Consider the following 57,671-nt stretch of genomic DNA (forward strand, 5'->3'; position numbering starts at 1 on the left):
TCGGCACGCCCTCGGTCAGTGCCAGCTCCACCGCGGTCAGCACAGCCTGTTCGTCATGCTGCAGAACGAGGGCGAGGATATCGACCATTTCCCGATCGCCACCGGGTTTGCGCAGCATGTGATCCTGCAACTGTCTGAAGGCGTGAGGCAATTCGAGGAACGGCGCACCATTCCGAAGGGCTCCGGGCTTGCGTTGAACGACCGCAAGATAATGCCGCCAGTCATAAATCGTCCGCGGCGGCAGGTGGTGACTGCGCTGGATCACACGGGCATGTTGGCACAAGACATTACCCTCGGCCGCCACCACCAACCGGTCCGGATAGATCCGCAAGCTGACAGGACGGTTCGCAAATGACGCCGGAACGCTATAGCGATTGCGCTCGAAGCTGATCAGGCACGTGGGCGAGACACGCTTGCTCAGCTCAATGAAGCCGTCAAAGGCAACCGGCAGCGGCATCAGCGCGGCCTGCTCTTCAGCCCAGACATCGGCGATCGTGCCAGGCTGTTTGCCATGCGGGGTCTGCTGCCACAGCTCGAGGCAACGCTGTTCCAGCCAGGCATTCAGCGCGGTGAGGTCAGGGAAGTCCGGCATCGCTTGCAGCATCTGATGTCGGGAATCCCGAACGTTCTTCTCGACCTGGCCCTTCTCCCAGCCCGCTGCCGGATTGCAGAACTCCGGCTCATAGACATAGTGGTTCGTCATGGCAAGGAAGCGCATGTTGATCTGCCGCTCCTTGCCGCGACCGACACGATCCACCGCCGTCTTCATGTTATCGTAGATGCCTCGGCCAGGGATGCCCCCAAAAACGCGGAAGCCGTGCCAATGGGCATCGAACAGCATCTCGTGGGTTTGCAACTGATAGGCGCGCAGCAAAAAGGCACGGCTGTGCGCCAGCTTGATATGCGCCATCTGCAGCTTTGTGCGCTCGCCGCCCAGGACAGCGAAGTCCTCGCTCCAGTCGAACTGGAAGGCATCGCCGGGGTCAAAATGCAGCGGCACAAAGGTCCCGCGCCCCGTCGTCTGCTGTTCGCGCTGCCTATCTGCCCGCCACCGTCGCGCAAACGCTGCGACCCGGGCATAAGAGCCGGTGAAGCCAAGCGCCACGAGATCGGCATGCAGTTGCTTCACTGTGCGCCGCTGCTTGCGTGACTTCCCGGCCTCGGTCTTCAGCCAACCCGCCAGCTTCTCGGCGAAGGGGTCAAGCTTACTTTGCCGCTCCGGTGTCGCAAATTTTGGCTCAATGGTGTTCGCCGCCAGATGCTTGGTCACGGTATTCCGCGACGCGCCTGTCAGGCGCGCGATCTCGCGGATCGACAACTTCTGCCGCAAATGCATCCGTCGGATGATGTTCAATAGTCCCATGTGGATCACTCCGTTGCCCCCGCCGCTCAACGCTTTGGGGAAAGGTTCACATGGCTCAGTTCTCAGTGAAAATTATCCGCCTAACCGGCTCAGTTCTGAGTGCAAATCAACATTTCTAGGTTTCAGTGCGCCCCTGAAACATGGATCTTAACTGCAAAAATCCTATGGATCCGAGGTATGATCGCCAAGCAACCCAAGCTGCCTGTCGATTTCCTTGAGTCGCAGCCGAACTGACGCTCGGTCAGATATCGGACTACGCGGCGCACTTCGATCGGGAGCACCAGACAACAATGCAATTAGCTCGTCGCGCTCGTCCTCCAATCCCGCCAACTGCTCAACGCGATTTCGTTCAGATTCACTCTTGGAGAGGCGTTCCTTGGCTTCACTGTCTTGCCTCAGACTTTGTTCCACCGCGTCGAGATCTTTCTGTATCTCCGTATGATGTTCGGCGGCGATCCGTATGAAATTCCCAAATTCGTAGATGTGAAAATCCTGATCGCTTTCCCGTTTGAACTCTTCGACCAGTTCCGGCCGCGGTCCAAGCTTTTTGCCCTTATGGATCCACCACCAATCCTCCTTGACGTCATCGGATATGAAAATGATCGGTCTTTTCTCGGCTTTCGCCTTCTCGATCATGTCTTTCCATATGATCAGGTCTCCGTACTTGCGGTACTCGTCACCATCCTTCTTCGCGTCGAGGTATCCAGGGGGAACTTTGGCCGCGTATCGGGTCTCTCCCTCTTTCTTGATCTTCCCGAGTTCCGTGTCCGGCCAGCGCTCTCCGACACGATCCTCCAAGAGCTCCGTCAGGCGGTCAACCACCGTCCCGATCTCCGCCTCGGGGTGTGCGTTCCGCGCGGCATCGATCCTATCTTTGAAATCCGCCAGCTGGACGTCGAGCGCCGAGACCTCGCGCTCGATGTCTATCGTGGGGTGCGCCCTGAACTGTCTCAGTTGGTCGCGAGCCTGCCGGATCGTCTTCTCGTAGTCCCGGAGGATTTGATCATAGGCGTCCACCCCGGAACGCTCGACGTCGAGCCGGTTTCGATGAAACTCCAACGCCACCTGATAGGGCACCCAAAGGGACGGTTGCAGGACTCCGAAGAGCCGAAGCAACTCCTCGCGCACCGCTTTCGGGTGCCGCACGCAGTGCAGCAAGATATTCGCGTCGGGTACGAAGAGCGCGTGCTCCCAGATGTTGGCGAGCTCCTCGGCCGTTTTCGGATACCATCCCTCAAGCGCCTTCCGCATCCCTCACTCCCACCAAACGATCGGATCGACACCGAGGCGCGCGGCGGCGTCTCGAACCAGTTCTCGCGTATCGAGATCGACCGTTTTGCCATTCTCAATCACGACCACCGAGCACGCTTTCGCGCGAGACGACGCTCGCTGCCGCTCGAAAGCCGCCATCAGAAGGTGCTTCCAATCCCGGCTGTTTCCCCAGCAGACCACCCGTCCATCGCTCAAGAGCAGGCCGTGAGGTTTAATGTATTTTCGGACGATCGTGAGTTCTGGTGGAATGTCGAGGGCGCGAAGAACTTGATCGGCGCTTTCAAGCAACCGTTCGCGGGCGTAGTCCTTGACCAAAGTATCCTTGATATAAACCCGGACGGCGCGCGGATCCATGAAATGCCCGAGCTTGCCGCCGATCTCCGGCGCGCGGGTCCATTGCTCATAAAAGTTCGAGTGGTCGGCGTCCGACATGGTCAGCCAGCTCAAATCATCCAGCTTCGCCCAAAGCGCCTCCTTGATCGCGCGCCTGATCTCCTCGGGCATATTCATTGTACGGTCCCCCCGCCATGAGGCTCCGGGAAGTCGAAGCGAGGCAGTTCCAGCATCGCGTCACCCTCGCGAGAGAAAAGATCAGCCTGATCCTTCATCCATTCCAACATGAAGCTCCCGGCGCTGGCGTCGCGGAACTCCACCACCCCGGGCAGGCGAAGGCGCTCGATGTCGCCCTTCGCGCCTCGCTCCAGTTCGATCACCTCCGAAATCCTGCGGATATCACTCACGAAGTCCAGGACCACCACTTTGTCTTTGGTCGGACTTGTACGCAGGCCTCGCCCCAACTGTTGCACGAAGATTCTGCGGCTATGGGTCACTCGCATGAACGCGATGAGATCGACGTCAGGCACGTCCACGCCCTCGTTGAAGAGATCGCGGGTCGTGACCAGGTCGAGGGCGCCGCTCCTGAAACGGGCCATCACCTCGTCACGTTCGCGAGGGGACATCTCACCGGTGATGGCCTCGCAGCGTAGACCGAAGAGTCCCAGCATCGCCGCGAAGCTTTTTGCGTGCAAAACGGTGGAGCAAAACACGATACCGGACCGGCGGGCTTCGGCGTCGAACACCTCCCTGATCCTGCGGGCGGCCTCCTCGTCGCGAGTCGGCAGCAGCAAACGCTTGTTCAACTGCGTGATCGAATACGCGTTGCGGGATTGATCACGCACGAGTTGCCAATCGATGTCGTCGGCGAACATGCGGTAGTCGGCCTCGCACAGAAAGCCGCGCTTCAGCCCTTCCGCGATTCCTACTCGAATAACGGGAGGCCCTAGAAGTGTGTCGATGTCATAGCCGTCCCCTCGCCAGGGTGTCGCGGTGACGCCGCCAATCATGGAATCCACCATGCGATCGGTTACTTGGCGGAAGGTGTCGGAGCCCACATGATGCGCCTCGTCGATCAAGACGAGCCCGAAGTCCGGAAGCTCGTCGAGCCGAGCGACCGCGCTCTGAACGGTCGCGAAGGTTATCCCCTCCCAGAACGCCGGCGTCTCGCCTCCGATCAGGCGATGGGTCGGGATTGATTTCGGTAGCTGATCCCAGAACGCGCGTTGCAACTGGTCCACGAGTTCGCGTGTTCCGGCCAACACAAGGGCTCTGCCATCCGGGATACGCGCGTCCGCGAAGAGACGCGCGGTCGCCTCCGACATCACCACGGTCTTGCCGAGACCTGTGGCGAGCACGACCTGCCCCCTACCCGTCTCCCGAAGCGCGCCCACGAAAAGTTCCACGGCGCTTTCCTGATAGTCCCTCAGATCTCTGCGCGCTGGTGGGAATTCCGGGGTCTTTTGGGCCATTGCGAGGAGTGTCGCAGGTTCAAGAACCCCGATCTTCAGACCAAGTTTGCCCCAGCGTTCAATGGCGGAGCGTGTCGCGGGGCCCGGAGGGCGAGAGGTGGCCACATACATGCGCGATGCGCGGTAGAAGCGCCCCGCCTCGGCGACCTCGTCCACTGCGGCGGCCGCCGCGTAACCATTAGTGGTGAACTTGCATTGGATGACCCAGAGTTCGCCATTCTTCCGACCCAAAACATCCGCGCCGCGATCGCCGGACCCACCCACAACCCGAACATCCTGGAAGCCATTGCAGATCAACAGCCGAGCGACATCACGCTCGAAGGCCTGCCAAGGCCCTTTCAGTAGTCGTCTGGCATCCAGAAAGGCGTCCGTCATTCCAAATCCACATCCGGCTTCATGAGACGGAGGGAGCAGCTCGCTCGAATGATCTCATCGCGGTTCGCCGTCTCAAGGTCGCGAGAGGACTGGTTCGCCAACCAGAGCGTATCGCCCAGATAGGCCTCATAGCGTAAGACGAGACGACGCCGAGCCTCCTCATCGATATGGTCGGCGCCAAAACTCAAGGTCTCATAGGGGTCCGACCAATACTTGCCATCGAAGAACAGTTCTGGATGCCGAGTGAAGGTCGCGACGACCGCCTGAGGATCCATATATTCCCAGAAACGGCCTTCGGAAATCACCTTGGGCACATCCACGACCCCGCGCGCCGCCATTCTTCGCGCCACATGCTCCCGATCGGGCTTCGAGAGCTCGGCGTAATATGTTTGGCCTTGACCCTCCGGGATCAGGTTCGCCACCGCCTTCGCGAACTCCTCGAGGCCCGTGTTCGCCATCGATATGACTTCGGACGGCTCCAACCGTGTCGCGCTGGCGTAGCTCGAGCGGTAATCGGCGAGAATATTCGCCAGCGTCACGTCATGCACCTGACCTTTCAGGAAATCCAGGGTCTGCACAGAGAGCTCAGTCAATAGCGCGTCCATGGCGGTCATCGTAGTCGACCGAAACACGTCATGGGTTGGGTTCATCACGAACGCGTAGGTTCGGGTCGCCACGTCGTCGAGTTCAAACGACCAGGGAAGACTACCCGTGAGCGCCTTGTCAGTTGGCTCCGAGGCGAAGGCTTCCACTTGGAACTCAACTCGGTAAGTCGGGTGCACGTATTTGCGCGATAGCTCATGGATTTGATTGCGCTCGGCTGGCGGCTCCGCCGGTTCCGGCTCCGGCGAGACGTCCGCGCCATCGGTATCACCCTGCGAGCCGCCGCTGGTCGACCCGTCCTCCCCATCGTCGAGGAAGCCATCAGGAAGGTCGGTGTCGCCACTCTCCCCCAAAATTTCCTTGTCCTGCTCCTCGACCAGTTTCCACCACCGCTCGTCGTCAAGATAGTCGGCGTCGTTCTCATAGAACGATTGGGCCATCTGCTCGGATCGATCGTTGTCTTTGACCACGAGTACCCTCGACCACAGGCCGTTTTTGCCTTGCGGGCTGGAGCGTCGGAACGCCTGGAATAACTTGTAGAGAGGGCTGGTGTTTCCGTCGAAGCCACTTTGCTTCGCCGCTTGCGGCCGCAAGGGGCCCTCTCCCCTGACGACACGGACCATCTCCTCCCAAGACGGGTCGTCCCGCTCGAAGCGATCTTTAGTGTAGCTGACACGGCAATGGTCAAGATGAACCTCTCCCACAAAACGACCGCGGTTCCGCGGATCGTCAATCGGATACTCGATCTCCGCATTGTCCCCGTTGTTCCAAGCGAAAAGGTCTTTCGAGCCGATCTCGATCTTGCGGCCGTTTCGGATGAAGTCGATACCGAAGTCTGATTTGTGCAGATAGCGTTGGAGCCCAACCCATCCCCTCACCCGGCGTTCCGTCGTCACGATCTCGCAATTCGGACCACCGTTGGGGCATTGCTCCTCATCGCCGCTCAATGCCCGCATGCAATGCGTGCAATACCTCCGCGGCGCGAGCGCGACGTCGAACCGCTCGACCGCGTGGACAACCGTCCCGTCGCTCAGCTCCACCGAACGGTCGGGATCCCAGTGACAATGGCGCCTGGGTTCCAGCTTCGTTCCGTTCACCTTCAGTCTGATCCGGCCCGCCTCGGATTCGCGCAAGATCGCGGAATAGGCGCGCGCGAGATGCTTGCGGATCGCTCCGAGATTGGCCGATCGCGCGAGATAGGCGCGCTGATCGGGCTTCAGCTTCGTGATGATGATTTCGGTTCCGTGCTGGGTGTGGTCCGGCTTCACCCGTGTTTGTCGCGGCGTTTTGTAGCTCTGGCTCGCCCGAAGCCCCTCGAGGTCGATGCGCACACCGACCCATTCCGGCTCGCCTGCGCGCGTGGTCCAAACCTCGGTTACCGTGCCGAGCCGCGCCGTGGCGATGTTGAAACCCATGCCGAACAGCCCGAGATTGGTCAGAGGGTTGTTCCCCGACCAACCAGCTCGCACCGCGCGCTCCAGCACATCGATCGCCATGCCTGGACCGTTGTCCCGGATGGAGAGACGCGCGTCGCTCTTGTTCGGCGTCGGGATCGTGATCGTGATTTCAGGATGGTCTATCGGCGTGCCCGCTCGAGCCGCCCCGACGAAACCGTCAATGCTGTTGTCGATCAGTTCCGCGACGCAACGCCATTGATGAAGATTGATCTCACCGAGCATCTGCAAGACGCGGGCGTCGGGAGTGAGATCAAATTCTTGAGTCATTTTTTTCCACCAAGCAGTACACGTCGTTCATGAAATAATTGAATTGATAATGTTAAAAAAGCGCGACATCACAAGCGCCTTGAAAAATCACCGATCAGCCTTTCAGAGGAGGAGCGATTTTCAAGAATTTGAGGTCTTGCTAAGATCGGGTGATCAACGTGCCGCTCGGGAAACGCCGATCGTCATTTTTGTAGCAGATGACATGGCTCGGAAGCGCCGTCGCATGCCATCCCGAGGGAAGTGCGGCGATGCAACGTTCAAGTACCTCGCGTGTCGTGATGTCAGGTCGCGGGATATCAACTTCGCCAGCTTCAAAGTCTGGCTCGAAGGAATTTCGGGACGTCGCGTTCGGGCGCTGGAAGCGCAGCAGGAAGGGAAGGCCATCCTTGAGGTGTTGCATGACGTCCGCGACCGACTGTTTTCCAACTTTGAACTCAACGAAACAGTGATCCAAACGGATAGGGTGCTGGGTGTCGAAATGGTCTGGTTTGTATGTCGTAGTATCTCGTTGTTGCCCGGGATCGTTCGAGCCAAAGCCGGAATGGTTCCAAGGGAGCTTCCCTTCCCCGCCATAGTGCGAGATCAAGGCTGCTTCGAGATCCATGGCAGCAAAGACGAATATTCGTATTGCCTTGAAGTGAATATCGCCCGGGCTGATGTACTGCCTACCATCCAACTTGCGCATGTGGCGGGTCAGCCGGTTCAGCAGGCCTTTCGAGCTTTCTGCTTTGCCAATATAGAGTAATTCTCCCGTCACGCTGGAGCTGAGAGCATAAACGCCCGGCGCGTCCGAGACGCGCGTCAGGTTCAGGGCGGTAAGTTCAGCAGAATTCATCCCGTCAAGGAGGGCAACAATGTCCCTCAATAGGGCTCTTGGCAGATCAAATTCGAGCTCTGCATAGCCGTCGCTCATACAGTCTCCGCCATGTCCAATTTCTTAGCGACGCTGTCTCCAACCACGCGCGCCAATTCGGCGGGCACGGCGTTCCCGAGTTGACGCATGCTTTCGCTCCACGACCCGTGGAATCGATAGTCATCGGGGAACGTCTGCAGTCGGGCGGACTCCCGAACGGTGAAGTAGCGAACGAAACCATCCGCACGACGAAGCATGTTTTCTCCACCAGGCACTCCGTGCACGCCTGCCTTCAGAGTCTTCGAGGGTTCGTCCAAATGGCTACCAGTGTGCCCCTTGTAGCTGCGGGCGCCAGGCTGGAAGCGGTGATCGTGGAAGGCGGTGGCACGCTGCGTGTGTCGCGGATCGGGCAAATCCCCGATCGCGTCGCGCGTTGTCCGCCAGGGCTTTCCTTCGGGCTTCTCGTCTCGGGACATTCTCGCCGCTATCTGCGCAGCGCGTCCCTCCAGCTCACGATGGGGTTTGGGCACCTCATGGCGATCCCAATAGTCGCCGCAAATTTGGTCCCAAATCAGCGCGCGCTGATTGAACTCACCCTCTCCAAAGCTCCAGCACGCGTCCACATCATCGCGAAATCCAACGAACAATACCCGCTCACGACGTTGCGGCACACCGTAGTTGGCGGCGTTTAGTAGCTTCGTGACCACGTTGTAGTGAAGGCCGGGCCGGCGGGTTGAGGTGTGATGTTGCTGCAGACGGGCCAAGTGTCCCTGCCAAGCCTCTTCGTCGCGGGCCAATAGCTCCGGATGCTCAAGCTGTAGCTGCACATAAGAGAAATAGTCCGCGAAGGCGGCACGGGTGAGGCCTTTCACGTTTTCGAAGATGAATGCCTTCGGCCGTGCCTCTCTTACCGCGCGAACAGCTTGCGGAAACATGTCTCTCGCGTCGTCATATGCACGATGCCGCCCCCCAAGCTGAAGGGTTGGCATGGCGGTCCACCGGAAATCAGATCAAGAGCGCCTTCGTGGGCCGTGAAGTCTACGGAGCGTACATCGCCCTCAATCACATTCCAGGCGCACATGTCCGCAGGATCGGCGCCATCCAGAACGCCATGGTTTTCGCGTAACGTGTCACAACACCACCGATCATACTCGACGACCGCTTTAGGGATGAATCCAGCCTGCGCCAGTCCGATGCCCAAACCGCCCGCTCCGGCGAAGAGTTCGATCGAAGCACGTTGCCTCGTGATATTCGCCAGTTCGATAGACATGTTGACACCTGACTCCGTTTTCTCGAGTTAGACCAGATGGCACGCTGTGGATCAAGGCTGCCAAGTCTAGATATTGGGCAGAACCCTAAGATTTCCTCAACAACTAGCAACCCACACTACGTTACCGCCACATACCTTCTGATCGCTCACCAACGGGATAGACGGAACGGCCCCCAACTCCCACCTGCTCCTCGACGACGCATGTCGAAAGACTCCCTTGTCGGAACAGGTCGAACAGTCACGTGTCGGCAGTCGCCTCCGTCCGGGGACCGCCCCCTAAGCATGATAGCAGAGAGCGCCAATCGAAAGCACACGAAACCGTTGAACGTTAAGCGCTCGCGCCGCCTTTTCGTCTAACTTTCGCGAACGCCTTCCAGAGGTTTCTGAAGGGAAATCGCATTCGTTCACTGCCGCAGGCACTGTGTCGGTGATCCCGCCATAGAAACGTGCGCAGGTAACACGAAACACCTTGGCTAACTAGGTGAGCACAACGCACTCCAGCGGCGCCTTCCCCCGCCAAACCAACCCACCACTCTTGACACCCCAACCTTACTCTCGCTCTTAAGCAGGAACCTACAAGCGAGACAGCGACCCTCGAGGCCATCTTCCGGATACCCCCAGCCGATAGGAAATAGGAGAAGCAGAAAGCCTCCCCATCCAGTCGCGGTACACGACCTTAAGTTTGAGTCCACAATCAGACCAACATCTTAGAATTTCTAGGTTAATGGCGCACCCATCAGGATTCGAACCTGAGGCCTTCGCCTTCGGAGGGCGACGCTCTATCCAGCTGAGCTATGGGTGCGCAGTAGAACCGTCAGGCCCTGACTGCTTACGCAGTGCTTACGCGACTTCTCTCACCTTTAAATCGAAAAACGATCTGCTCGGCAAGAGCTTGGTTTCACGTATCTTTCTTAGTCCTCTTAATCACGGCATCCCCTTGACATCAGCCTTCGGAGGGCAGCGCTCTATCCAGCTGAGCTATGGGTGCAGCTTGCGCCGATATAGGCGAAAGGCGGGGGGCTGCAATGGTGGAAATTGCGAAAGACCGGGCTGCAGATCAGCCGAAAAGCTCGTGGCAGAACTCCAGCGCGTCGATCAGGGCGTCCACCTCGGCGGTGGTGTTATAGAGGCCAAACGAGGCGCGGCACGAGGCGTTGATGCCCAGATGCTCCATCAGCGGCCCGGTGCAATGCTGGCCCGCGCGCACCGCAACGCCCTTTTTATCCAGCACGGTCGAGATGTCATGCGCATGCGCGCCGTTGTTCATCGTGAACGAGAAGATCCCGCCCTTGCCCGGCGCCTCGCCTTGAATATTGAGCCAGTTCAACCCTTTGAGGCGCGTTGTTGCGTAAGCTGCCAGCGCCTTTTCATGCGCAGCGATGTTCGCCATGCCCAATGATTGCATGTATTCGATCGCCACGCCCATGCCGATCTGCTGCACGATACCGGGCGTACCGGCCTCGAATTTATGCGGCGGGTCGTTATAGGTCACGGCGTCGCGGGTGACCTCGCGGATCATGTCTCCGCCGCCGATGAACGGCCGCATCTCGGCCTGCCGTTCGCGGGTGACGTAGATCGCGCCCGAGCCGGACGGCCCATAAAGCTTGTGCCCGGTGACCGGGTAGAAATCGACGCCCAGATCCTGCACATCGACCGGCATGTGGACCGCGGCCTGACTGCCATCCGCAAGGATCGGCACGCCCTTGGCGTGGCACCCGGCAGCGATGGTCTTGATGTCAACGACGGTGCCCAGCACGTTGGACATATGCGTGACAGCCACCAGCTTGGTGCGCGGCGTGATCGCGGCGAGCACGCGGGCGGGGTCGAGGGAGCCATCGGCCTCGGTCTCGACCCAGACCAGCTTGACGCCCTGACGTTCGCGCAGGAAGTGCCACGGCACGATATTGGCGTGGTGTTCCATCACCGACAGGACGATCTCATCCCCGGCCTGCAGGCGCGGCATCGCCCAGCCATAGGCGATCAGGTTGATGCCTTCGGTGGTGCCCGAGTTGAAGAGGATCTCATCCTCATGCTTGGCGTTCAGGAAATGCCTGACAATTCCGCGCACCGCTTCATACTTGTCCGTCGCCAGATTGGACAGGAAATGCAGGCCCCGGTGGACGTTGGCGTATTCCATCGAATAGGCTTGGGTGATCGCGTCGATCACCACCTGCGGTTTCTGCGCCGACGCACCATTGTCGAGATAAACCAACGGCTTGTTGTTCACTGTTCGCGACAGGATCGGAAAGTCGCGGCGCACCGCCTCAATGTCATACATTGGAAACCTCGGCGGGCGAGAAGCCAAAGAAGAGCAGCACCATGGCAATCACAAAGCTGCTCAGAAGAAACACCATCAGCCCGGCAACCATCACGGTGATCCGCGACTTGAACCCGTGAAGGGCGCAGATGAAGCCGACCAGCAGCCAGATCGACACGGCAATCGACGCGATCGCCACGATGACATTGGCCATCGGCAGCACCAGCATGACGACGATCTGCGCAATCAGCAGCCCGGCGGTGATCAACTGCATCCAGCCGACCAGCCAGACGGCATCGGCAAAATTGCCCGTACCGCCAAAGGCGCGGCCGACATGGGTGATCAGCGCGATGACCAGCAGGTTCATCGCCGCCTGCGTACCGGCGAAAGCGAAGGGCGACGGCAGCATCGACACTTCGCCCGTCAGGACCGGCAGCAGATACAGCAGCACCACCGACCCCAGCACACTGGCCGCCAGCAGCATCCAGCGCGTCGCCATCGCCGGGTTCAGCGCCATCAGGTGCTGCGCCCCCGTCTCGGGGTCGGCAAGCGATTGGCGGATCAGCGCGAAAAACTCGGTGCGTGTCATGCCCTGTCCCTATGCCGCCCGGTGGGGCGCTTCAAGCGCCACCCGCAGGCCGGCGATCAACACGGCGAAAAACGCCACCGCAGCGGGCAGCCCGGCGAGGTTGGCTTGCAGGCCCGGACCGATCAGCCCGGCAACAAGCCCTTGAAACAGCATCAGCGGAGCCGCCACCAGCAGCGCCCAGAACAGCCCCAGCCGCACCGCGAAGGCATCCACCGGCCCGGCGATACGCAGGACCAGCGACAACATGCCCCCCAGCGCGTAGAACGCCAGTGGCGCGATGAAGATCCACGCGAACAGCGCGCCCGAGAGCAACGCGTCGAGCGGAATCGTCTCATCCATATGCGCGTCACGCGCCAGACGCGGCCATTGCGCCACGAAGATCAGCGCGCAGGCGAGCATCAGGTACACAAGGATGCGCGCCTCACGCCGGTCGCCCTGCAGGCTGCGCAGCACCGCGCGCGGGCGGCGGTAGCTGGCAACGATGTCTGTGGTCAGGGCCATGGCTCAGCTATGCCGTTCCAGCCAGCGCCGCAGACGCAGGCGCATGTCCTGCGCGATGTCCTCACGCTCGATCTCGTCCAGCGTTTCGGCCAGAAAAGCGAGCACCAGCAACATCTTGGCCTCTTGCTCGGGGACGCCGCGGGCGCGCAGGTAGAACAGCTGATCCTCGTTGATCTCACCCGAGGTCGAGCCGTGCGAACACTTCACATCGTCGGCGTAGATCTCAAGTTCGGGCTTGGCAAGGAACTGGCAGCGTTCGTCCAGCAGCAAGGACTGGCTTTTCTGGTAGCCATCGGTGAGCTGGGCGGCCTGTTCGACAAGGATCTTGCCCTGAAACACCCCGATCGCCCCGTCGCGCAGCACCTTCTTGAACACCTGACGGCTTTCGCAGCCCGGTGCCTCATGGGTGATGAACACGGTGTCGTCGTGATGAAACATGCCGTCGCCCATCGCCGCACCGGCCAGATGCGCGGTGCCGCCGGCGCCGCCAAGCCAGATCATCGCCTCGTTGCGCACAAGGCGGCCGTTCATCGACAGGGTGAAGCTTTTCAGCTTGGACGCTTTGCCGAGGCGGGCGAAGAGATGAGTCGACGCCTTGCGCTCGTGATCGCGGCCCATGGTGCGGACGTGGTGGAAGGTTCCGTGATCGCCAACCTCGACCTCGATCACCATCGAACTGCGGGCAGCCACGGCGCCGTTTTCCAACAGCGTCAGCTCACCGCCCTCTTCGATCTTGATCACATGGTGCATCGTCACCGACGCATCCGTGCCCGCGCGGCGGTAGATCAGCGAGACGGGGCGCGAGACCTTGCCGGTCACCCGGATCAGCACACCATCGGTTGCCAGCGCGCTGTTGAGCGCGGCCAGCGGGCGGGCGACGGGCTTCTGCCCGCGCGCTTCGAGCGTGCCGTAGAGATCAGCGGCCCAATGGATATCGGCGCTGTCGGCGAGGCGGGTGATTTCCAGCCCCTCGCCTGCCAGCGGGTCCGAGTCTTCAGCGCTGAACACGCCATCGACCCAGATCAGCTTGAGCCGGTCGATGCCTTGGTACATCGGCGGCTCGTCGGTGATCTTGAACACCTCTGCCGGGCGCACATCGGTCGAAATCAGGCGCTCGGGATCGGTGTAGCGCCAATATTCGTCGCGCTTCTCCGGGTAGCCAAGCGTGGCCAGCCGGTCCAGCGCCGCCTTGCGCAGCGGGGCCAGCCATGCGGGCGCGGACGGCAGGGTCAGCCCCGAGATCCGCTCGGCTGTGGCCTGCAAGCGCGCCGCGCGACGGGCCGCGCGCGGGCTGGTCGCGGGCGCGGCGCTCATGCCTGCACCTCGGCCAGAATGTCGGCATAGCCGTTCTGCTCGACCTCAAGCGCCAGCTCGGGCCCGCCGGTCTTGATGATCCGGCCCCCCGCCATGATATGCACGAAGTCCGGTTTGATGTGGTCCAGCAGGCGCTGATAGTGGGTGATCACAAGGAACGAGCGCCCGGTCGAACGCAGCGCGTTCACGCCGTCGGCCACCAGCTTCATCGCATCCACATCAAGGCCCGAATCCGTCTCATCCAAGATGCACATGCGCGGCTCGAGCATGGCCATCTGCAGGATTTCGTTGCGCTTTTTCTCACCGCCCGAGAAGCCCACATTGACCGGACGCTTGAGCATATCGGCGTCGATCTTGAGATCCTTGGCTTTGGCGCGCACCAGTTTCAGGAAGTCGCCCGAGCTGAGTTCAGCCTCACCACGCGCCTTGCGCTGCGCGTTCACGGCGGTGCGCAGGAAGGTCATGTTGCCGACGCCGGGGATTTCGACCGGGTACTGGAACGCCAGAAACAACCCGTGGGCGGCGCGTTCTTCGGGCTCCATGTCGAGCAGGCTTTCGCCTTCCAGCGTGGCGGTGCCGTCGGTCACCTCATAGCCGTCGCGGCCCGACAGCACATAGCTGAGCGTCGATTTGCCCGAGCCATTCGGCCCCATGATCGCATGCACGGAACCGGCTTCGACACTCAGGCTCAGACCTTTCAGGATCTGTTTGTCTTCGGTCGCCAGTTTGACGTGCAGGTTGTTGATTTCCAGCATCTTATCCTCGTCTCTCATTCGGGGCCACGGCCTGTGGTCAGGGCGTGGTATGTGTTCTTGGGCCGGCTGGGCGCGGACGCGTGGCGGGCGGTTTTCGGATCAGCTGCGCATCACGAATTTGGCCGACAGGTGTGACAGGATCACGGCGCAGATCGCCACGAACGCTGCCATGCCCCGGCCGCCCGGATACCAGATGGGATAGGTCAGCGACATCATCAGCACCACGCCGATGGCCACCAGAAGCACGTAGCGCGGGCGCGGTTCACCCGCCGAGAGCAGCCATTTCCAGTTCATGCACCGTTCCTCAGGACAGGCTGACCGCGGTGCCCGAGGCGGACACCATCAGCATGGAATTTCCCACGACCTCGTAATCGAGATCGACACCCACAACCGCATTCGCGCCCATCCGCGCGGCGCGGTCCTGCATTTCCTTGAGCGCAACCTCGCGCGCATCCTGCAGCTTGCTTTCATACGCGCCCGAGCGCCCGCCGATGACATCCGTCACCGAGGCGAAGAAATCGCGCACGACATTGGCGCCCATGATCGCCTCACCGACGACGATGCCGTGATAGGTGCGCACCGGGCGCCCCTCGACCGTGGGGGTGGTGGTGACGATCATCTCAGCGCATCCCAAACCAGGTGATGACCATCATGGTCACCCATGCCGCCGCCCCGACCGCCAGCGCGGTCAGCACGACCGAGCCTGCGAGCAACCCGTCGGTCTTGCCCGACGACCGGCGGCGATAGCCGAGGCCCAGCAGCACACCGACGAACACGCCGATGCCGACACCCGCCGACTTGATCAGCAGGAAACGCAACAGATCCAGCGTCACCCCACGCTCCCCTCAAGCGAGATCGCCACCAGCGCCTGCGCTTCCATGGCGAATTCCATCGGCAGGGCTTGCAGCACGTCGCGGCAGAAGCCGTTGACCACCAGGGCCACCGCCTCTTCCTCATCCATCCCGCGCGAGCGGCAGTAGAAGAGTTGATCGTCGTCGACCTTGGACGTGGTCGCCTCGTGCTCGACACGGCTTGAGGCGTTCTTCACCTCGATATAGGGCACCGTATGCGCGCCGCATTGGTCGCCGATCAGCAGGCTGTCGCATTGCGTATAGTTGCGGCTGTTGGTCGCGCGCGGGTGCATCGAGACCAGCCCGCGATAGGTGTTCTGCGCATGCCCGGCCGAGATGCCCTTGGACACGATCCGCGAGCGCGAATTCTTGCCCAGATGGATCATCTTGGTGCCGGTGTCGGCCTGCTGGTAGTTATTGGTGATGGCGATGGAATAGAACTCGCCCGAGGTATCGTCCCCGCGCAGGATGCACGACGGGTATTTCCACGTGATCGCCGAGCCGGTTTCGACCTGCGTCCACATCACCTTGGCGCGGTCCTCGCGGCAGTCGGCGCGTTTGGTGACGAAGTTGTAGATCCCGCCCTTGCCGTCCTCATCGCCGGGATACCAGTTCTGGACGGTCGAATATTTGACCTCGGCATCCTCGAGGATGACGATTTCCACAACGGCGGCGTGCAGCTGCGTGGTGTCGCGCTTGGGGGCGGTGCAGCCCTCAAGGTAACTTACATATGCACCTTTATCGGCAATAATCAGCGTGCGCTCGAACTGGCCGGTGTTCTCGGCGTTGATGCGGAAATAGGTCGACAGCTCCATCGGGCATTTGGTGCCCGGCGGGACGTAGACGAACGAGCCATCGGTGAAGACCGCGCAGTTGAGCGTGGCGAAGTAGTTGTCCGAAACCGGAACCACCGAGCCGAGGTACTGCTTGACCAGATCGGGGTATTCGCGGATCGCTTCCGAGATCGAGCAGAAGATCACGCCCGCCTTTTTCAGCTCATCCTTGAACGTGGTGCCGACGCTGACGGAGTCAAACACCGCGTCCACCGCCACCTTGCGGGGTGCAGCGATGTCTTCAGCCCCCTCGACACCCGCCAGAACCATCTGCTCTTTCAGCGGGATGCCCAGTTTGGCATAGGTGGCCAGCAGCTTGGGGTCCACCTCGTCCAGCGACTTGGGCTTGCCCTCCATGCTCTTGGGCTTGGCGTAGTAATACTGGTCCTGATAGTCGATCGCCGGGATATCCAGCATCGCCCAGTCGGGTTCCTCCATCTGCTCCCAGCGGCGGTACGCCGCCAGTCGCCAGTCGGTCATCCACTCGGGTTCGCCGTTCTTGGCCGAGATCAACCGCACGATGTCTTCGTTCAGGCCCTTAGGCGCGAACTCCATCTCGATCTCGGTTTCCCAGCCGTGTTTGTACTTGCCGGCCATCAGCTGCACGGTTTCGACCGTCTCGCGGTCGACCCCGTCGCGCACTTCAACCGTATTGTCCAAAGCCGCCATTGCGTCGTCTTCCCGTCTTATTTCGGCAGGTCTGCGCCTGCCTGTTTCATGCGTTCGCCCGCCCGTTTCCAGGCCTTGGCATAGGCTGCGGCAAAGCGCAGCGCGTCGTCTCTGTCGATACCGGGGCCCATCGAGACCCGCAGCGCGTTGCCGGCCGCTGTGGCATCAAAGCCCATCGCCCGCAACACCCCACTGGACGAGACCTTGCCCGACGAGCAGGCCGAGCCAGCCGATACCGCGAAGCCCTGCAGGTCCATCGCCATCACCTGCGTCTCGCCCTTCCAGCCCGGTGCTATCAGGCTGATCGTGTTGGGCAGGCGTGGGCGATCCTTGGCTACCAAGATAATCCCTGGACACTCAGCTTCCAGAGCCTGCTCACAGGTATTTCGGATTTCCGCCACCTCATCCCAGACTCCATTCGCCAGATCGCGCATCGCGGCTTCAGCGGCAGCCGCAAACCCGGCGATGCCGATGACATTTTCGGTGCCCGCGCGACGGCCCATTTCCTGCCCGCCGCCCCTGATCTGGGCGGTAACGTCCAGGCCCCGTTTCAGCGCCAGCACGCCGATCCCCTTTGGGCCGCCCAGCTTGTGTGCCGACACCAGCCCAATGTCGCAGCCCAGCCAGTTGAAGGCGAAGGGCATCTTGCCAAAGGCCTGCGTCAGGTCGCTGACCGCCAGCCCGGCGGGCAGATCCTGCACGATGCCGGTCTCGGAATTGGCCAGCTGCGCGGTGCTGTGCGCCGGGTCCGTCACGTCGATGCGCCCGGTCTCATCGGTCACCAGCACCGGACGGCACCAGCTTTTCACCGCGTCATGCTCGACCCCCGCACAGGCCAGATCACGCCCGGCCAGCGCCAGGGCGGCAGACTCGGTTGCGCTGGAGGTGAAGACGATATCCGCCCCGTCCGCCCCCAGTGCCGAGGCAATCTGCCCGCGCGCCTTTTCCACCAGCCCGCGCACCGCGCGACCCTCGGCGTGGATCGAACTGGCGTTGCCGACCAGATCCATCGCCGCGATCATCGCGTCGCGCGCTTCAACCCGCAGCGGGGCCGAGGCATTCCAGTCAAGGTAGAGCCGAGACCTCATGCGCTGACCCGGAACAGGCCGGGCACCGCCGGACAGGGTTTGAGGCCATTGGCAGCCACATCGGCCAGCGTCGTCTGGTGCAGGAACACGTAAACCTGCGCCGACAGGCTTTCCCACAGGCGGTTGGTCATCGACTGGGCCTGACTGCCCGACATCCCGCCGGACGCGCCTGCGCCTTTTTCCATCGCCGAGACCGTCTCTTCGACCGCCTCAAGCACCTCGCTTACGCGGATATCCGCCGGTTCGCGCGCCAGACGATAGCCGCCACCGGGCCCGCGGACCGATTCGACCAGCCCCGCGCGGCGCAATTTGACGAAAAGCTGCTCCAGATAGGCCTGACTGACGTCCTGACGGCGCGCGATTTCGGCCAGCGAGACGTGCCTTGCGCCCGTTCCGCGCAACAACAGAGCCAGATCGACCATCGCAACCATCGCGTAACGCCCCTTGGTCGACAGCTTCATGGCGCAAATCCTCATGAAACGCCTTAAAAGGCGTAAAAACATTGACGGATGAGGCGGCCTTGCTTAACTGCTAACCCGCTCACCCCGACTCCCCAAGAGACGGGGGCAGAGATTAGAACCGTTCTAGATAAGGTGACTTCTTTTGTCAACAAAGGACACCGCAATCAGAACGCCTGGAAGGCAGTAGAAGGTCCCCGGATGCCCGAAGTAATTTTTGCCGGCCCCGATGGCCGTCTCGAAGGCCGCTATCACCCGCAACCCAATCGCGACGCGCCGATTGCCATTGTGCTCCATCCGCACCCGCAGTTTGGCGGCACGATGAACAACAAGGTTGTGTACAACCTGCACTATGCGTTTCATTCGCTGGGCTTCTCGGTCCTGCGCTTCAACTTTCGCGGCGTGGGTCGTAGTCAGGGCGAGTACGATCAAGGCATCGGCGAGCTGAGCGATGCTGCGGCGGCGCTCGACTACCTGCAGTCGATGAACCAGAACGCGCGCCATTGCTGGGTTGCAGGCTTCAGCTTTGGGGCCTGGATCGGCATGCAACTGCTGATGCGCCGCCCGGATATCACCGGCTTTGTGTCGGTCGCGCCGCCAGCCAACCTGTATGATTTCAGCTTCCTTGCGCCCTGCCCGGCTTCGGGTCTGATCATTAACGGCACCGCCGACCGCATCGCGCCGCCGAAGGATGTGACCGGTCTGGTCAACAAGCTGCACGAGCAGAAGGGCATCACCATCACCCACGAGCAGATCGAAGGGTCGGACCACTTCTTCCGCGATGATGAACTCTACATGAACCCGATGCTCGACACGGTCAAAACCTACGTCAAGCGCCGGCTTTCCGAAGTCACGCGCTGACCCAGCGCGTTCGTTTGCAGCCGCAGCGCTTCAATTGTGCATGCTGCGGCTGCAAATGACCCCTATTATGTCCATAAAGCAGACCAACCGTGCCCGCTTTTGGCCCTGTTTAACCGTCATCACCGATACTGATCTGGCCCCGAGCGCGGGGGCACACTAACGGTGAGCAGGACAGGAACAGGTTATGAAAACCACCCGATCGATGACGTTCGACAAGGGCACCAGCAGCCTGAGCGGTTGGAATCCCAGTGCGATAAGCAAGGACACTAAACCGATGAGAGCCACCGAACTGCGTGAGTCCATTCTCAAGCATCTGGAATTCTCGCAGGGTAAAGATCTGGCCCATGCCAGCCTCTATGACATGCGCATGGCCCTGACGCTGGCGATCCGTGACCGCGTGATCGAGCCGTGGTTCCGTGCCACCCGCGCCACCTATGCCGCGCAGTCCAAGCGCGTCTATTACCTGTCGATGGAGTTCCTGATCGGGCGTCTGCTGGAAGATGCCGTGATGAACATCGGCCTGACCGAAGCCGCGCATGAGGCAATCTCGGGGCTAGGCCATGATTTCCGCGCCGTCTTGGATGACGAGCCGGACGCAGCGCTTGGCAACGGCGGCCTTGGCCGTCTGGCCGCCTGCTTCCTCGATCTCGCTCTCGACGCTGGGCTGCCCCGCCTACGGCTATGGCATCCGCTATGAGCATGGCCTCTTTCGCCAAAGCTTTGGTCCCGATGGCCGTCAGGTCGAAACCGCCGAGGACTGGCTGCGCCAGAGCCACGGGTGGGAATTCGAGCGTCCCGAGGCCGCGTTCAACATCGGCTTCGGCGGCACCGTCGCTGAAAGCGGCCGCAGCGCCGTCTGGACCCCCGACAATGCCGTGGTGGCCAAAGCCTACGACACGCCGGTCATTGGCTGGCAGGGCAAATGGGCCAACACCCTGCGCCTGTGGGGGGCGGAGCCGCTCAGCGCCTTCGATCTGGCTGCGTTCAACAAGGGCGATTTCGTCGGGGCTGCCCAGCCCGAGGCCTTTGCCCGTACCATCAGCCGCGTGCTGTACCCCGATGACACCACCGAACAAGGCAAAGAGCTGCGCCTGAAGCAGGAATTCTTCTTCACCGCCGCCTCGCTGCGCGACATCCTGCGCCGCTTCTCGGCCGAGCATGGCGATCTGAGCGCCCTGCCCTCACGCGTGGCGATCCAGATGAACGACACCCACCCCGCCATCGCCGGGCCGGAACTTGTCCGCCTGCTGCATGACGAGCGCGGCATGGAATTCGAGCAGGCCGTCGACACCGCGCGCGCCTGCCTGTCCTACACCAACCACACGCTGCTGCCCGAGGCGCTGGAACGCTGGCCGGAAACCCTGATGAGCGCCGTTTTGCCGCGCCACATGCAGCTGATCGAACGGATCGACGCGCTGCATGCCACGCAATTCCCGGCCCGCAGCACGCCGATCGTGGAAAAGGGCGAGGTCAAGATGGGCGAATTGTCGTTCATCATGGCCAACCGGGTGAACGGCGTCTCGGCGCTGCACACCGAACTGGTGAAATCCACCGTTTTCGCCGATCTGCACGCCCTGCACCCCGAGCGGATCATCAACCAGACCAACGGCGTCACCCCGCGCCGCTGGCTGAAGGGCGCGAACCACGGCCTGTCCACGCTGATCACCGAGACCATCGGCGACGGCTGGGAAGACAATCTGGAACGTCTGGTCGAGCTGGAACCCGCGATTGACGACAAGGGCTTCCGCGACCGCTATGCCGCCGTCAAGAAGACCAACAAGGTGCATCTGGCCAACTGGATCGGCGAACAGATGGGCATTTCGGTCAATCCCGACGCCATGTTCGACGTGCAGGTCAAACGCTTCCACGAATACAAGCGCCAGCATCTGAACATTCTGGAAACCATCGCCCTGTGGCAGGAAATCCGCGCCAATCCGGGTGCCGGCTGGGCGCCGCGCGTCAAGATCTTTGGCGGCAAGGCGGCGCCGGGCTATGTGATGGCCAAGGAGATCATCCATCTGATCAACAACGTCGCCCGCGTGATCAATGCCGATGCCACAAGCCGCGACCTGCTGACCGTGGTCTATCCGCCCAACTATAACGTGACCATGGCCGAGCGTCTGATCCCGGCGGCGGACCTCAGCGAACAGATCTCGACGGCGGGCAAGGAAGCCTCGGGCACCGGCAACATGAAGTTCAGCCTGAATGGCGCGCTGACCATCGGCACGCTGGACGGCGCCAACGTGGAGATCCGCGATCTGGTCGGGCCTGAGAACTTCTTCCTGTTCGCCATGACCGCCGATGAGGTGGTCGAGCGTCGCCGCCACCCCGATCACGCGTCCAGCGCGATTGCGGCCAGCCCAAGGTTGAGCCGTGCGATTGACCTGATCGAAGGCGGCACGTTCTCGAACGGGGATCGCAGCACGTATCGCGGCCTGACCCAGAACCTGCGCGCGCATGACTACTTCACCGTCTGCGCCGATTTCGACAGCTACTGGGACGCGCAACGCAGCGTCGACACCGCCTGGGGCGATGCCGATCACTGGATGCGCATGGCCGCGCTGAACACCGCCCGCTCGGGCTGGTTCAGCTCGGACCGCACCATCAAAGGCTATATGAAGGACGTCTGGAACATTCAGCCGATGATCTGACGCGCAGCCGCGGTATTGTGGCCCCATCGCTGACGATACCGGGAAACGAGTCATTGCCTTTCACCCGGACCTGCGCGACTAATTGCGTATGGTTCGGGCAAAAACACCTGCGAAAAGTGTGATAACACAAGACGATGTGGCCGAGATCAAGTCCGGCCGCGTCCTCGATCCCTTTGCGGTTTTCGGACCGCGTCACCGGGGACAAGCCGGGTTTCTGGTCGCCTTCGATCCGGCAGCCGAAACAATGGAAGCACTCACGCCCAAGGGCAGTCTGCCGATGCAGGCGCTGGGTGACGGGCTGTTCACCGGCCAGCTGGGCACTGAAACCAGCTATCGGCTGCGGGCCACGAAGGGACCGCACCTGTGGGATTTCGATGACCCCTACCGCTTTGGCCCTGTGCTGGGTCCGCTGGATCTGCACCTGATCAGTGAAGGCACGCACCGGCGTCTGTGGCAGGCTCTGGGCGCGCATGCGATCACCCATGAGGGCTGCGCGGGCGTGCATTTCGCCGTCTGGGCCCCGAATGCGCGGCAGGTTTCCGTCGTCGGTGACTTCAACGGCTGGGACCGCAGACGCGCTGTGATGCGGCGGCGGGGTGCCGGGGTCTGGGAGATTTTCCTCCCCGGTCTGCAACCCGGCGAGACCTATAAATACGACATCGCCCCCATGCACGGCGGCAGCGCGCTCAAGGCCGATCCGCTAGCCCGCGCGACCCAGCTGCCGCCCGATACCGCCTCGCGCATTGCCACGTCGCAGCCTTATGACTGGGCCGATGACGCCTGGATGGAAAGCCGCCACCTGCGCAACAACCGCGAGGCGCCGATCACCATCTATGAGGCCCATCTGGGCAGCTGGCGGCACCGCGACGGGCGGTCGCTGACGTACCGCGAGGCCGGGATCGAGCTGGTCGATTACGCGCATGACATGGGGTTCACCCATATCGAGCTGATGCCGCTGGCCGAATACCCGTTCGGCGGCTCGTGGGGCTATCAGCCGACCGCGATGTACGCACCCACCAGCCGTTTCGGCACACCTGACGATTTCCGCGCCCTGATCGACGCCGCGCATGCCAAGGGCATGGGGGTGCTGATGGACTGGGTTCCCGCCCATTTCCCGACCGATGCGCACGCGCTGGCGCAGTTCGACGGCACCGCGCTGTACGAACATGGCGATCCGCGCGAAGGCTATCACCCGGACTGGAACACGCTGATCTACAATGTCGGCCGCACCGAGGTGAAGAATTTCCTCACCGCCAACGCGATCTTCTGGCTGCGCGAGTTCCATCTGGACGGGCTGCGCGTCGATGCCGTGGCGTCGATGCTGTACCGTGACTATTCGCGCAAGCAGGGCGAATGGGTGCCCAACCATCTGGGCGGGCGCGAGAATTTCGAATCCATCACCTTCCTGCGTGAGATGAACGCGCTGGCATATGGCGAAGGCCCCGACGGGCTGATGACCGTGGCCGAGGAGAGCACGGCATGGCCCGGGGTGACAACGCCGGTGCATGAGGGCGGCCTCGGCTTTGGCTTCAAGTGGAACATGGGGTGGATGAACGACACCCTGCGCTATATCGAACACGACCCGATCCACCGCCGCCACCACCACGACCTGATGACCTTTGGTCTGGTCTATGGATTCAGCGAAAACTTCGTCCTGCCGATCAGCCATGACGAGGTGGTGCATGGCAAAGGCAGCATGCTGCAAAAGATGCCGGGCGATCATGCCACCAAACTGTCAAACCTGCGGGCCTATTATGGCTTCATGTGGGGGCATCCGGGCAAAAAGCTGTTGTTCATGGGCTGCGAGTTCGCGCAGGATCATGAGTGGAACCATGATTTCGGGCTGGACTGGGGCGCGCTGAACCATCCGGGCCATGCGGGCATGCAGCGGCTGGTGCGTGATCTCAACACGCTTTACCGCGCCGAGCCCGCGCTGCACGCGCGCGATGCGGATTCCAACGGTTTCGCCTGGGTTGACCGCGAGGCGCGGGCGGAATCGGTGTTCAGCTGGCTGCGCTATGGCCATGCCGAGCATCGCCCGGTGGCCGTGCTGACCAACTTCACCCCGGTCGAGCGTCAGTGGCGCATCGGCCTGCCCCGCCCCGGCCGCTGGCGCGAGGCGCTCAACACCGACGCGGGCCTTTATGGTGGCGGGAACCGGGGCAATTTCGGCTCTGTCCACGCCAATGGCCCGCCCCACGCGGCGCAACCGCATAGCGCGGTGGTGACCTTGCCGCCGCTTTCCACCCTGTTTCTGATACCGGAGGACGACCGATGACCCCCTCGACCACGCGCCTCTCCAAGCGAAGCATGGCCTTCATTCTGGCCGGCGGACGCGGCAGCCGGTTGCACGAACTGACCGACCACCGCGCCAAACCGGCGGTCTATTTCGGCGGCAAGACCCGGATCATCGACTTTGCGCTGTCGAATGCCTTCAACTCGGGCATCAGCAAGATGGCCATCGCGACGCAGTACAAGGCCCATTCGCTGATCCGCCATTGCCAGCGCGGCTGGAACTTCTTCCGCTCGGAACGTAACGAATATCTCGACATCCTGCCCGCCAGCCAGCGCGTTGACGAGCATCACTGGTACGAGGGCACCGCCGATGCCGTCTACCAGAACACCGATATCGTCGACAGTTATGATATTGATTATGTTATCATTCTGGCCGGAGACCACATCTACAAGATGGATTACGAGGTCATGCTGTCCGAGCATGCCGAAAGCGGGGCCGATGTGACCGTCGGCTGTCTGACCGTTCCGCGCAGCGACGCCAGCGCCTTTGGCGTCATGGCCATCGACCACGCCGGGCGCATCACCGATTTCATCGAGAAACCCTCCAACCCGCCCGGTCTGCCCGATGATCCCGACAGCGCGCTGGTGTCGATGGGGATCTATGTGTTTCGCTGGAAATTCCTGCGGCAGCTGTTGATGGATGACGCCGCCGATCCCAGTTCCTCGCGCGATTTCGGCAGTGACATCATCCCGAATGTGGTGCGCAACGGCAAGGCGATGGCCCATCGGTTCGAGAGCAGCTGCGTGCGCCACCGTGACGATGCCCCCTCCTACTGGCGCGACGTCGGCACGCTCGATGCGTTCTGGAAAGCCAATATCGACCTGACCGGCTTCGACCCCGATCTGGATCTGTGGGACCGCAACTGGCCGATCTGGACCTATTCCGAAAGCGTCCCGCCCGCCAAATTCATCCACAACGAAGAAAGCCGCCGGGGTGTTGCGCTGTCCTCGCTGGTGTCGGGCGGCTGCATCATCTCGGGCACCGAGGTGCGCAATTCGCTGCTGTTCACCGGCGTGCATTCCAACAGCTGGTCCTCGCTGACCCATGCGGTCGTGCTGCCCTATGCCACGATCAACCGCCACGCGCGGCTGACCAAGGTGGTGATTGATCGCGGGGTGGTGATCCCCGACGGGCTGGTCGTGGGCGAAGATCCCGAAGAAGACGCCAAGTGGTTCCGCGTCAGCCCGGGCGGTGTGACGTTGATCACCCAGTCCATGCTCGACCGTCGAGAGAGCAAGTTATGAGCCAGACGCCCGCGCTGCGAGCGGTCCTTGCGGTCGCTTCGGAATGCGCCCCGCTGATCAAGACGGGCGGCCTGGCCGATGTGGTCGGCGCCCTGCCCGGTGCGCTGGCTTCGCAGGGCTGGGCGATCCGCACGCTGCTGCCGGGCTATCGGCGGGTGCTGGCGGCGCTGGGCAAGCCGCGTGTGGTGCGCGAGCTGCCGTCGCTTCTGGGCAGCAAAGCGCGCGTGCTGGCGGCAAATGTTGACGGGCTGGACATGCTGGTGCTGGATGCGCCGGATCTGTTTGACCGCGACGGCACGCCCTATCTGGACGCCAACGGCAATGACTGGCGCGACAACGACCTGCGCTTTGCCGCCCTGTCCCAGGCAGCGGCGCTGATCGCCAAGGACGGGATCGGCGACTGGACGCCCGAAATCGTGCATCTGCACGACTGGCAGGCCGGGCTCACGCCCGTTTACATGAGCGAACTGGGCGCGACCCAACCGACGCTGCTGACCATCCACAACATCGCCTTTCACGGCCTGACCGGGTACAACCGGATGCGCGCGCTGGCGCTGCCGCCGTCGGGTTTTCATCCCGACGGGTTCGAGTATTACGGCCATATCTCGGCGCTGAAAGCCGGGTTGACCGGGGCCTGGGCAATCACCACCGTCAGCCCGACCTATGCACAGGAACTGACGACCGAGGAATTCGGTCTGGGGCTTGAAGGGGTGATCCGCGCGCGGGCGGCGCAGATGACCGGTATCCTGAACGGGATCGACACCGATCAATGGACCCCGACCAGCGATCCCGCGATCGTGCCGTTTTCGACGCCGCGCGGGAAGGTTGCCAACACCGTCGCGCTGCGGGCCGAGTTCGGGCTTGCCCCCAGCGACGGGCCGCTGGCGGCGGTTGTGTCGCGGCTGTCCGACCAGAAAGGGCTGGATCTGCTGCTGGGCGCGCTGCCCGCGTTGCTTGACGGCGGTGGCCAGTTGGTCCTGCTCGGCTCGGGCGACCGGCGGATGGAAAACGACTGGCTCAACGCCGCAGCCGCGCATCCCGGTCAGGTGGCGGTCCGCATCGGCTATGACGAAACCCTGTCGCACCGGATCTATGCCGGGGCGGATGCCATTCTGGTCCCCTCGCGGTTCGAGCCCTGCGGGCTGACGCAGATGTACGGGCTGCGCTATGGCGCGGTGCCCGTGGTCGCGCGCACCGGCGGGCTGGCTGACACGGTGATCAACGCCAATGCCGCCGCCCTTGCCGCCGGCTGCGCCACCGGCATCGTGCATGCGCCCAAATCCATAGCGGCGCTGGCCCATGCCCTGACGCATCTGTGCCGGTTGTGGCACGACAGGCCCGCCTTCCAACGTCTTCAGCGTAATGCCATGAAACACCCCGTCGGCTGGGAGGCCAGCGCGCCACTCTATGCGGCGCTCTATGGCCAACTGGCGGCGGCGCACCCGGAGTCCTCATGAACCTGACCATCGAACGCGGTCGTCATGACCGCATCGGCGCGACCTTTGACGGCGACGGGGTCAATTTCGCGCTGTTTTCCGAGCATGCCACGGCGGTTGAACTGTGCCTGTTTTCACCCGACGGCATGCGTGAGACGCACAAGATGTTCCTGCCCGAACGCACCGGCTATGTCTGGCATGGCCGGGTGTCGGGGCTTTGTCCCGGTCAGCTCTATGGATACCGTGTCCATGGACCGTATTCCCCCGAAGAGGGTCATCGCTTCAACCCCAACAAGCTGGTGCTGGACCCCTACGCCAAGCGCCTGACCGGCCACCCGCGCTGGTCGGATGCGCTGTTTGGCTACAACCCCGGTGCCAAGACGCTGGATCTGACCTATTCGACCCGCGACTCCGCGCGGTTCATGCCCAAATGCGTGGTCGAGGATCCCAGCTTCTTCTGGGGTAACGACCGCCCGCCCGCCACCTCGTCCAGCGAGACGGTGGTGTATGAGGCCCATGTGAAGGGCCTGACACAGCTGTCGGGTGTGAACAATCCGGGGACGTTTCTGGGCGTTGCCTCGGACCGTATGATCGACCATCTGGTCGATCTTGGCGTCACCGCTCTGGAACTTCTGCCGGTGCAGAGCTTTCTCAACGACCGCTGGCTGATCGAGAAAAAACTCACCAATTACTGGGGGTATCAGACGCTTGGCTTCTTCGCCCCCGATCCGCGCTATCTGCAGAACGGCCAGATCAACGAATTTCAGCACATGGTCGCCCGCCTGCATGCCGCCGGGATCGAGGTCATTCTGGATGTGGTCTACAACCACACCTGCGAAGGCTCGGAGCTGGGCCCAACGCTCAGCTTCCGGGGTATCGACAACCGCAGCTACTACCGGCTGGCCCCCAACCCGCGCCACTATATCAACGATACCGGCTGCGGCAACACGGTGAACATGGAGCACCCGATGGTGCTGCGCATGGTCATGGATCTCGTTGCGCTATTGGGTCGAGGTGATGCATGTCGACGGCTTCCGCTTCGACCTTGCCTCGACGCTGGCGCGCGATGACGCCGGGTTCCAGTCCAACTCGGCCTTCTTCGCGGCGATCCGGCAGGACCCGGTCCTGAACCGCGTCAAACTGATCGCCGAACCCTGGGACATCGGCCCCGGCGGCTATCAGCTGGGCGCGTTTCCGCACCCGTTCCACGAATGGAACGACAAGTTCCGCGACGGCGTGCGGCGCTTCTGGCGGCGTGACCCGCGCCCGGCCCCTGAGCTGGCGGCGCGCATCACCGGATCGGCCATGCAGTTCGACCATTCGGGCCGGGGCGCGACCAGTTCGGTCAACTTCATCGCCGCCCATGACGGATTCAACCTGCTGGACATGGTCAGCTATAACGACAAGAACAATATCGCCAACGGCGAGGATAACCGCGACGGCCATTCCGAGAATTTCTCGGACAACATGGGCCATGAGGGGCCGACCGACGACCCGCAGGTCACCCAGGCCCGCGCCCTGCGGCGGCGCAACCTGATGGCGACGCTGCTGCTCAGCCAAGGCATGCCGATGATCCTGGCAGGCGACGAGCTCGGCCATTCGCAACAGGGCAACAACAACGCCTATTGTCAGGACGGCCCGATCTCGTGGCTGAACTGGGACGCGATTGATGCGGATATGCTGGCCTTTACCAAGCGCCTGATCCAGTTCCGCAAGAACCATCCGATCCTGCGCCAGCGGCTTTTCCTGCATTCGAAGGCCCGCACCACCGACGGCAAGGCCGATGTGCTGTGGTGGCACCCCGAAGGGCGGCGCATGACGCCCGAGGACTGGGAAGACCCCTCGCTCAGCTTCGTCTGCGTCGAGCTGCGCACGGCGTCGGGCACGCCCAGTTACGCTGATGTCGAGGACGCGCTGTTTCTGGTGTTCAACGCCGGGGGCGAGATTGACGTGATGCTGACGCCTGCACCCGAAGGCAAGGTCTGGTCACGCCGCATCAACACCTACGCGCCGCTGATCCCGCCGCAGCGCATCCCCTATGGCAAGCTGAACGTGCCCGCGCATTCGGTCTCGGCTTTGGTTCTGGAAAACAACGGATGAGCGATCTGGATGCGCTCTGTCAGGCGGCAGGGCTGACGTGGGTTTATCGCGATGGCGCGGGACGCATGCAGGAAGCCCCCGAAGAAAGCCGCCGCGCCGTTCTGGCCGCTTTAGGCCATGGCAACGCTGACGCCGCCTTGCCAGTCGCGCTGCAACGCGCAACCTCGCTGGCGATCCCGGCGGGTGTTGGGCACGACTGGGGCCCCGGCCCCTGGGTTCTGCATACCGAGGCTGGCGAGGAAATCCGCGGCGAAGGCCCCTTGCCCGCGCTGCCGATGGGCTACCACCGCGTGCAGCACAACGGCTGGACCGTGCACCTGCTGGCCGAACCGCCGCGCCTGCCGCTGCCACCCCGGCGCTGGGGCGTGACGCTGCCGCTGTTCGCGCTGTGGGAAGATGCGCAATCGGGCATGGGGGCCTATCCCTTGCTGGGCGCGCTGGCCGAGGGGCTGGCCGCGCAGGGGGCGGGGTTTGTCGGCATCAACCCGATCCACGCGGGCTTTCCCACCGATGCCAGCAACTTCAGCCCCTACGCGCCCTCGCACCGCCGACGGCTGAACACGCTGCACATCGACACCGGCACGGCGCTGCCCGAAAGCGGGGCGCTGATCGATTACGCCGCCGCGATCCCGGCACAATGCGCCGCCCTTGAGGCCCGTTACGCCAGCTTCACCGGTGATCCGGCGTTTGATGCCTGGCGCGAGGCGGGGGGCATTCGGCTTGAGGAATTCGTTACTCATCAGGCACTGAGCGACGTGCACGGCCCGTACTGGGGGCGTGGCCCCTGCCCCTGCAAGACCCGAAAAGCGAAGAAACCCAACGCTTTGCGCAGGACAATTCACAGCGACGGCAGTTTCATGCCTGGGCACAATGGCAGGCCGAGGCGCAATTGTCTGACAGCCAGCGACGCGCCCGCGCCGCCGGCATGCCCTTTGGTCTGTATCTGGACATCGCCGTCGGCACCCATCCCCACGGGGCCGAGACCTGGGCCGAGCGCGGCCTCTTCGCGCAAGGCGTCTCGCTGGGCGCACCGCCCGATCTGCTGGGCCCGTCCGGCCAGCGCTGGGGCCTCGCGCCGATGCGCCCGGATGTGCTGCGTGCCACGGGGTACGAGGCCTTCGCGCAGACGCTCCGCGCGCAGTTGCGGTTTTGCGGCTTGCTGAGGATCGACCATATCCTTGGACTGGAACGCAGCTTCTGGCTGCCGGACGGCCTGCCCGGCCTCTATGTCGCCATGCCGCGCGACGAGTTGCTGGCCGTGGTCCGTATTGAAGCCACGCGCGCGGGGGCGAGCGTGATCGGCGAGGATCTGGGCACCATCCCCGACGGGCTGCGCGGCGCGCTGGAGGCATCGGGCGTGCTGGGGTGCCGCGTTGCGGTGTTCGAGCGTGACTGGGAGGGTTCGCGCGCGTTTCTGCATGGTGACGCCTATTCACCCACCGCGCTGGCGTCCTGGGGCACGCATGACACGCCGACCTGGGAGGGGTGGCGGCAGGGCCGTGATATCGACTGGCGCGCACAGTTGGGTGAGGTGCCCGACGAGGCCGAAGCCCGCGCCATCCGCGCCGAAGAGGTCGCCGCCTTTGACGCTCTGACCGGCGGCAGCGACATGGCCGCGATGCACCGGCATCTGGCGCAATCGGCCAGTGTTCTGGTGGCGGTTCAGGGCGAAGACCTTGCCGCCTCGGTCGAACAGGCCAATTTGCCGGGTACGGTATTCGAACACCCCAACTGGTGCCGCCGCCTGCCTTTGCCGTTGTCGGGCCTCATTTCCGCCCCATCGCTTGCGCACACCGGCGCCCTCATGGCTGAGTCCGGAAGGATAGACTGATGACCACTCAAACCCGCATCGCGACGCAACCGATCCCCGGCCAGAAACCCGGCACGTCGGGCCTGCGCAAGAAAACCCGTGTGTTCATGCAGCCCGGGTATCTGGAGAATTTCGTCCAGTCGATCTGGGACGGGATCGGCGGGATCGCGGGCAAGACACTGGTGGTCGGCGGCGACGGGCGGTTCTTCAACGAGGCGGCGATCCAGACGATCCTGAAGATGGCCGCTGCCTCGGGCGCGGCGCGGGTGATCGTGGGGCAGAACGGGTTTCTGTCGACGCCCGCCGCGTCCAACCTGATCCGCGTGCGCGGCGCGGATGGTGGGGTAATCTTGTCAGCCAGCCACAATCCGGGCGGGCCGGATGAAGATTTTGGCATCAAATACAACATGTCAAACGGCGGTCCTGCGCCCGAAGGCGTGACAGACGCGATCTTTGCCGCGACCGAGACGATCGCGCATTACGACATTCAGGAAGGCCCGGATGCCGACCTGTCGGTGATCGGCGAGCGGCCGTTTGGCGTGATGACGCTCACCGTGGTGGACCCGGTGGCCGAGTATGCGGCGCTGATGGAAAAACTCTTCGATTTCAAAGCCATTCGCGACCTTCTTAAGTCCGGATATCAACTGCGCTTCGACGCGATGCACGCGATCACCGGACCCTATGCGGTCGAAATCCTTGAGCGGCGGCTGGGGGCTGCGCCCGGATCGGTGGTCAACGCCGTGCCCTCGCCGGATTTCGGCGGCGGGCATCCTGATCCGAACCCGGTCTGGGCCAAGGATCTGATGGACGCGATGTATGCCCCGGACGGGCCGGATTTCGGCGCGGCCTCGGATGGTGACGGGGATCGCAACATGATCGTCGGCAAAGGCTGCTATGTGACGCCCTCGGACAGTCTGGCGGTGCTGGCGGCGAATGCGCAGCTGGCACCGGGCTATGCGTCGGGGCTCAAGGGCGTGGCGCGCTCGATGCCGACGTCCTGCGCGGTGGACCGGGTGGCCGAAGCGCGCGGCATGCCGTGTTATGCGACCCCGACGGGGTGGAAGTTCTTTGGCAACCTGCTCGACGCCGGGATGGCGACGCTGTGCGGCGAGGAGTCAGCGGGAACCGGGTCGGATCATGTGCGCGAGAAAGACGGGCTGTGGGCGGTGCTGCTGTGGCTGAACATTCTGGCGGTGAAGAAGCAATCGGTGGCCGAGGTGATGGCCGAGCACTGGGCCGAATTCGGGCGGACCTATTATTCGCGCCACGATTACGAGGCGATCGAGACCGGTGTCGCGAATGATTTGATGGCGGCGCTGCGGGGATCGCTGGGCGGGCTGCCCGGTCAGGCGGCGGGTGATCTGGTGGTCGAGAGCGCCGAGGATTTCAGCTATACCGATCCGGTGGATGGCTCGGTCGCGTCCAGACAAGGCGTGCAGATCCGGTTTGAAGGCGGCGCGCGGGTGGTGCTGCGCTTGAGCGGAACGGGCACCGAGGGGGCGACGCTGCGGGTGTATCTGGAGCGCTTCGATCCGGCCGATTTCGGACAAGACCCGCAGGGGGCGCTGGCGCCGGTGATCAAGGCGGTCGAGGCGCTGGCGGGGATCGCGGCGCGGACCGGGCGGTCGGGGCCGGATGTGATCACCTGAGGCTGTCCCACGATGGGACAATGAGGGGGCAATCAGTGATTTCAAGGGTTTGGCGAGCGGCGTTAAGAGTATCTTAGCGTTTGCCGGCAGTTTCGGGTTGAACGAAGTCGGGGTGAAACCCCGACCTACGAGGCCGGTTGCACGGGAAAAGGGCGTATTTTGAGCAAGATGAAGCGGCGGGCCCAAGCCTTGGTTGCGGTCATGAACTGAGGTTGCAGCGACCCCAGATGACGGGGTTTGCACCGGGTTCGGCGACGCGCAGCGATTCCTCGCCCAGAAGCATGACCACGACGATTTCACCGGCACCCGCCTCACCCTCGGGCACAGTGTAGCCGCCGTCGTGGCGGCGGTAGACCCCGGTGACGCTGTGGCCGCCGGGGGTGATGAAGGACGCGCCGTCAATCTGCAGCGAGCGCGGGCCGCCCGGTTCGCACCAGGTGCCGTCGATGGAATCGGCATGGGCTGCGACCGGGGCCAGAAGCATCATGGCGGCAATGAGGGGGCTGAGGATTCGTCGCATTTGTCCGCTCCCGCTGAGTGCGCTCAGCGTGACACAGACGGCGCAAAGCGCCAAGCGTTTCGGGGCAAGCCTGTGCCTGCCCCGAAAAGCGATTGCTTAAACCTCGGGCACGCGCAGGATGATGCCGTCGAGCGCCGGGGACATTTCCAACTGGCACGACAGGCGCGACTGATCGAGGCGCGGGGCGTCGGTGGCGTCGAGCATCGCGTCTTCAAAATCCGACGCGCTGCCCGCTGCTGTCAGCCATGCCTCGTCGACATAAACGTGGCAGGTGGCGCAGCTCATCGTGCCGCCGCATTCGCCGATGATGCCGGGGACATTGGCGTCGACGGCGGCCTCCATCAGAGGGCGGCCTTGGGCAACATCGGCGGTGATCTGGCGACCGTCGGGCAGAATCCACGTGGCTTTCATGCGGCCTCTCCTCACACAAACCAGATTGAGAAATCGCGCGCCTGTTCGGGCGTCATGTCCTTGGTCTTGTCGACCTCGACCCGCTTCATATGGACGTGGTGCGCGACATACTCGGGCCCCATCGCGGCGATCAGCGTTGCGTCAGCTTCCAGATCGTCAAGCGCGGCACTGAGCGTTTCCGCCACGCCATAGGCGGCGTTCTGGCCCATGAAGCAATCGCCCGTCTCGACCGGCGGCAGGTCATAGCGGCCCTCAAAGCCCAGCCGCGCCGATTGCAGCACGGCGGCGACGGCGGCGTAGGGGTTGGCGGCGGCGTCGGCCATGCGGTGCTCGAGCCGGGCCTTCTTGCCGCCCTCGCCCGAGACGCGGCAGGTGACGCCGCGGTGATCCTCGCCCCAGTTGCACCAGAAGCCCGACATCGAGGCGGGTTGCAGGCGGGCGTAGGAATTGACCGAGGGCGCGGTCAGCGCAGCCAGGGCCTTGTGGTGTTTCATCCAACCCGCGATACAGCCGCGGCCCAGATCGGTCATGCCCTTGATCCCGCCCTGCGGGCCGGTGCTGAGGGCGTTGTTCCCTGCGGAATCGGTGAAGGACAGGTTGATGTGCATGCCTGAGCCGCCGCGATCGAACAGCGGTTTTGGCAGGAAGGTCAGTATGATGCCCTTTTGGAACGCCACTTCGCGCGCCAGTTGGCGGAACATCACCGTCTCATCCACCGCCTGCAGCGCCTCATCAAAGCTGAGGGTGAATTCGTATTGCGGCGTGTCGTATTCGGTGGTGACCAGATCGAGTTTGAAGCCGGCGGCCTCGGCCGCGGCCCAGATCGCATCGGTGAACCCAAGCGGGTCGTTGAACGGCCCGCCGCCATAGACATGGCCGCCGGGGACGTCATAGGGCACCAGCGTGCCATCCTCGGCGCGGGTGAAGGCGAAGGCCTCGAGCTCGATGCCGATCTTGGGGGTGAGGCCGTGCTTGGCCCAGTCGGCAATCGCCGCTTTCAGCCGGTTGCGCCCCAGGATCGGCACCGGCGCGCCGTCGCGGTCGGTCATGTCGCCGGTCACCATATGGACGCCCGGCTCCCAGCCCGGACGGATGTCGGCGGCGTCCCAGGTGAGGGTCATGTCGGGCAGGCCGTCAAGGCAGTTGGTGCCCGGCGCGTCGACGATCAGGTCTTTGTCATAATGGACGGCAAGGCAAGGCTGGGCAAAGCGGGTCGAGCCGGAGCCGATCTTTTCCTGCGGCAGGTATTTCGAGCGCAGGATGGAAAGGTGGTCGCACCAGACGGGGCGCAAACGGTCACGCATGAGGTATCTCCCTGTTTTTTATGGTTTTTTATTGTGGTCAGGCGCGGGTGATCCGCACCGGAAGTTCCTTGATACCGCCCACAAAGTTGGAACGGAGGAATTTTTGCGGCCCCGCCGGTTCAATCGACGTGATCCGCTTGGCGAGTTCCTGAAACAGCACGCGTACCTCCAGCCGGGCCAGATGCATGCCCAGACACAGGTGCGGGCCGCCCTGCCCGAAGCTGAGATGTGGGTTCGGAGTGCGCGCAAGGTTCACGCGGAACGGGTCGTCAAAGGCGGTGTCATCGCGGTTGCCGCTGACGAACCAGTAGAGCACCTTGTCGCCCGCCTTGATGGTCTTGCCGTGCATCTGGTGGTCGCGCGTGGCAGTGCGGCGGAAATAGACGGCGGGGGTGGCCCAGCGGATGATCTCGTCGGGCGCGGTGGCCCAGACCTCACCGGCCTTCATCTGGCCCAGCAGTTCGGGCTGGTGCGCCATGGCCTGAATACCGGCGGCGATGGAGTAGCGGGTGGTGTCATTGCCGGCGGCGACGAGCAGGCAGAAGAAGTTGCGAAACTCGGTCTCGCTGATCACGCTGCCATCAGGGCCGGGTTGCAGGATCAGGTGGAGGATGCCGTTGGTATCCCCGCGCGCCGCCTTGTCGGCCATCAATTTACGTGCGTATTCATAAAGTTCCGCCCCGGCGGGCGAGTTGAACGGCATCAGGCGGTAATCATCGGTCGTCATCTTGTCGAGCACATGCTCGGTGAAATCGGGGTCGGTGTTGGCGATCAGCGCGTCGCCCTTTTCCACCAGCCACGGCAGGTCTTCGTCGGGGGTGCCCAGAATGCGACCGAGCATGCGCATCGGCAATTCGCGGGCGATGCGTTTGGTGGCATCGAAGCTGTCGTGCTGCAGGGCGTCGTCGAGGATTTCGTCGCACAGGGCGCGGATCTGGTCCTCGAACCCGGCGACAACGGGGCGCGAGAAGGCCTTGGCGACCTTGACGCGGGTCATCGTGTGTTCGGGCGCGTCGGTCTCCTGGAAGGTGCGGCGCGCGAGGTATTCCTCATACGTCTGGTCTTCCATGCGGATGCCGCGGGCCGAGGACATCAGATCCGGCTGCCGGTTCAGCGCCAGAATATCGGCGTGACGGGTGATGTTCCAGAACCCCTGCCCCGCGTCCCAGTCGCTCCAGGCGAGCGGCTCGTCGCGGCGCATCCGGGCGAAGGTATTATGCGGCACGCCTTGGGCAAAAATATCATGCGAGGTCAGGTCGGCGTGCCCGTCGCCGGTTGGTGTCCAGATGGTCATGCGACTCTCCCTTGCGGTCCGTTGCTTGCTATGTATATTATTGGCAATGCAACGTATGCAAATGGAATTTTCATGCATATCGCCTTTCTTGATGCCAACACCGACCGCTCTGCCTTTGCTGCCCGCCATGCAAGCGAAGTGGACAAATTCCGTGCCCTTCTGGCCCCTGTCGCGCCGGACTGGCGCTATAGCGATTTCAAGGTGACCGAGGGCGCGTTGCCCGCGTCGCTGAAGGGTTTCGACGGGGTCATCGTTTCGGGAAGCCCGGCTTCGGTCAATGATGCAGAGGACTGGGTTCCGGGGCTGCTGGCGACGATCCGCAAGGCTGTGGACGCCGGTGTGCCGGTGTTCGGCGCGTGCTTCGGGCATCAGGCGGTGGCCAAGGCGTTGGGGGGCGTTGTCGCCCACAACCCCGATGGCTGGGTGCTGGGCCGGGTTGAAACGGTGATCCATACGCCCGCACCCTGGATGCGCGATGCCCCGGCGACCATGGCGCTGAACGCGGCGCATAATGAACAGGTGGTCACGCCGCCGCCGGGCGCAACCGTTCTGGGGGGCACAGCGCAGGTGCCAAATGCACAGCTGGCGATGGGAAATACGGTATTCACCACACAATACCACCCTGAAATCACACGGGATTTCATGGCCGACCTGATCACGCATCTGCACGGCGACGTGCCGGCTCCGGTTCTGGCCAGCGCGCAGGCAGCACTACCGCTTTCGCTGGATGATGAACGGATGGCCCACTGGATTGCGGCGTTTTTCAACGGAAACTGACCGGCGTTAGCCGCCTGTTAACACCGTCCATGGCTATCATCGCTCAGGAGATGATGCATATGGACACAAATACCTTGGGTACGCTGGTTTGGCAGCTGTCGACCCGTTGGCGCAGCGCGGTTGACCGCGCCGTTGCTCCGCTGGGCTTGACCCAGGCGCAATACACCGCCCTGAGCACACTGGCGGCGATGCGGGCGCGGGGCGAAAGCCCCAGCCAGCGAGCGCTTGCCGAGCAAATGGGCGTATCGCCGATCTTCGCGTCAAAACTGGTGCGGGCGCTGGAAGCGCAAAAACTCATCCAGCGCGCGGATCATCCACAGGACGCCCGCGCTTATTGCCTGACGCTTTCGCGCAATGGCCAGACCCAACTGGCGCTTGCCCGCGCCGCGGTGCGCGCCCTGGAAGAAACACTGACCGCACCGGTCGGGGACCCGGGCGGGAACGCAGCCCAAGCGTTGCGGATCATGCTTAAGGCACTGCTGGCCACCCCGGTATCGGAGACGGTGCCTCCTGAAATCACCGTTGCGCGGTCTGCGCAGCGCCCGACAAGCATGACCGCAAACGCGAACGCCCCAAGGCCGTTCACCGCGCGTTAACGAATCACGGCTACATATAGGGCAGCCACCATGACCCGCTGAGATAAAGGAAAATGCCCCCGCCCGTCCGCCGACTTTCGCCCACGCAGTCAGCCAAGGACGGCCAGCAGATCCATCGCTGTGACCTGATCGAACTGTACGTGTTGACGCATCGCAGCCTCGGCGGCCTCGCTGTCACGTGCCATAATCAGATCGGCAATAACCCGGTGATCCCGGGCCGAGGCCGCGATCGACCCGGCATAGCGATAGCGAACCCGGTAATAGGCCATCAGCTTGCGCGCGTTGGTCTTGATGAGATCCAGCAGGAACGGATTGCCTGCGGCTTCGGCCACCGTGCCGTGAAAGCGAAGGTTGAGCTGGTAATACCCATCGGGCTCGGCATCACCCAACGTCGCAGAATGCGACTCGCAAGCCGTCGTGACGGCCTCAAGCGCTGCGGCACCACTGGGCGACAAGCGCCGCGCCGCCAGACCCGCCGCCTGCCCTTCGAGCTTGGCGTGCACTTCGAGAATCGCAAGGAACTCAGCCAGTGTCGGCTTGAACACCACGGCCCCCTTGCGCGGCAGACGTTTGACCAGTCCGGTTGCCTCGATCTGCATCAACGCCTCGCGCACCGGGGTGCGCGACACACCGAACTGCTGCACCAGCGCGGCTTCTTCGATTTCATCGCCCGGGTTCAACCGACCTGTGTCAATCCAGTCGAGCAAACTGCGCAATATGGTTTCGGTCTGATTGGCCACGGCGTCTCTCAGCTTGGGCCCGCTCCGGGCTGCCCATCCGTATACACAAGCGCCGCCGCTTTGTGCAACAACTCCACGCAGCTGGGGCCACCGACCCCTCTTGCACCCTCGCGCCTGCGACGCTATTGGTGCCGGAACGGACAGGTGGCCGAGTGGTCGAAGGCGCACGCCTGGAAAGTGTGTAGGCGGGGAACCGTCTCCAGGGTTCGAATCCCTGTCTGTCCGCCACATTCAGATACAGAATCCGTCCAAGGGCCCCGATTGGGGCCTTTTTTCTTTTTGCTTCAAAGGGCGTTGGCCGGGCCATCCGCCCTTCGGAGACTGGACGCTTGACGCGGAATGGGTCTCCGAATGGCCTGCGTCTCTCTTCGAGCGCCCCTCGACGGCCACAGGACGGCGCAAAACATCCTCGCATTTCCAATGGGTTGCCGTGTTCATGGGGTCGTCCCGTTCGCGAGATAATTCGGTGGCGGAGACTGACACGAAGGCGCAGGGCGGTCAGAAGGACGGCTCCGTAGTGTCCGATCCCCAAGTCCGGCGGCAGCGTTCGGAGCGAGCCAGGACCCTGTCGGAAGTCTCTGATGACAAACAGACTTCACGCCCATAGCCTGGCGCAATGTCGAACGGGCCCTGGACAGATGAAGAGAACGACCTGATCGTCGCGGATTACTTCGCGATGCTGGCCGATGACATCTCCGCGCGCCGCTACAGCAAGGCCGAGCACCGCCGCGCGCTGCTGCCGCTGCTGAACGACCGGTCCGAGGGGTCCGTCGAGTTCAAGCACCAGAACATCAGTGCGGTGCTGAAGGGCCTCGGCGAGGACTGGATCCCCGGTTACAAGCCCGCGTTCAATTTTCAGATGACCTTGGTAGATGCCGTGGCGCGGTGGCTGGCGCTGAACCCGGCCTGGCTCGGGCGCCAACCGGGGCTGCAACCCGCCGTGGGGTTGCGCGAGGCGGCGCAGATCTGGATCGGGCCGCCGCCGACGCTGTCGAACCAGCCGCCCCCGCAGGAACTGGAGCAGATGCTGCACATCGCCCGCAAATTCGATGTCGCGGCAAGAGACGAACGAAACCGGGCCCTCGGCCGCGCGGGAGAGGAACGTGTGCTGGCGCATGAACGGGCGTCTCTGCGCTCGGCAGGACGAGACGATCTGGCGCGCAAGGTACGCTGGGTTTCGGAGGAGGATGGCGACGGCGCGGGCTACGACATCGCGAGTTTTGCCCCGGACGGGCTCCCTCGGCTCATCGAGGTCAAGACGACGAACGGCTGGGAGCGCACCCCCTTCCACATCACGCGCAACGAGCTGGCCGTGGCCGAGGAACGCCGGTCGGAATGGCGCCTGTTCCGGCTTTGGAATTTCTCACGCGAGCCGAAGGCGTTCGAAATGCACCCGCCGCTGGACGCGCATGTCTCGCTGACCGCGACGTCCTTTCAGGCGAGCTTTCATTAAGGTTACCCCCCGCCATGACGCGCGGCCGCGGCGGGCGTATCGTTCCGGGCGGCAGGATCTGGGACTTTACGCTTTGCACGTTTCTTGAGCAGGACCGGATCCGTGACGTCGCTTTTCTGCGCGCCGACCAGCGCTGAAGGCGGGGCGTCACGCCTGTGAGACACCCTCAGGGTCGGACCCTGCGCACTGGCAGGGAGCCCGATTTTCCCGGCAGGCTTTGTGTTGACAGCAGGATACCATGCACGGCAGCGCGGCCCGGGCGGCATCGCCGCAGGTGACGAGCACTGCCCGTTAACGAAGCACTTTTCAGAATTGTTTACAATTTCTATCTCAATGCAAACAATTTCGTTGACACGCGGTCTGCCCGTGGGTCAGCCTTGCAAACAGGGCATTGCGACGTACTGCCCGCACGCAACCGGCAAGCCGCAAGAATCAGACCCAACAGGAGAACCCGGCAATGAACGCCTTTCACGCAAGACTCATGAGCAGCGTCGCTGCGCTTGGCCTTTTGGTCGGCGCGGCCTCGGCTGAGACCATCCGCTGGGGCGGTTCGGCGGACCTGAACTCGCTCGATCCCTACTCGTATGGATCGACCTTCACCCTGTCCTTTCTGAACCACATCTACGAAGGCCTGGTGCGCTATGACGCCGATCTGCAGATCGAGCCGGCGCTGGCCGAAAGCTGGGAGGTCGTGTCCGATTCCGTCTGGCGGTTTCATCTGCGTCAGGGCGTGACCTTCCACAACGGTGCCACCTTCACCGCCGAAGATGTCCTTGCGTCGTTGAACCGGGTAAGCCACGAGACCTCGCCTCTGCGGGGCAACCTGCCGGCGTATCAGTCGGCGGAAGTCATTGATGACTATACGATTGATATCCACCTCAATGGTGCCTATCCGCTGCTGCTCAATGACCTGACCAACATCTTCATCTTTGACGCCAGCTGGCTGCGCGACAACAACAGCGAGCTGCCGACCGACGTGGCCGCCGGGGTCGAGGGCTATACGACCTTCAACGCCAATGGCACCGGCCCGTTCATCATCGACGAACGCGTGCCCGACACCCGCACCTCGATGGTGGTCAACCCCGACTGGTGGGATGAGCCCGCGCATAACGTGACGCGGATCGAGTTCACGCCGATCACCTCGGCGGCGACGCGGGTTGCGGCGCTGCTGTCGGGCGAGATCGACTTTGTCGAAGGCGCACCCGTGCAGGATCTGCCGCGCCTGCAGGCCGCCCCCAATGTCAACGTGATCGAGGGCAACGCCCTGCGCACGATCATGTTCGGCTTCAACCGCCGCGAGACCCTGACCGACGGGCGCGACAACCCGTTCAACGATCTGCGCCTGCGTCAGGCGATTGCCCATGCCATCGACATGGACCTGATCCGCGACCGGATCATGCGTGGTTCCTCGCGTAACGCCGGCACGCTGGTTGCGCCGCAGATCCCCGGCTATTCGGCTGATCTGGACGCGCAGATCGCCTATGATCCCGATCTGGCACGCCAGCTGATCAGCGAGGCCGGTGCCGAAGGTCTGACCTTCCAGCTGATCTGTTCCTACGAGCGCTGGGTGAACGAGGAAGAGCTGTGCTCGGCCGTCATTTCGATGCTGACCCGCGCTGGTCTGGCCCCGTCGCTGGATATCGGGCCCTGGGCTGTGCAAGCGCCCCGGATGTCGGGGGGACAGGCTGACATGTTCATCTTTGGCTGGGCGAACGAGCCGATGCTGGACGCCTATTCGCTGCTGGTGCAGGTGGTGCGCACGCGCGAAGGCACGGCGGGCGTGTTCAACTGGGGGGCGTGGAGCTATCCGGCGTGGGATGCCCTGATCGACGCGGCTGCAGTCGAGCTGGATCGCGACACCCGCCTTGGCTATGAGACGCAGGTTCTGGCCGGTGCGCGCGAAGAGATGCTGTTCGTGCCTGTTCACCAGCAGCCGATGGCCTGGGCGGTTTCGGACCGGGTGGAGTCGGTGGTGCAACAGGCCGACAACAAGCCGCGTCACTGGCTGACGCGCATGGCTGACTGATCGCCTGGCCGGGCTGCCCAAGGGGGTGGCCCGGCCTTTCGCCTTGCTCCCACCCTTCGCCTTGCGAACGGAGACCCCAATGATTGTCTTTCTTATCAAGCGCCTGTCGAATGCCGCGCTGGTCATGCTGGCGGTTGCGCTGATGGCCTTCATGATCTTTCGCTTCGCCGGTGATCCGGTCGAATTGATGGTGAACGAACAGACCACCCAAGAGCAGCGGCAGGAACTGCGTGAGCGGCTGGGGCTTGATCAGCCCGTTCTGATGCAGTTCGCGCGCTTTGTGGGCAATGCGGTGCAGGGCGATTTCGGGATCTCGTACCGCAATCAGGAATCCGTCATGTCGCTGATCGCCGAGCGTTTCCCGGCGACCTTCGAGCTGGTCATTCTGGCGACGATCCTGTCGCTGGTGGTGGGCGTGCCGCTGGGGGTCATCACCGCGATCTATCGCGGACGGTGGTTTTCAGAAGCCGTGCAGTTTGCGTCGATCATCGGCGTCTCGCTGCCCAGTTTCGTCATCGGCATCCTGCTGATCCTCGGCTTTTCGGTCTCGCTGGGCTGGCTGCCTGCCTTCGGGCGTGGCGAGGTGGTGCGGTTTGGCTGGTGGTCCACCGGCCTGTTGACCCATTCAGGCCGCTTGGCGCTGATCCTGCCGACGGTGGCGCTATCGTTTTATCAGATCACGCTGGTCATGCGGCTGGTCCGCGCCGAGATGCTGGAGACGCTGCGCTCGGATTTCGTCAAATTCGCCCGCGCGCGCGGTGTTCCGGCGTGGCGCATCCATTACCGCCACGCGCTCAGGAACTGCCTGATGCCGGTGGTGACCATGACCGCAATGAACATCGGCGCGCTGATCGCCTTTGCGCTGGTGACCGAGACGGTCTTTCAGTGGCCGGGCATGGGGCTGCTGTTCATTCAGGCGATTACCTTCGTCGATATTCCCGTGATGGCGGCCTATCTGGTCATCGTTTCGTTCATCTTCGTGACGCTGAACACGCTGGTCGATATCACCTATGCGCTGATCGACCCGCGCCTTCGCGACGCCACCACCTGAGGGAAGCGCGATGAGCCTTGCTGAACCCACCCTTCTCACCCGCATCCGCCGCTCGGATCTGTGGTGGTCCTTTACCCAGCACAAGGCGGCAATGGCGGCGGCGGTGCTGCTGGCCCTGTTGATCCTGTCGGCAGCCTTTGCCCCGTGGATCACACCGCAGAACCCCTATGACCCGGCGCAACTGGATCTGTGGAACGCCGAGCTGCCGCCGATCTGGATGGAGCGCGGGCAATGGCCCTATCTGCTGGGCACCGACAATCAGGGCCGCGATATCCTGTCGGCCATTCTCTATGGCTCGCGCAGTTCGATCATCATCGGCATTGGTTCGGTGGCGCTGTCGCTGGTGATCGGCATCTCGCTGGGACTGATGGCCGGCTTCTTCGGCGGCATCACCGATGCGGTGCTGATGCGGGTCGGCGATGTGCTGCTGTCCGTGCCGACCATCCTGATCGCGATGCTGGTGTCGGCGATGGCCCGCGCCTCGCTGCCGCCCGGGCTGCGCGAGGTCGGGGCGGGAGCCGTGCTGATCCTGGCGATCACCCTGTCGGCATGGGTGCAATATGCGCGTACCGTGCGCGCCCAGACCTCGGTCGAGCGGCGCAAGGAATATGTGCAGGCGGCGCGGCTTTTGAAGGTTCCGGCGCGGCGGATCATGGTCAAGCATATCCTGCCCAACACCATGACCCCCATTCTGGTCGCCGCCACGCTGAATTTCGGCATGGCCATTCTGACCGAGGCGACGCTCAGCTTTCTGGGCATCGGTATGCCGCCCAGCCAGCCCAGCCTTGGCACGCTGATCCGCTTTGGCAACCAGTACCTGTTCTCGGGCATGTGGTGGATGGTGATCTTCCCGGTGCTTCAGCTGTGCCTGCTGGTGGTGTCGGTAAACCTGCTGGGCGACTGGCTTCGTGACGCGCTCAACCCGAAACTGAGGTAATTTCCGTGACTGATCTTCTGCTCAAGAACATCCGCCCGATGGGCCGCGAGACCGCTGACATCCTGATCCGCGACGGCAAGATTGCCGAAATCGGCGCAGGTCTGGACGCCCCCGGCGTCGTGGTCGAGGACGGTCAGAACGCGCTGGTGATCCCCGGTCTGGTCGAGGCGCATACCCATCTGGACAAGACCACCTGGGGCATGCCGTGGTACGCCGGACGCAAGGGCGGCGTGCTGCAAGACCTCATCGACAATGAGCGCAACGAGCGTGTGCCGCTGGGGCTGGACGTCCACCGCCAGTCGATGCGCCACGCCATCGCGCTGATAGGCACCGGCACGACGCATATCCGCACGCATGTCGATATCGACACCGACCACGGGTTGAGCCTGCTGGAGGGCGTGCTGAAGACCCGCGAAGCGCTGGCGGGGATGATCGACATCCAGATCGTCGCTTTTCCGCAATCGGGGCTGATGGTGCGTCCCGGCACGCTGGAGTTGCTCGATGCGGCGATGGCGGCGGGCGCGGATATTGTCGGCGGGCTGGACCCGTCGTCGATGGACCGCGACCCCAAGGGTCAGCTGGACGCGATCTTTGCGCTGGCGCAGAAGCATGACGCGCCGATCGACATTCACCTGCACGAACCCGGCGAGCTGGGGGCCTTTACGATGGAGCTAATCCTCGAGCGCACGCAGGCGCTGGGGATGCAGGGCCGCGTCGGCGTCAGCCATGCGTTCCATCTGGCGATGGTGCCCCCTGCCCGCATCGAGGCGCTGATGGAACGCATCGCGGCGCTGGACGTGTCGATCTATTCGACCGGCCACCCCTCGGCCAATGTGCCGTCGCTCAAGGCGATGCGCGCGGCGGGCATCCGGGTCGGCATCGGCTGCGACGGGATCCGCGACACCTGGGGGCCATGGGGCGAGCCGGACATGATGCACCGTGCGCGGATTGTCGGCATGAAGAACGGGTTCCGGCGGGATGAGGAACTGGAACTGCTGCTCGACACGGCATCCGGTGCCGGGGCGGCGTCGATCGGGGTTGCGGGCCATGCCGTTGCGGTGGGGTCTGCCGCAGACCTGACGCTGCTGGCGGGCGAGACGCTGGCGCATGCGGTCGTGCTGCAAGAGCCGCGCCCGCTGGTCATCAAGGGCGGCGCGGTGGTGGCGCGCGCGGGTCACGCCGTGATCGAGGCCCCATGAGCACGCTGGCTTCCCTCCCCCTCGGTCAGCGCCCCTCGGGGCGTACCGCGCTCAGGGCCGACTGGGTTCTGGGCCACGGGCCGCAGGGGCACCGGCTGCTCAGGAACGCCGAAGTCGTAATTGAGGACGGTCGCATCCTGCATGTGGGCTGCCGGTTCGGGGGCGACGTGGCGCGGCGCGTTGATCTGGGCGCTGCGCTGATCTCGCCGGGGTTCATCGACCTTGATGCGCTGTCGGATCTGGACACCACGCTGCTGGCCATCGACCATCAGCCCGGCTGGGCCAAGGGCCGCGTCTGGCCGCAATCTTATGTCGAGCGTGGCCCCTACGAGATGTACACGCCCGAGGAGCTGGCGTTCCAGAAGCGTTTTGCCTTTGCGCAGCTGTTGCTGAACGGGATCACCACCGCGGCCCCCATCGCCTCGCTGTTCTATCGCGCATGGGGCGAGACGGTCGCCGAGTTCGACGCCGCCGCCGAGGCCGCGCTGGATCTGGGGCTGCGGGTGTATCTGGGCCCGGCCTACCGCGCGGGCGGCATGGTCTGCACCGCGCCGGGCGTGCTGGAGCCGGTGCTGGACGAGGCGCGCGGCTTGCACGGGCTGGCCGAGGCCGAAGGCTTCATCCAGCGCTGGCAGGGTGCGGGCGGCGATCTGGTGCGCGGGCTCCTGGCCCCGGACCGGGTGGAGACCTGCACCGAAGCCCTGCTGCGCCGCACCTTTGCCGCCGCCGAGGCGCTGGACGTGCCCGTGCGCCTGCACATGGCGCAGGGCGAGATGGAGCGCGAGGCGATGGCCCGTCAGCACGGGATGACCGCCCCGGCATGGCTGGCCTCGCTGGGGCTGCTGTCGCCCCGGCTGATCGCGCCGCACGGCACGCATGCCACCGATGCTGACCTTGATCTTTACGCGCAAAACGGCGTGTCCATCGTGCATTGCCCGCTGGTTTCCGGGCGGTTCGGCGGGCTGCTGCGCTCGTTCGGCAAGCTGCGCGCCAAGGGCGTAACCATTGCCATGGGCACCGACACCGCGCCGCCCGACATGCTGATGACCCTGCACACCGGGCTGATGATGGCGCGCGCGGCCGAAGGGCGCGCCGATGCGACCTCGTCCGCCGATCTGTGGGAGGCTGCGACGCTGGGCGGTGCCCGCGCGCTGGGTCGCACCGATCTGGGGCGGATCGAGGCAGGCGCGCGCGCCGATCTGGCGGTGCTGGGGCTGGACGAGGTGTGGATGACCCCCACCATCGACCCGATCACCACGCTGGTTGCTGGGGGCTCGGGCCGCGCCGTCAGGGCCACCTTTGTCGATGGCCGTCTGTCGATGCGCGACGGACAGGTCGCCGGGATGGACATGCAAGCCGCCCGCCAGCGCGCGCAGACGCAGTTTGACGGGCTGGTGGCGAAATATCCCGAACGCAGCTGGGGCCACCCGCCCCTGTCACAGCTGTTCCCGCCCAGTTTTCCGATGGAGGAATACGATGCCTGATCCCGTCCTTGAAGTGCGCGATCTGCGCGTGCAGTTCCCCGGCCGCCACGGCACCGTCACCGCGCTGGATGGCGTCTCGCTGCATCTGGACGCCGGAGAGATCCTGGGCGTTGTCGGTGAAAGCGGCGCGGGCAAGTCGATGACGGGGCTCGCCGTTCAGGGCTTGCTGGAACCGCCGGGCCACATCGCCGGGGGCGAGGTCTGGCTGAGCGGGCGGCGCATTGACCAGTTGAGCAACCGGCAGATGGAAAAGATCCGCGGGCGCGAGATCGGGGCGATCTTTCAGGACCCGCTGACCTCGCTCAACCCGCTGTTCAGCGTCGGCAGCCAGCTTGAGGAAACCATCCGCCTGCATCTGGACATGACCCGCGCCGAGGCCCGCGCCCGGGCGATTGATCTGCTGCGGCAGGTCGGCATTCCGGGACCGAAAGAGCGCATTGACCACTATCCGCACCAGTTCTCGGGCGGGATGCGGCAGCGGGTGGTGATCGCGCTGGCGCTGGCCGGTGAGCCGAAACTGATCATCGCCGACGAGCCGACCACCGCGCTGGATGTGTCGATTCAGGCGCAGATCATCGCGCTGTTGCGCCGGTTGTGCGACGATCTGGGCACCTCGGTGATGCTGGTCACGCATGATCTGGGCGTCATCGCCGAGGCCGCCGACCGCATCGCGGTGATGTACGCCGGGCGCATGGTCGAGATCGGGCCGGTGCGCGAGGTGCTGCGCCAGCCCACCCATCCCTATACGCGCGGGCTGATGGACTCGATCCCGGCGCTGGGGCGGCGGGTTGAGCATCTGACGCAGATCGACGGCTCGATGCCCCGGCTCGATGCCATCCCCGACGGCTGCGCCTTTAACCCGCGCTGCGCGCATGTCGGTCCGCGCTGCCGGCGCGACCGGCCCGGATTGATGCCCACAGGAGCCGGGCAGAACGCCTGCTGGCTCACCCATGGAGGTGTTGCATGACCCGCCCCCTGCTTTGAGCGTCCGCAATCTGACGCGGGTTTTCGACGTCTCGGCCCCCTGGCTGAACCGCTTGATCGAGCGCAAACCGCGCCAGTCGCTGCGCGCGGTGGATGACGTGACCTTCAGCGTGCCCGCCGGGGGCTGTCTGTCGCTGGTCGGCGAATCCGGCTGCGGCAAATCCACGGTCGCGCGGCTGGTGACGGGGCTTTATGCGCCGTCCGAGGGAACGATTGAATTCGGCGCCGAAATCGACGGCGCGCCCCTGTCGGCGCAGATGATCTTTCAAGACCCCTACGCCAGCCTCAACCCGCGCTGGCGGGTGCGCGACATCATCGCCGAACCCCTGCGCGAGCTGAAGCTGCGCGATACCGAGGCCGAGGTGCGCGCACGGGTGGACGAGTTGCTGACCACCGTGGGCCTTGCGCCGCGCGATGGCGGCAAGTTTCCGCATGAGTTTTCGGGCGGGCAGCGCCAGCGCATTTCGATTGCGCGGGCACTGGCGACCGAGCCGCGGTTTCTGGTCTGTGACGAGCCGACCTCGGCGCTGGATGTGTCGGTTCAGGCGCAGATCCTCAACCTCATGCGCCGGTTGCAGGATGAGCTGGGGCTGACCTATCTGTTCATCAGCCATGATCTGAGCGTGGTGCGGCATATGTCGGACCGGATCGCCGTGATGTATCTGGGCCGGGTGGTCGAAGAGGCCGAGACCGAGATCCTGTTCGCCAACCCGCGCCATCCCTATACGCGGCTGTTGTTGCAGACGATCCCCAGCATCGAAAACCCCAAGCGCCAGCGCGAGGCCGAGGGCGGCGAGGTGCCCAGCCCGCTCAACCCGCCCGCCGGATGCGCGTTTCACCCCCGCTGTCCGCTGGCCGACGCGCGCTGCTCGGCCGAGCGGCCCAAGGTGATCGCGCTGGCCGATGGCAGCCGTCTGGCCTGCCACCGGGTCGAGGAAGCTGAAGCCGCTGCGCTGTCGCAGCCTGCGACCGTGATGGCCGGGGCGCTCTGAGCGCGCTCCCCACCCTTGCCAGACCAAAAAACCGGCGCCTGTGTGGCGCCGGTTTTTACGTTGGGTTTGAGGGGTTGCGCGGCTCAGGGATGCGTTGCGGCCATCAGGGATTTGTCGCGCGGATAAGCGAAGCTGCCGGTCTTTGCCGTCGCAAAGCCGCCGCCGACCATCGCCTCGGCCAGCTTGACCGCCGCAGACACACCGTCGATCACCGGCACGCCGGTTTCAAGCTGCAAGGCGCGGCACATTTCGGCCATGCCGGCGCAGCCCAGCACAACCGCCTCGGCCCCGTCTTCATTGATCGCGCGGCGGATTTCCGTGCGCAGGCGGGCAAAGGCGGTCTCGGGATCTTCCTCGAGCGCCAGAACCGGCAGGTTGACCGAGCGCACGCTCCGGCATTGCCGCGACGCGCCGTAGGCATCGACCAGATCCTCGATGATCGGCACGGACCGGGGCAGCGTGGTGACGATCGAGAACCGCGCGGCGATGGTCATCGCCACCTGAATGCCCGCCTGACAGATGCCGATCACCGGCCCGGTTGCGACCTCACGCGCGGCGCTCAGGCCGGGGTCGTCGAAACAGGCGATGACCGTCGCTTGCGCACCCTGCGCTTCAGCAAGGCGGATGGCGTCCAGCGTGCCGGGAACCGCGCGCGCCTCATCGGCGTAGCCTTCGATGCTGGCGGGCGCACCGGCGACGGTGGCAACGATGATCTGCGTGCCCGGTGCGGCGGCGCGGACGGCGCTGAGGCGGATCGTCTCGGTCATCGAGGCGGTGGAATTGGGGTTAACGACAAAGATCTTCATGGCTCAGCGCCCCGTCTTCGCGCGCACCGCGTCCAGCGTCGGCGCGGTCAGCACGAACTGGCGGTCCGAGCCGACGTAATTGTCGGCGTGCAGCCGCGCGATGGGCTGATAGACATCCGGGTTCACGTAGCGGCCCTGCGCATCCAGACAATCGTCGCGCACATGCATCTGCACCACCTCGCCCAGCACCATGGCGCGGCGCGGCCAGTCGATGATGCGTTCGATCCGGCATTCCATCGCGCAGGCTGCACCCTTGATGCGCGGTGCCTTGACCTGCACACAGGGCGCTTGCTCAAGCCCCGCGAGCTGCATCTCGTCGACGTCGGGATCGACGCTCAGCCCGCAGATCAGCATCTGCTCGGCCAGCGCGGCGTCAACGACATGCACGACAAATTCGCCCGTCGCCCGGATGTTGGCCACGGTATCCTTGTCCTCGCCGGACAGGCGCGGCTGGATCCCCAGCGCAAGGATCGCAGGATCATGGCCGAACACATTGAAAAAGCTCATCGGCGCCGCGTTGGCCACGCCCTGCGGCGAGCGGGTTGTGACCAGCGCGATGGGCCGGGGGCCGACAAAATTGGTGAGCAGACGATAGCGGTCTTCGGGCGGTAGCGTCGTGAAGTCAAAATCCATGGCGGCATCCTTTGTCACCAGACCAGTCTAGCCGGGTCGTCATATTTTTGCAAACAATATTGTAAACAAATATGCGTATCATTATGAACGCAGAGTGATGATCGTCTGCGCAAAGCTCTGTTGCGTTGAATGTTGACAGCTCAAAACCCATCTGCCACCAAACAACCCTGAGTAAAGGGAAGCATATCATGTCAGAAAAACCCGGTTCGGCCACGGCCAGCGAAATTCGCGATCGGGTCTGGCAATCCATCGCCGAGCGCCGCCTCCGCCCCGGCACGCGCCTGAAGGAAGAGGAACTCGCCGAGATCTTCGGTTCCAGCCGCGCCCGCGTCCGCCAAGCGCTCAGTCTGCTTGAACATGACCGTCTTGTCACCATCATCCCCAACCGCGGCGGCTTTGTTGCCGAACCGACGATTGCCGAAGCACGCGACGTGTTCTTCGCCCGCCGCATCATCGAGGGCGGGCTGGTCGAAAAGCTGTGCGCCAAGGTGACGGCGGCAGAAATCGCCCGCCTTCAAGAGCATATCGCGCTGGAACGCGCGGCGCTTGCTGCCGGGGATCTGGCGTCGATTGTGCGGCTTTCGGGCGGGTTTCATATCCTCCTCGCCGAGCTTGCCGGGTCCGAATACCTGCACGCCGTCTTGCGCGATCTTGTCTCGCGCACCTCGCTGATTTCGGCGATGTATCAGCCCCGCCAGACCCATGATTGCGGCCCGGATGAGCACCACGAGCTGGTCACCTTCATCGCATGCGGCCAGACCGAGCAGGCGCTGGCGTCGATGGTCCACCATCTAGCCCATGTTGAATCGCAGCTCGATCTGAACGAAGCCCCCGAAATCGCGCGCGATCTGCGCGATGCCTTTGGCTGATCGGTTTCCGACGCAGCCCTTGGCGGGCTTTGTGTCACGGGCACGCCGTCACCCCTGAACGCAGCGCCACCGGTCGTGATCCGTTGCCGCCACAGGCAAAAACCAACGCGCCGCCCCGAAAAGGGCGGCGCGTTTGCCGTTCACTGTGCTGCGGCGCAGGGTGCCGCGATCAGAACTCGATCGCCAGGTTCAGATCGAGCCCGTAGGACCTGAAATCCCCCGAACCGATGCCATCAACGAACAGGCTGCTCGAAAAACGCATCCCGGCCCCGTTATTATAGCGATAGCCCAGATCGACCCGCGCCCGCGCGCCCGAGGTCTGGTCGATAAAGGCGGTGGCAGCACCGGTCCCCTCGACATGCGACCAGATCCCCGACGCGCCCCAGGTGACCAGATGCTCGCCCACACCGGCCAGGATCGGCATCTCGAAATCCATGCCCAGTGACAGCTCGCTCAGCCGCACGGTTTGTTCGGGCACCAGATTTGACAAGCCGTCGACATAGGCCGCCTGCGTGTCCGAGACATGGCTGAACTGCAACCGCGGGATATAGCGCAGGCGTTCGCCCTGAAAGCTGCCCTCGAGCGCAACCATGGTCAGCCAGCGTTCGGTATCGAACCGGTCGGTGAACGTGCCGAACGGCGAGATACGGTTGCTGGAGCGGCCATAGAGCAGACGGCTCTCGAAATAGAGCGGCTGATCGCCCAGCTGTGCGACGACATAGGGCCCGGCCAGCCAGCCATGACCGCTGGTCGCCACACCGCCCCCCTGATCTTCGGATGCGTAGTCGAACTGCAGCATCCCGCCCACCAGCAGACCCGGCCGCAACGCCGCATGGGTGCCGACGGTGGCCAGCGCAAAGGCGCTGTCGCCCGAGCCGTTCTCGAAGCTGGTGCGCGATCCGCGCAGGCTGAACCACAGCGGGCCATTGCCGCCTGTCGCGATATCAACCGTGCCAAAGCCGCGCGTCACCGAGACATTGACGCCGCCGCCATCGGTGCCATCCAGAAACCGGGTCAGACGGGTCTGGTTCTGGATCAGGCTGCGCGCGCGGTTTTGCAGGAAGTCGGTGATCATCTCGCTGGCGACCGCCACCGAGTTCAACGCACTCGAGGCCGAAGCCGCCGCCGACCCCTGCCCCGAGGCATCGATCGCCGCCCCGTCGCCAAGGCTGACCACAACCGCGCCCGCGCCGGTCGGCGTGACCGTGGCGCTATACACCGACGGACCGCCCGACAGCCCGCTCGCCGTGCCATTGAGCACGCCGATATCCGCCAGATCGAACCCCGAGACCGGCTCCGAGAACGAGAAGGTCGCGCTCAGCACGTCGCCGGGCAGGAAATTGGCCGGCAGACCGGAGATCGTCACCACCGGCGCCACGCCATCGGGCGTGTTGGCAAACAGGTTCGACGCTTCGCTGAGATTGGTAAACGCATCCTGTGCAACCCCGGCTGGCAGCTGGATACTGTGCGACACCTGGCTTGCGGTGACCTGCACCGTATAGACCGCGCCCGAGCCGTTCAGCGCGGTCACATCGGCGTTCGAGGTCGCGAAATCGCCCAGGCTCAGCCCGGTCACTGGCTCGCTGAAGGTGATCGTCAGCGTATAGGCGGTTCCCGGGAACGCGGGCGTGCCGGTCAGCACCACCGTGGGCGCCTCCCAGTCGGGCGCGACAACAACCGTCGATGCGCCCGAAATATTCCCCTGCGCATCGGTTGCCGTCAACGAAACCGTGCCCGCCATCATGTCCGGCGCAGAGGTTACCGAATAGACACCGCCCGTCGCGACCACATCCACGAAACTGTTGTCCGGGAAGGTGACACGAACGGTCGATCCCGCCTCAGCCGTGCCCTCGACGGTCACCGAACGGTCAGGATTGACCGTCGTCGTCGAGACCAGCGGTGCTGCCGGGGCAACCGCTGGCGTCACGGTGACCGTCAGGGTCTGCTGCACCGCATCGTTGCCCGCCACGTCCTGCGCATCGACCAGAACCGCGTTGGTGCCAACCGCAAAGTCATAGGGGCTGGAGATCGGCGTGCCATTCAGGGTGAACACCGGCACCACCACCGCATCGTAATTGTCGGTCACAGTTGCCGTGAACGCGTGGTTCGCCGTGCCCGACGGGCCCGCCTCCAGCGTCACCGATACCAGCCCGGTGATCACCGGTGCCTCGGTATCCAGCGGCGCATTTACCGTGATCTGCACGGTGTCGGCGGTCGAGGCATCAAAGCCGTCGTCGACGATCAGCGAGAAGGTCAGCACCAGCGCGCTGTCGCCGATGCTCAGGCTGGGCGCGGTGAAGCTGGGGCTGGCGGCCGTGGCGCTCGACAGCGTCACCGCGGTGCCCGCCGTCTGCGTCCAGGCGTAGGTCAGGCTTTGCCCGCTGTCATTCGCGGTCGAGCCGGTGCCATCGAGCGACACCACTGCGCCCTGCGCCACCGATTGCGGGATGCCGGCCTCGGCGGTGGGCACGGTGTTGGCGGGGGCGTTTACCGTGATCTGCACGGTGTCGGCGGTCGAGGCATCGAAGCCGTCGTCGACCACCAGCGAGAAGGTCAGCACCAGCGCGCTGTCACCGATGTTCAGGCTGGGCGCGGTGAAGCTCGGGCTGGCCGCCGTCGCGTCCGACAGGGTCACCGAGGTGCCCGCGGTCTGCGTCCAGGCGTAGGTCAGGCTCTGGCCGCTGTCATTCGCGGTCGAGCCGGTGCCATCCAGCGACACCACAGCCCCCTGCGCCACCGATTGCGGGATGCCGGCCTCGGCAGTGGGCACGGTGTTGGCGGGGGCGTTTACCGTGATCTGCACGGTGTCGGCGGTCGAGGTGTCGAAGCTGTCGTCGACGATCAGCGAGAAGGTCAGCACCAGCGCGCTGTCACCGATGTTCAGGCTCGGCGCGGTGAAGCTGGGGCTGGCTGCGGTTGCGCTCGACAGGGTCACCGCAGTGCCCGTGGTCTGCGTCCAGGCGTAGGTCAGCGTCTGGCCGCTGTCATTGGCGGTAGACCCCGTGCCATCCAGCGACACCACAGCGCCCTGCGCCACCGACTGCGGGCTCCCCGCCTCGGCGGTGGGCACCGTGTTGGCGGGCGGGTTAACCGTGATCTGCACCGTATCGGCGGTCGAGGCATCGAAGCCGTCGTCAACCACCAGCGAGAAGGTCAGCACCAGCGCGCTGTCGCCGATGGACAGGCTCGGCGCGGTGAAGCTGGGGCTGGCTGCCGTGGCGCTCGACAGGGTCACTGCAGTGCCCGCGGTCTGCGTCCAGGCATAGGTCAGGCTTTGCCCGCTGTCATTGGCGGTCGAGCCGGTGCCATCGAGCGACACCACAGCGCCCTGCGCCACCGATTGCGGGATGCCGGCCTCGGCGGTCGGTACGGTGTTGGCGGGGGCGTTTACCGTGATCTGCACCGTGTCGGCGGTCGAGGCGTCGAAGCCGTCGCCGACGATCAGCGAGAAGGTCAGCACCAGCGCGCTGTCACCGATGGACAGGCTCGGCGCGGTGAAACTGGGGCTGGCTGCCGTGGCGCTCGACAGGGTCACCGCGGTGCCCGCGGTCTGCGTCCAGGCGTAGGTCAGGCTTTGCCCGCTGTCATTGGCGGTCGAGCCGGTGCCATCGAGCGACACCACAGCGCCCTGCGCCACCGATTGCGGGATGCCGGCCTCGGCGGTGGGAACCGTGTTGGCGGGGGCGTTTACCGTGATCTGCACCGTGTCGGCGGTCGAGGCGTCGAAGCCGTCGTCGACGATCAGCGAGAAGGTCAGCACCAGCGCGCTGTCACCGATGCTCAGGCTGGGCGCGGTGAAGCTGGGGCTGGCGGCCGTCGCGCTCGACAGCGTCACTGCAGTGCCCGCGGTCTGCGTCCAGGCGTAGGTCAGGCTCTGGCCGCTGTCATTGGCGGTCGAGCCGGTGCCATCCAGCGACACCACAGCCCCCTGCGCCACCGACTGCGGGATGCCCGCGTCGGCGGTGGGCACCGTGTTGGCGGGGGCGTTTACCGTGATCTGCACGGTGTCGGCGGTCGAGGCATCAAAGCCGTCGTCAACCACCAGCGAGAAGGTCAGCACCAGCGCGCTGTCGCCGATGCTCAGGCTCGGCGCGGTGAAACTGGGGCTGGCGGCCGTGGCGCTCGACAGCGTCACCGCGGTGCCGCTGGTCTGCGTCCAGGCGTAGGTCAGGCTCTGCCCGCTGTCATTCGCGGTCGAGCCGGTGCCATCGAGCGACACCACAGCGCCCTGCGCCACCGATTGCGGGATGCCGGCCTCGGCGGTCGGCACCGTGTTGGCGGGGGCGTTTACCGTGATCTGCACGGTATCGGCGGTCGAGGCGTCAAAGCCGTCGTCAACCACCAGCGAGAAGGTCAGCACCAGCGCGCTGTCACCGATGGACAGGCTCGGCGCGGTGAAACTGGGGCTGGCCGCCGTGGCGCTCGACAGCGTCACCGAAGTGCCCGCGGTCTGCGTCCAGGCGTAGGTCAGGCTCTGCCCGCTGTCATTCGCGGTCGAGCCGGTGCCATCGAGCGACACCACAGCGCCCTGTGCCACCGATTGCGGGATGCCGGCCTCGGCGGTCGGTACGGTGTTGGCGGGGGCGTTTACCGTGATCTGCACGGTATCGGCGGTCGAGGCGTCAAAGCCGTCGTCAACCACCAGCGAGAAGGTCAGCACCAGCGCGCTGTCACCGATGGACAGGCTCGGCGCGGTGAAGCTGGGGCTGGCCGCCGTCGCGCTCGACAGCGTCACCGAGGTGCCGCTGGTCTGCGTCCAGGCGTAGGTCAGGCTCTGCCCGCTGTCATTCGCGGTCGAGCCGGTGCCGTCCAGCGACACCACAGCGCCCTGCGCCACCGATTGCGGGATGCCCGCCTCGGCGGTGGGAACCGTGTTGGCGGGGGCGTTTACCGTGATCTGCACGGTGTCGGCGGTCGAGGCATCAAAGCCGTCGTCAACCACCAGCGAGAAGGTCAGCACCAGCGCGCTGTCGCCGATGCTCAGGCTCGGCGCGGTGAAGCTGGGGCTGGCTGCGGTTGCGCTCGACAGCGTCACCGCGGTGCCCGCGGTCTGCGTCCAGGCGTAGGTCAGGGTCTGGCCGCTGTCATTGGCGGTCGAGCCGGTGCCATCGAGCGACACCACAGCGCCCTGCGCCACCGATTGCGGGATCCCCGCCTCGGCGGTGGGAACCGTGTTGGCGGGCGCGTTTACCGTGATCTGCACCGTGTCGGCGGTCGAGGCATCGAAGCCGTCGTCAACCACCAGCGAGAAGGTCAGCACCAGCGCGCTGTCGCCGATGGACAGGCTCGGCGCGGTGAAGCTGGGGCTGGCTGCCGTGGCGCTCGACAGGGTCACTGCAGTGCCCGCGGTCTGCGTCCAGGCATAGGTCAGGCTTTGCCCGCTGTCATTGGCGGTCGAGCCGGTGCCATCCAGCGACACCACAGCCCCCTGCGCCACCGACTGCGGGATGCCCGCCTCGGCGGTGGGCACCGTGTTGGCGGGGGCGTTTACCGTGATCTGCACCGTGTCGGCAGTCGAGGCGTCGAAGCCGTCGTCGACGATCAGCGAGAAGGTCAGCACCAGCGCGCTGTCACCGATGGACAGGCTCGGCGCGGTGAAACTGGGGCTGGCTGCCGTGGCGCTCGACAGGGTCACCGCGGTGCCCGCGGTCTGCGTCCAGGCGTAGGTCAGGCTTTGCCCGCTGTCATTGGCGGTCGAGCCGGTGCCATCGAGCGACACCACAGCGCCCTGCGCCACCGATTGCGGGATGCCCGCCTCGGCGGTGGGAACCGTGTTGGCGGGCGGGTTTACCGTGATCTGCACGGTATCGGCGGTCGAGGCGTCGAAGCCGTCGTCAACCACCAGCGAGAAGGTCAGCACCAGCGCGGTGTCGCCGATGTTCAGGCTGGGCGCGGTGAAGCTGGGGCTGGCCGCCGTGGCGCTCGACAGCGTCACTGCCGTGCCCGCGGTCTGCGTCCAGGCATAGGTCAGGCTTTGGCCGCTGTCATTGGCGGTCGAGCCGGTGCCATCCAGCGACACCACAGCCCCCTGCGCCACCGATTGCGGGATCCCCGCCTCAGCGGTGGGAACCGTGTTGGCGGGGGCGTTTACCGTGATCTGCACGGTGTCGGCGGTCGAGGCGTCAAAGCCGTCGTCGACGATCAGCGAGAAGGTCAGCACCAGCGCGCTGTCACCGATGGACAGGCTCGGCGCGGTGAAGCTGGGGCTGGCCGCCGTGGCGCTCGACAGGGTCACCGAGGTGCCCGCGGTCTGCGTCCAGGCGTAGGTCAGGCTCTGGCCGCTGTCATTCGCGGTAGACCCCGTGCCATCCAGCGACACCACAGCGCCCTGCGCCACCGATTGCGGGATCCCCGCCTCGGCGGTGGGAACCGTGTTGGCGGGCGGGTTTACCGTGATCTGCACGGTATCGGCGGTCGAGGCGTCGAAGCCGTCGTCAACCACCAGCGAGAAGGTCAGCACCACCGCGCTGTCACCGATGGACAGGCTCGGCGCGGTGAAGCTGGGGCTGGCTGCGGTTGCGCTCGACAGGGTCACTGCAGTGCCCGCGGTCTGCGTCCAGGCATAGGTCAGGCTTTGCCCGCTGTCATTCGCGGTCGAGCCGGTGCCATCCAGCGACACCACAGCGCCCTGCGCCACCGATTGCGGGATGCCGGCCTCGGCGGTCGGCACGGTGTTGGCGGGGGCAGAGGGTGTTATCGTGACGATGTGCGTGGTCGGGTTTGCGCCTGAAAGGGCGAATTCATGAAATGTCGGCACACCGCCGGTCGGCGTCCCGGTGAAGGAAAAACCGATATAGGCGTCCCCGGCATACGACCCATCTGCCCCATTTGCCGTGAAGCCAGAGACGGCGGAAAAGCCGCAGCCTTCAATGACACTCTGCGTTATGGCAGAAGAAGCTGTGATACTATTGCTGAACCAATAGCTGCCACCGGAAGCGTAGGTTTCCAGAAAAATCCATGCGGTATTA

The 57,671-nt window shown here is 64.1% G+C and carries 41 protein-coding genes, 2 tRNA genes and 4 pseudogenes (1 of these 47 only partly in view); 20 read left to right on the top strand and 27 right to left on the bottom strand.

Going from position 1 to position 57,671, the window contains the following annotated elements; translation table 11 throughout:
* The 19 genes and pseudogenes from istA to iscR form a co-directional block, all read right to left on the bottom strand.
* A protein-coding gene (gene istA, locus OKW52_RS15930; RefSeq protein WP_264506586.1) for an IS21 family transposase crosses the window boundary here: on the bottom strand, window positions 1-1,363 show its 5' portion. It extends 170 nt beyond the left edge of the window; the window shows 1,363 of its 1,533 coding nt (coding positions 1-1,363); its start codon is at window positions 1,361-1,363; its stop codon lies off the left edge, out of view.
* A 162-nt stretch (window positions 1,364-1,525) separates the two neighbouring features.
* The gene (locus tag OKW52_RS15935; RefSeq protein ID WP_264506587.1) at window positions 1,526-2,614 is read right to left on the bottom strand and encodes a PIN-like domain-containing protein; all 1,089 of its coding nucleotides are present in this window, start codon (window positions 2,612-2,614) and stop codon (window positions 1,526-1,528) included.
* A gap of 3 nt (window positions 2,615-2,617) precedes the next feature.
* Window positions 2,618-3,145, bottom strand: a complete 528-nt coding sequence (locus OKW52_RS15940) for a hypothetical protein (RefSeq protein WP_264506588.1) — start codon at window positions 3,143-3,145, stop codon at window positions 2,618-2,620.
* The gene (locus OKW52_RS15945; RefSeq protein WP_264506589.1) at window positions 3,142-4,815 is read right to left on the bottom strand and encodes a DEAD/DEAH box helicase family protein; all 1,674 of its coding nucleotides are present in this window, start codon (window positions 4,813-4,815) and stop codon (window positions 3,142-3,144) included. The genes OKW52_RS15940 and OKW52_RS15945 overlap by 4 nt, the downstream gene beginning before the upstream one ends.
* A complete protein-coding gene (locus OKW52_RS15950) occupies window positions 4,812-7,142 on the bottom strand; it encodes an ATP-binding protein (protein ID WP_264506590.1) in 2,331 nt (776 codons plus the stop codon). The genes OKW52_RS15945 and OKW52_RS15950 overlap by 4 nt, the downstream gene beginning before the upstream one ends.
* Before the next feature lie 139 nt (window positions 7,143-7,281).
* Window positions 7,282-8,055: a GIY-YIG nuclease family protein gene (locus OKW52_RS15955; RefSeq protein ID WP_264506591.1), complete on the bottom strand. Its 774-nt coding sequence runs from the start codon at window positions 8,053-8,055 to the stop codon at window positions 7,282-7,284.
* Window positions 8,052-9,265, bottom strand: a pseudogene (locus tag OKW52_RS15960) (DNA cytosine methyltransferase). Before OKW52_RS15960 ends, OKW52_RS15955 begins: the two are co-directional and overlap by 4 nt.
* Window positions 9,266-9,990: 725 nt before the next feature.
* Window positions 9,991-10,067 (bottom strand) — tRNA-Arg (locus OKW52_RS15970).
* 255 nt (window positions 10,068-10,322) lie between these two features.
* Entirely contained in the window at window positions 10,323-11,543 is a 1,221-nt protein-coding gene (locus OKW52_RS15975) for a cysteine desulfurase (protein ID WP_264506594.1), read from the bottom strand.
* Window positions 11,536-12,111, bottom strand: a complete 576-nt coding sequence (locus tag OKW52_RS15980) for a YIP1 family protein (protein WP_264506595.1) — start codon at window positions 12,109-12,111, stop codon at window positions 11,536-11,538. Before OKW52_RS15980 ends, OKW52_RS15975 begins: the two co-directional genes overlap by 8 nt.
* A gap of 9 nt (window positions 12,112-12,120) precedes the next feature.
* Window positions 12,121-12,612: a YIP1 family protein gene (locus OKW52_RS15985; protein WP_264506596.1), complete on the bottom strand. Its 492-nt coding sequence runs from the start codon at window positions 12,610-12,612 to the stop codon at window positions 12,121-12,123.
* Window positions 12,613-12,615: 3 nt separating this feature from the next.
* A complete protein-coding gene (locus tag OKW52_RS15990) occupies window positions 12,616-13,926 on the bottom strand; it encodes a SufB/SufD family protein (protein WP_264506597.1) in 1,311 nt (436 codons plus the stop codon).
* Complete coding sequence (sufC, locus tag OKW52_RS15995) at window positions 13,923-14,681, bottom strand: Fe-S cluster assembly ATPase SufC (protein ID WP_264506598.1); 759 nt, start codon at window positions 14,679-14,681, stop codon at window positions 13,923-13,925. The genes OKW52_RS15990 and sufC overlap by 4 nt, the downstream gene beginning before the upstream one ends.
* Before the next feature lie 99 nt (window positions 14,682-14,780).
* On the bottom strand, window positions 14,781-14,975 hold the full coding sequence (locus OKW52_RS16000; protein ID WP_127107729.1) for a hypothetical protein: 195 nt from the start codon (window positions 14,973-14,975) through the stop codon (window positions 14,781-14,783).
* 10 nt (window positions 14,976-14,985) lie between these two features.
* Window positions 14,986-15,300, bottom strand: a complete 315-nt coding sequence (locus OKW52_RS16005) for a heavy metal-binding domain-containing protein (protein ID WP_127107731.1) — start codon at window positions 15,298-15,300, stop codon at window positions 14,986-14,988.
* 1 nt (window position 15,301) lies between these two features.
* Window positions 15,302-15,514 carry a hypothetical protein gene (locus OKW52_RS16010; protein ID WP_246022364.1) on the bottom strand — a complete coding sequence of 71 codons (213 nt, stop codon included), beginning with the start codon at window positions 15,512-15,514 and terminating at the stop codon, window positions 15,302-15,304.
* Window positions 15,511-17,034, bottom strand: a complete 1,524-nt coding sequence (gene sufB, locus OKW52_RS16015) for a Fe-S cluster assembly protein SufB (protein WP_264506599.1) — start codon at window positions 17,032-17,034, stop codon at window positions 15,511-15,513. The genes OKW52_RS16010 and sufB overlap by 4 nt, the downstream gene beginning before the upstream one ends.
* 17 nt (window positions 17,035-17,051) lie before the next feature.
* A complete protein-coding gene (locus OKW52_RS16020; RefSeq protein WP_264506600.1) occupies window positions 17,052-18,122 on the bottom strand; it encodes a cysteine desulfurase family protein in 1,071 nt (356 codons plus the stop codon).
* A complete protein-coding gene (gene iscR, locus OKW52_RS16025) occupies window positions 18,119-18,583 on the bottom strand; it encodes a Fe-S cluster assembly transcriptional regulator IscR (protein ID WP_264506601.1) in 465 nt (154 codons plus the stop codon). Before iscR ends, OKW52_RS16020 begins: the two co-directional genes overlap by 4 nt.
* A gap of 198 nt (window positions 18,584-18,781) precedes the next feature.
* On the opposite strand from iscR, the gene OKW52_RS16030 reads away from it, so the two are divergent.
* From OKW52_RS16030 to OKW52_RS16065, 8 genes and pseudogenes are all read left to right on the top strand, one after another.
* Entirely contained in the window at window positions 18,782-19,441 is a 660-nt protein-coding gene (locus tag OKW52_RS16030) for an alpha/beta hydrolase (RefSeq protein WP_127107739.1), read from the top strand.
* Between the two features lie 274 nt (window positions 19,442-19,715).
* A pseudogene (locus OKW52_RS16035) lies at window positions 19,716-22,092 on the top strand (glycogen/starch/alpha-glucan phosphorylase).
* Between the two features lie 88 nt (window positions 22,093-22,180).
* Window positions 22,181-24,370 carry a 1,4-alpha-glucan branching protein GlgB gene (gene glgB / locus OKW52_RS16040; protein ID WP_406622276.1) on the top strand — a complete coding sequence of 730 codons (2,190 nt, stop codon included), beginning with the start codon at window positions 22,181-22,183 and terminating at the stop codon, window positions 24,368-24,370.
* Window positions 24,367-25,632 carry a glucose-1-phosphate adenylyltransferase gene (glgC, locus tag OKW52_RS16045; RefSeq protein WP_264506603.1) on the top strand — a complete coding sequence of 422 codons (1,266 nt, stop codon included), beginning with the start codon at window positions 24,367-24,369 and terminating at the stop codon, window positions 25,630-25,632. Before glgB ends, glgC begins: the two co-directional genes overlap by 4 nt.
* Window positions 25,629-27,089 carry a glycogen synthase GlgA gene (gene glgA, locus OKW52_RS16050; protein ID WP_264506604.1) on the top strand — a complete coding sequence of 487 codons (1,461 nt, stop codon included), beginning with the start codon at window positions 25,629-25,631 and terminating at the stop codon, window positions 27,087-27,089. Before glgC ends, glgA begins: the two co-directional genes overlap by 4 nt.
* Window positions 27,086-29,168 (top strand): annotated as a pseudogene (gene glgX / locus OKW52_RS16055) (glycogen debranching protein GlgX). The gene glgA and the pseudogene glgX overlap by 4 nt, the downstream one beginning before the upstream one ends.
* Before the next feature lie 410 nt (window positions 29,169-29,578).
* Window positions 29,579-30,999 (top strand): annotated as a pseudogene (gene malQ / locus OKW52_RS16060) (4-alpha-glucanotransferase).
* Window positions 30,999-32,627, top strand: coding sequence for an alpha-D-glucose phosphate-specific phosphoglucomutase (locus OKW52_RS16065; RefSeq protein ID WP_264506605.1), 1,629 nt, complete (start codon window positions 30,999-31,001; stop codon window positions 32,625-32,627). The pseudogene malQ and the gene OKW52_RS16065 overlap by 1 nt, the downstream one beginning before the upstream one ends.
* A 199-nt stretch (window positions 32,628-32,826) precedes the next feature.
* On the opposite strand, the gene OKW52_RS16070 is transcribed toward OKW52_RS16065, so the two are convergent.
* From OKW52_RS16070 to OKW52_RS16085, 4 genes are all read right to left on the bottom strand, one after another.
* Window positions 32,827-33,147: a hypothetical protein gene (locus OKW52_RS16070; protein WP_264506606.1), complete on the bottom strand. Its 321-nt coding sequence runs from the start codon at window positions 33,145-33,147 to the stop codon at window positions 32,827-32,829.
* A gap of 96 nt (window positions 33,148-33,243) precedes the next feature.
* Window positions 33,244-33,558: a (2Fe-2S)-binding protein gene (locus OKW52_RS16075; RefSeq protein ID WP_264506607.1), complete on the bottom strand. Its 315-nt coding sequence runs from the start codon at window positions 33,556-33,558 to the stop codon at window positions 33,244-33,246.
* Between the two features lie 11 nt (window positions 33,559-33,569).
* Entirely contained in the window at window positions 33,570-34,862 is a 1,293-nt protein-coding gene (locus tag OKW52_RS16080) for a type I glutamate--ammonia ligase (protein WP_264506608.1), read from the bottom strand.
* Window positions 34,863-34,899: 37 nt separating this feature from the next.
* Window positions 34,900-36,156: a cytochrome P450 gene (locus OKW52_RS16085; protein WP_264506609.1), complete on the bottom strand. Its 1,257-nt coding sequence runs from the start codon at window positions 36,154-36,156 to the stop codon at window positions 34,900-34,902.
* Window positions 36,157-36,228: 72 nt separating this feature from the next.
* Here OKW52_RS16085 and OKW52_RS16090 point away from each other — a divergent pair, with 72 nt between their 5' ends.
* Window positions 36,229-36,933: a type 1 glutamine amidotransferase gene (locus OKW52_RS16090; protein WP_264506610.1), complete on the top strand. Its 705-nt coding sequence runs from the start codon at window positions 36,229-36,231 to the stop codon at window positions 36,931-36,933.
* Window positions 36,934-36,992: 59 nt separating this feature from the next.
* A complete protein-coding gene (locus OKW52_RS16095) occupies window positions 36,993-37,529 on the top strand; it encodes a MarR family winged helix-turn-helix transcriptional regulator (RefSeq protein ID WP_264506611.1) in 537 nt (178 codons plus the stop codon).
* Between the two features lie 89 nt (window positions 37,530-37,618).
* On the opposite strand, the gene OKW52_RS16100 is transcribed toward OKW52_RS16095, so the two are convergent.
* Window positions 37,619-38,269 carry a GntR family transcriptional regulator gene (locus OKW52_RS16100; protein WP_264506612.1) on the bottom strand — a complete coding sequence of 217 codons (651 nt, stop codon included), beginning with the start codon at window positions 38,267-38,269 and terminating at the stop codon, window positions 37,619-37,621.
* 138 nt (window positions 38,270-38,407) lie between these two features.
* On the opposite strand from OKW52_RS16100, the gene OKW52_RS16105 reads away from it, so the two are divergent.
* The 9 genes from OKW52_RS16105 to OKW52_RS16145 all read left to right on the top strand — a co-directional run bounded on the left by OKW52_RS16105 (window position 38,408) and on the right by OKW52_RS16145 (window position 48,395).
* Window positions 38,408-38,497 (top strand) — tRNA-Ser (locus OKW52_RS16105).
* A 388-nt stretch (window positions 38,498-38,885) separates the two neighbouring features.
* Window positions 38,886-39,722, top strand: a complete 837-nt coding sequence (locus OKW52_RS16110) for a DUF3883 domain-containing protein (RefSeq protein ID WP_264506613.1) — start codon at window positions 38,886-38,888, stop codon at window positions 39,720-39,722.
* 481 nt (window positions 39,723-40,203) lie between these two features.
* A complete protein-coding gene (locus OKW52_RS16115) occupies window positions 40,204-41,748 on the top strand; it encodes an ABC transporter substrate-binding protein (RefSeq protein ID WP_264506614.1) in 1,545 nt (514 codons plus the stop codon).
* Between the two features lie 79 nt (window positions 41,749-41,827).
* Entirely contained in the window at window positions 41,828-42,799 is a 972-nt protein-coding gene (locus OKW52_RS16120; protein WP_264506615.1) for an ABC transporter permease, read from the top strand.
* 10 nt (window positions 42,800-42,809) lie between these two features.
* Entirely contained in the window at window positions 42,810-43,736 is a 927-nt protein-coding gene (locus OKW52_RS16125; RefSeq protein ID WP_264506616.1) for an ABC transporter permease, read from the top strand.
* A 5-nt stretch (window positions 43,737-43,741) separates the two neighbouring features.
* Window positions 43,742-44,935 carry an amidohydrolase family protein gene (locus tag OKW52_RS16130; protein WP_264506617.1) on the top strand — a complete coding sequence of 398 codons (1,194 nt, stop codon included), beginning with the start codon at window positions 43,742-43,744 and terminating at the stop codon, window positions 44,933-44,935.
* On the top strand, window positions 44,932-46,419 hold the full coding sequence (locus OKW52_RS16135; protein WP_264506618.1) for an amidohydrolase family protein: 1,488 nt from the start codon (window positions 44,932-44,934) through the stop codon (window positions 46,417-46,419). Before OKW52_RS16130 ends, OKW52_RS16135 begins: the two co-directional genes overlap by 4 nt.
* On the top strand, window positions 46,412-47,386 hold the full coding sequence (locus tag OKW52_RS16140) for an ABC transporter ATP-binding protein (RefSeq protein ID WP_264506619.1): 975 nt from the start codon (window positions 46,412-46,414) through the stop codon (window positions 47,384-47,386). Before OKW52_RS16135 ends, OKW52_RS16140 begins: the two co-directional genes overlap by 8 nt.
* Window positions 47,370-48,395, top strand: coding sequence for an ABC transporter ATP-binding protein (locus OKW52_RS16145; RefSeq protein WP_264506620.1), 1,026 nt, complete (start codon window positions 47,370-47,372; stop codon window positions 48,393-48,395). The genes OKW52_RS16140 and OKW52_RS16145 overlap by 17 nt, the downstream gene beginning before the upstream one ends.
* 83 nt (window positions 48,396-48,478) lie before the next feature.
* On the opposite strand, the gene OKW52_RS16150 is transcribed toward OKW52_RS16145, so the two are convergent.
* Window positions 48,479-49,201, bottom strand: a complete 723-nt coding sequence (locus tag OKW52_RS16150; protein WP_264506621.1) for an aspartate/glutamate racemase family protein — start codon at window positions 49,199-49,201, stop codon at window positions 48,479-48,481.
* Between the two features lie 3 nt (window positions 49,202-49,204).
* On the bottom strand, window positions 49,205-49,834 hold the full coding sequence (locus OKW52_RS16155) for a flavin reductase family protein (protein ID WP_264506622.1): 630 nt from the start codon (window positions 49,832-49,834) through the stop codon (window positions 49,205-49,207).
* Window positions 49,835-50,022: 188 nt separating this feature from the next.
* Between OKW52_RS16155 and OKW52_RS16160 the strand changes: the two genes are divergently transcribed.
* Window positions 50,023-50,703, top strand: a complete 681-nt coding sequence (locus tag OKW52_RS16160; RefSeq protein ID WP_264506623.1) for a GntR family transcriptional regulator — start codon at window positions 50,023-50,025, stop codon at window positions 50,701-50,703.
* A gap of 169 nt (window positions 50,704-50,872) precedes the next feature.
* Here OKW52_RS16160 and OKW52_RS16165 read toward each other — a convergent pair whose 3' ends face one another.
* The gene (locus OKW52_RS16165) at window positions 50,873-57,460 is read right to left on the bottom strand and encodes a PKD domain-containing protein (protein WP_264506624.1); all 6,588 of its coding nucleotides are present in this window, start codon (window positions 57,458-57,460) and stop codon (window positions 50,873-50,875) included.
* Between the last annotated feature and the right edge of the window lie 211 nt (window positions 57,461-57,671).

Source organism: Pararhodobacter zhoushanensis, from assembly GCF_025949695.1.
In the GTDB taxonomy this organism is placed as follows: domain Bacteria; phylum Pseudomonadota; class Alphaproteobacteria; order Rhodobacterales; family Rhodobacteraceae; genus Pararhodobacter; species Pararhodobacter zhoushanensis_A.

Coding starts and splice junctions, on each gene's coding strand:
- OKW52_RS15935 (WP_264506587.1), bottom strand. CDS start 2,614: ATGCGGAAGGCGCTTGAGGGATGGTATCCGAAAACGGCCGAGGAGCTC.
- OKW52_RS15940 (WP_264506588.1), bottom strand. CDS start 3,145: ATGAATATGCCCGAGGAGATCAGGCGCGCGATCAAGGAGGCGCTTTGG.
- OKW52_RS15945 (WP_264506589.1), bottom strand. CDS start 4,815: ATGACGGACGCCTTTCTGGATGCCAGACGACTACTGAAAGGGCCTTGG.
- OKW52_RS15950 (WP_264506590.1), bottom strand. CDS start 7,142: ATGACTCAAGAATTTGATCTCACTCCCGACGCCCGCGTCTTGCAGATG.
- OKW52_RS15955 (WP_264506591.1), bottom strand. CDS start 8,055: ATGAGCGACGGCTATGCAGAGCTCGAATTTGATCTGCCAAGAGCCCTA.
- OKW52_RS15975 (WP_264506594.1), bottom strand. CDS start 11,543: ATGTATGACATTGAGGCGGTGCGCCGCGACTTTCCGATCCTGTCGCGA.
- OKW52_RS15980 (WP_264506595.1), bottom strand. CDS start 12,111: ATGACACGCACCGAGTTTTTCGCGCTGATCCGCCAATCGCTTGCCGAC.
- OKW52_RS15985 (WP_264506596.1), bottom strand. CDS start 12,612: ATGGCCCTGACCACAGACATCGTTGCCAGCTACCGCCGCCCGCGCGCG.
- OKW52_RS15990 (WP_264506597.1), bottom strand. CDS start 13,926: ATGAGCGCCGCGCCCGCGACCAGCCCGCGCGCGGCCCGTCGCGCGGCG.
- sufC (WP_264506598.1), bottom strand. CDS start 14,681: ATGCTGGAAATCAACAACCTGCACGTCAAACTGGCGACCGAAGACAAA.
- OKW52_RS16000 (WP_127107729.1), bottom strand. CDS start 14,975: ATGAACTGGAAATGGCTGCTCTCGGCGGGTGAACCGCGCCCGCGCTAC.
- OKW52_RS16005 (WP_127107731.1), bottom strand. CDS start 15,300: ATGATCGTCACCACCACCCCCACGGTCGAGGGGCGCCCGGTGCGCACC.
- sufB (WP_264506599.1), bottom strand. CDS start 17,034: ATGGCGGCTTTGGACAATACGGTTGAAGTGCGCGACGGGGTCGACCGC.
- OKW52_RS16020 (WP_264506600.1), bottom strand. CDS start 18,122: ATGAGGTCTCGGCTCTACCTTGACTGGAATGCCTCGGCCCCGCTGCGG.
- iscR (WP_264506601.1), bottom strand. CDS start 18,583: ATGAAGCTGTCGACCAAGGGGCGTTACGCGATGGTTGCGATGGTCGAT.
- OKW52_RS16030 (WP_127107739.1), top strand. CDS start 18,782: ATGCCCGAAGTAATTTTTGCCGGCCCCGATGGCCGTCTCGAAGGCCGC.
- glgB (WP_406622276.1), top strand. CDS start 22,181: ATGGTTCGGGCAAAAACACCTGCGAAAAGTGTGATAACACAAGACGAT.
- glgC (WP_264506603.1), top strand. CDS start 24,367: ATGACCCCCTCGACCACGCGCCTCTCCAAGCGAAGCATGGCCTTCATT.
- glgA (WP_264506604.1), top strand. CDS start 25,629: ATGAGCCAGACGCCCGCGCTGCGAGCGGTCCTTGCGGTCGCTTCGGAA.
- OKW52_RS16065 (WP_264506605.1), top strand. CDS start 30,999: ATGACCACTCAAACCCGCATCGCGACGCAACCGATCCCCGGCCAGAAA.
- OKW52_RS16070 (WP_264506606.1), bottom strand. CDS start 33,147: ATGCGACGAATCCTCAGCCCCCTCATTGCCGCCATGATGCTTCTGGCC.
- OKW52_RS16075 (WP_264506607.1), bottom strand. CDS start 33,558: ATGAAAGCCACGTGGATTCTGCCCGACGGTCGCCAGATCACCGCCGAT.
- OKW52_RS16080 (WP_264506608.1), bottom strand. CDS start 34,862: ATGCGTGACCGTTTGCGCCCCGTCTGGTGCGACCACCTTTCCATCCTG.
- OKW52_RS16085 (WP_264506609.1), bottom strand. CDS start 36,156: ATGACCATCTGGACACCAACCGGCGACGGGCACGCCGACCTGACCTCG.
- OKW52_RS16090 (WP_264506610.1), top strand. CDS start 36,229: ATGCATATCGCCTTTCTTGATGCCAACACCGACCGCTCTGCCTTTGCT.
- OKW52_RS16095 (WP_264506611.1), top strand. CDS start 36,993: ATGGACACAAATACCTTGGGTACGCTGGTTTGGCAGCTGTCGACCCGT.
- OKW52_RS16110 (WP_264506613.1), top strand. CDS start 38,886: ATGTCGAACGGGCCCTGGACAGATGAAGAGAACGACCTGATCGTCGCG.
- OKW52_RS16115 (WP_264506614.1), top strand. CDS start 40,204: ATGAGCAGCGTCGCTGCGCTTGGCCTTTTGGTCGGCGCGGCCTCGGCT.
- OKW52_RS16120 (WP_264506615.1), top strand. CDS start 41,828: ATGATTGTCTTTCTTATCAAGCGCCTGTCGAATGCCGCGCTGGTCATG.
- OKW52_RS16125 (WP_264506616.1), top strand. CDS start 42,810: ATGAGCCTTGCTGAACCCACCCTTCTCACCCGCATCCGCCGCTCGGAT.
- OKW52_RS16135 (WP_264506618.1), top strand. CDS start 44,932: ATGAGCACGCTGGCTTCCCTCCCCCTCGGTCAGCGCCCCTCGGGGCGT.
- OKW52_RS16140 (WP_264506619.1), top strand. CDS start 46,412: ATGCCTGATCCCGTCCTTGAAGTGCGCGATCTGCGCGTGCAGTTCCCC.
- OKW52_RS16145 (WP_264506620.1), top strand. CDS start 47,370: ATGGAGGTGTTGCATGACCCGCCCCCTGCTTTGAGCGTCCGCAATCTG.
- OKW52_RS16150 (WP_264506621.1), bottom strand. CDS start 49,201: ATGAAGATCTTTGTCGTTAACCCCAATTCCACCGCCTCGATGACCGAG.
- OKW52_RS16155 (WP_264506622.1), bottom strand. CDS start 49,834: ATGGATTTTGACTTCACGACGCTACCGCCCGAAGACCGCTATCGTCTG.
- OKW52_RS16160 (WP_264506623.1), top strand. CDS start 50,023: ATGTCAGAAAAACCCGGTTCGGCCACGGCCAGCGAAATTCGCGATCGG.